This window comes from Streptomyces shenzhenensis (assembly GCF_021462265.1).
In the GTDB taxonomy this organism is placed as follows: Bacteria; Actinomycetota; Actinomycetes; order Streptomycetales; family Streptomycetaceae; genus Streptomyces; species Streptomyces shenzhenensis.
The window spans coordinates 112,626-169,606 of the sequence record NZ_JAJONF010000014.1; the positions used below are offsets into that span (position 1 = coordinate 112,626).

Consider the following 56,981-nt stretch of genomic DNA (forward strand, 5'->3'; position numbering starts at 1 on the left):
AGATGGTTTTCGTTGAACAGGTGGGACACGGTCTCCCAGAAGTCGTGCCGGATCTCCTGGGTGAGCCGGGCCTCGAAGGCGAAGATCTGGTTGCCGTTGTCGAGGACGACGGCCGGCAGGTACGGCAGCAGGTCGCGCCCGGTGTGCCGGCGGAACGCGTCGGGCAGCGCGGGCGTCCACTGCAGGCCCTTGGTCTCCAGCTCGACGGAGTCCTCGAAGAAGGCGCCGCCCGCCGATCCGAGCAGTCTGAGCAGGGTGGGATCGAGGATCTCGCGGTCCCAGAAGCGGGTGACGGCCCCGGTACCGGCCGCGCTGAAGTGGTCGACGACGTACGCGGCGGGGGAGGAGTGCGGGCCCGCCTCGGGCTGCTGACCCGAACCCCGCTGCCAGTAGGCCAGGATGACCCAGGTGGCCGAGTCCGGCGGCGTCCAGGTCAGTCTGGAGCCGGACACCAGGGCGGTCAGGTCGGTGACGCTGGCGGCGTCCAGACCGGTCGCCTTGCCGCTGGAGTAGGCGGTGTTGACCCGGACGGCCTGGACCGCGAGCAACTGCTGCACGGTCACTCCGGAGGCGGCCGGGTAGACCGAGGCCGGCACCGGGCCGTCGTACCCGGCACCGCCCGTCAGCGTCACCTTGCCGTAGACGAGTTCCTTGGCCGCCGCGGCGTCGTCGGGGGTGACGCCCGGTACGGCGACGGGCCAGCTCGGGCCGAGGGTGAGGTCGACGGTCAGTCCGCGCCGGGCCGCCTGGCGCAGCGCTGCCTTCACGCCGTCGCGCCAGGCGGCGCTGCCCCAGCCGTGGCGGGCGGTGTCCAGGACGGAGGTGTCGGTGATGCTGTGGTGCACGGCCGCGATCTCGGCCCCGCCGAATCCCGCGTCCGCCATCTGGTCGATCTCCCGCGCGATCTCGGCCGGGTCGACCAGCCCGTCCGGCCACCACCAGCGGAACTTCGGCCGGACGGCCTTGGCCGGCTGGGCGAACCAGTCGGCGGCGGGCGCGGCCCCGGCGGCCTCGGCACCGCCGGGTGCGGCGAAGGCACCCGCCGCCGGTCCGAAGGCGGCGAGGGCGGCGGCCGACAGACCGGCCGCGAGCACCGATCGGCGGGTGGCCCCACCGCGCTGTGAGGAGGATTCGGGCATGGTTCAACCCCATGTGGTTCCAAGGGCGGTTAGGGACCCATCCTGGGTTGAATCGTTTCAATCCAGGTAGGCCCGGGAACCGTAATCTGGGGCTCGAATCGAGGTCAAGAGGTACGACAACGATTCAACAGAGCAAAGACTGATGCGGATCGCCGGAGCCCCCGGGCCGTCCGGCCGTGCGGTGCGTCCCGCTTTCGCCCGGCCCGCCCCGGCTCCAGCGGGCCCCGCCGGCCGGCTCGAATGCGGCACCGAGGACGGCGACGGCGTCGGTGCGCCAACTGATGTCCTGTCAGTTTCCGTCGTGGTGAGGCAAGTTGCCTTTGAGGAGCTGCCGTGCCCGGCGAGCGGACCGTCCGGGACGTCATGGAGCGGACCCGTCAGGCCACCTGCCCGCCGTGCAGCGCGGTGTAGGCGCCACCGCGGCGCAGCAGCTCCTCGTGGGTGCCGATCTCGCGGATACGCCCGTCGTCCATCACCACGATGCGGTCGGCGCCGCGCACGGTGGACAGCCGGTGGGCGACCACGAACGTGGTACGGCCGTGCAGCAGGCGGGTCAGCGCCTCCTGCACCAGCGCCTCGGAGCGGGTGTCCAGCGCCGAGGTGGCCTCGTCCAGCACCAGGACACGCGGGTCCCGGATCAACGCCCGTGCGATGGCGAGGCGCTGACGCTGGCCACCGGAGAGCCGGGCGCCCCGCTCGCCGACCACGGTGTCCAGGCCCTGCGGCAACCGGTCCACGAACTCCAGCGCGTTGGCGTCCCGCAGCGCGGTACGCACCGCCGCCTCGTCCGCCTCGTCCTCCACGCCGTAGGCGACGTTCTCCCGGACCGTGCCGTCGAAGAGGATCGACTCCTGCGGCACGACCGAGACGAACCGCCGGTAGGTGCGCAGGTCGAGGCGGCTCATGTCGACGCCGTCCAGGAGCAGCCGGCCCGAGGTGGGCCGGATGAACCCGATGACGAGGTTGAGCACGGTGGACTTGCCGGCCCCCGAGGCGCCCACCAGGGCGACCGTCTCGCCCGGGACGACATCGAGGCTGAACTCCGCGACAGCCGGGCGCCCGCCGTCCTCGTAGCCGAAACCGACCCGCTCGAAGGCCACCGCCCCACGGACGGCGGTGACCTCCTCCCGGCCCTCGTTGTCCTCCAGTTCGGGTGCCTGGAGCACCTCGCCCACCGAACGCACCGACTCCAGACCCTTGGTGATGACCGGTGCCAGACTCGTCAGCGTCGTGGTCGAGTTGGTGAGCGTGGTCAGGAACGCGCTCAGCATGACGACGTCGCCGGGCGTGACGCCCCACACCCCGTAGTACGACACCAGCGCGGCGGCCGCCAGGACGGCGACGCCGATCACGTTCAGGACCACCCAGGCCAGCGAGCCGAAGCGGCCGTTGACCAGGTCCAGGCGCATCCCGGAGGTGAGCAGCCGGCTCAGGGTGCCGTCCATCCGGCGCAGCGCCTTGCGCTCCAGGCCGTGGGCGCGGGTGACCGGGATGAGCCGCGTCATCTCGGTCACCCGCGAGGACAGCGTCTCCACCTCGTGCCGGAAGTGCTCGTTGTGGGTCCGCAGCCGCGCCCGCAGCCGGGCCACGAGCAGGGTCGCCGCCGGCACCACGGCAAGGAAGACCGGCAGGAACTGCGGTGTGCGCACGCCGATGATGACCAGTCCGCCGGCCAGCACGGTCAGCGCGCCCAGCCCCTGCTCGGCGGTCTGCTGGACCATCTGCTCGACGGTCTCGACATCCCGTACGACCTTGGCCTGGAGCACGCCCGCGCTGACCCGGGAGTGGTAGCCGATGGACAGCTGCTGCATCCGCGTGCACAGCGCGGAGCGCAGTGTGGTGCCCATCCTGCGGACGCTGCCGTAGAGAAGCCGTACGTACAGGACGTGCAGCGGGTAGTTGACGAGCAGGATCGCCATGATGACCGCCACGGCCGTCCACAGCCGGGAGACGGGCCCGTGCTGGACGACGGTGTCCACCACGGACGCGGTGATCAGGGGCAGGAGCCAGACGGGGCTGTGCTTGACGGTGAACACGCCGACCGCCGCCGCCAGCTTCCGGCGGTCCGCGCGCAGCAGATAGGCGAGTGTCCGGACCGGGTGTTCGCCCCGGTAGCGGTGGTCGAGCGGCCGTTCCGACGTCGACGCCATCGGCGGTGATCCTCCCCTGCCCCTGCCATGTCCCTGAGCTGTAGCAATCGCTTTCTCCCAGTTCGCGGGCCACCGTACACCGGGCGGGTGACGCAGACGCGGGACTTTCGGCGGGGCCGGAAACCGGGCACCCCCTCCGGTGCGTTCGAGGCACGGGTGAGAGAAGGTGGTGAGGGGGACAGGGGCGCACGGATGGACGGACGCCCCCGTCGGCACCGTCGTCCGTCGCGTCGTCCGGAGAGGGGCAGCCATGACAGGGTCCGAGGCCGAGGCCGAGAGGGAGATCCTCGGCCACATCACGGAAATGATCAGCCAGGAGAGGGATCTGCGTGATCGTCTGGCGCGGAAGGAGGTCGACGAGCCGACCGAGCACGCCCGCCTGGCACATCTGGAGACCGAGCTGGACCGGTGCTGGGACCTGCTCCGGCAGCGCCGGGCCAGGATCGAGGCGGGGCAGGACCCCGGTGCGGCGAACGTCCGTCCCGCGTCAGAGGTGGAGGGCTACCTGTCCTGAGGGCCGCGCTCGGCCGGAAGGGGCTGGACTCGTGGCGTGCCGGCACCGATCGTGGGCGGTATGAACGATCAACGAACGGTACCGGCCGACGCCGCCCGGCACGCTCCCGCGAGCGACGGGGCCCCGGGGGAGGAGGCCGCCGAGATCCGACGTTTCCGGGAGCGGCTCGGCCTGCCGGCCCTGATCGACGTCCACACCCACTTCATGCCCGAGCGGGTCCTGCACAAGGTGTGGAGCTACTTCGACACGAACGGGCCGCTGACCGGCGGCCTCGAGTGGCCGATCACCTACCGGAAAGCGGAGGAGGAACGGGCCGCCCTCCTCCGGGAGTTCGGCGTCCGTGCCTTCACCTCGATGCTCTACCCGCACAAGCCCGGCATGGCGACCTGGCTGAACACCTGGGCCGCCGACTTCGCCGGCCGTACCCCGGACTGCCTGCACACGGCGACCTTCTTCCCCGAGCCCGGCGTCGAGACGTACGTCCGCGAGGCCGTCGAGAAGGGCGCCCGGGTGTTCAAGGCACACGTCCAGGTGGGCGGGTACGACCCGGCCGGTGAACTCCTGGACGAGACCTGGGGCCTGCTGGCCGACGCCGCGGTCCCCGTGGTGATCCACTGCGGCTCAGGTCCCGCGCCCGGCAAGCACACCGGCCCCGGGCCGATCGCCCGGGTGCTGGCGCGGCATCCGCGGCTGCGGCTGATCGTCGCGCATCTGGGGATGCCCGAGTACGAGGATTTCCTCGGCCTCGCCGAACGCCACGAGGAGGTGCGGCTGGACACCACGATGGCGTTCACCGACTTCACCGAGCGGTTCATGCCGTTCCCGCGCCGCGCCCTGCCCAGGGTCGCCGCGCTGGGCGACCGGGTCCTGCTCGGCTCGGACTTCCCCAACATCCCCTATCCGTACGTGCACCAGTTGCACGCACTGGAACGCCTGGACCTGGGACCGGAATGGCTGCGCGCGGTCTGCCACGACAACGCGGCCCGGCTGTTCCGGATGTGACCGGGTGTCAGGTGTCGCTCGGTCCGGCGGATGCACGGGCGCGGCGGCGATGACGCCCGCCTCCCGCTTCTCGAACGAGCCGACCGACTCCGTCAGGCCCGCCGCCGCGGTCGGTCAGTACGACGGGCTGCCGGAAGCCGTCCCGCCGGCGAGCACGGAGTCGGTGACGGTCGCACGGCCGACCAGGACGACACGGCCGTCGGGAAAGGGGGCGCGGGGGAGCCGGCCGAGGTGTGCGCGCACGTCGTCCCGGCGGCACGCCAGGTCGTCGGCGAGGACGTCCGGACGGGCCGGCGTGGCAGACGCGGAGCCGGCCGCCCGTCCGCTCGTACCGGGCCGGAAGGCCTCGGGCGGCAGGGAGAACACCCCCTCCCCCCGGCGCGGTACCGGAGGTTCGCTGAACGCCCCGACGGCCCGGCGGCTCTCCACCGCCTCGCACACGTCCACGCTCACTCCACCTTCCCGGGGAGTTCCGGCGGGCCCTCGGGGAGTTCGATGCTGATGAGGCTGCGCAGCATCGCGCGCAGATGATCCGGCATGTCGATCTCGTCCGGGCTGAGCAGCCACTGGACCTGCAGACCGTCGACGAACGCGATCAGATCCGCCGCCAGCCGCGGCGCGTCCACGTGCGGGCGCAGCAACCCGCGGCGCGCCAGGTCGTCGACGGCCGACTGCATCTCGCGACGCGTCCGTTCGTAGCGCGCGACGAAGTACGGGCGCGCGGGATGGTCCGCCGCGGTCGCCTCGCTGGACAGCACCGCGAACAGACTCACGATGAGGGGGTTGGCCTGGTTGTGCGCGACGAGCCTGATCAGGCTGGCGAAGTACGCGAGGCCGTCGTGGCTGAGCGCGCCCGACTCGAAGAAGTGCTCGCCGTCCTGGCGGTCGCGTGCCTCCAGGACCGCCTCCAGCAGCGACTCCTTGGTCGGGAAGTGGTGCAGCAGCCCCGCGCGCGAGACACCGCAGGCGGCGGCCAACTGGACCATGCTCGCGTTGCGGTAGCCCACCTGCCCGAACGCGGCGACCGCGGCCTCGATGATCTGGGCGCGCCGGCGCTCCCCCTTGGGGTAGTTCCGTGGGGCCGCCTCCGGCCGCGCCGTATCCCTTGCCATGAACAAGATGCTAACGACCCCTAGAAACCAGCACCCCTGTCGGTATTCTGTTCCCGGCTGTCCGCCACGAGAGGAGTTCCCCTTGTCGACACCACAGTTGTCGGTTCAGCTCTACTCCGTACGCCAGGCCCTGGAGGCCGACGAAGACGCCGCCCTGGGCCGGCTGGCCGCCCTGGGACTGACCAACGTCGAAGCCTTCGGCTTCGTGCACCGCGCGGGCGAGCTCGCCGACGCGCTCGCCCGGCACGGCCTGTCCGCGCGGACCGGACACGCCGGTTTCCTGTCGCCCGACGGCGCCTCCGCAACCGACCTCGACGACACGTTCCGGGCCGCCCGGCGCCTGGGCGTGGAGATCCTCTTCGACCCGTTCGTGCCCGCCTCCCGGTGGGCCGACGAGCAGGAGATCGCCCGCACCGCCGCCCTCCTCAACGAAGCCGCCGAGCGCGCCGCCGAGCACGGACTGCGGGTCGGCTACCACAACCACTCCCAGGAGTTCGTGCACACCGTCGAAGGCGTCAACGCCTTCGACCGCTTCGCGGACCTCCTGAACCCGCAAGTCGCCCTGGAGATCGACCTGTTCTGGGCCGCGGCCGGCGGCAACGACGTCGTCGCCCTCCTCGACCGGCTGGGCTCCCGGGTACGCGCCCTGCACGTGAAGGACGGACCCGTCATCGACGACCCGTTCACCTCGGGCGCCCCCTTCGACCCCGCCGACACCCGCCAGGTCGCGGCGGGCCGGGGACAGATCCCGCTGGCCGCCGCGCTGGACGCGGCACCGCACGCCGAGTACGCCGTCATCGAGTTCGACCACTACGACGGCGACATCTTCGAGGGCATCGCGACGGGCATCTCCTACCTGAAGGGGAAGGGCATCGCCTGATGACGGCACACAACCCGGTCGGCGTCGGCATCATCGGCGCCGGCAACATCAGCGACCAGTACCTGACCAGCCTCACGCGCTACCCCGACCTGCGCGTGGCCGTCGTGGGCGACCTCGACACCGCTCGCGCCGAGACCCAGGCCCGCGCGTACGGTGTGGCGGAGTGGGGAACGGCCGCGGACGTCCTCGCCCACCCGGACACCGAGATCATCGTCAACCTGACCGTGCCCGCCGTGCACGCCGAGGTCAGTTCGGCGATCCTCGCGGCGGGCAGGCACGTCTGGTCCGAGAAGCCCCTCGCCGTGGACCGCGCCGACGCACGAGCCCTGCTCGACCAGGCCGCCGAGGCCGGCCTGCGGGTCGGAGTCGCCCCCGACACGATCCTCGGCCCCGGCTTCCAGACCGCCCTCCGCGCGATCGCCCGCGGTGACATCGGCACCCCGCTGTCCGCGCAGACCGTCATGCAGTACGCCGGACCCGACCTGTGGCACCCGAACCCGGAGTTCCTGTTCGCCAAGGGCGCCGGCCCCCTCTTCGACATGGGGCCCTACTACCTCACCGCCCTGGTCTGCCTGTTCGGTTCGGTCTCCCGGGTCGCCGCGCTCGGTTCGACCGCCCGCACGGTCCGTACGATACGCAGCGGGGAGCGTGCGGGCACCGAGTTCACCGTCGCCGTACCCACGCACGTCTCCGCGCTCACCCAGTTCGAGAGCGGCGGCGTCGGCCAGAGCGTGTTCAGTTTCGACTCCCCGCTGACCCGTACCGGGTTCGTCGAGATCACCGGCACCGAGGGCACGCTGGCCCTGCCCGACCCCAACACCTTCGCCGGCGAGGTGCGGATCACCCGCGTGCCGCAGCCGGGCCGGGACCCGGAGTGGGACACCGTCCCGCCCGTCGGTGCCGAGGGCGGCCGCGGGCTGGGAGTCCTGGACATGGCCCGGGCCATCCGGAGCGGGCACCCGCACATCGCCACCGGAGACCTCGGCTACCACGTCCTGGACGTCATGATGGCCATCGAAGAGGCCGTCACCTTGGGCGAGACCGTCCACATCGGCAGCGCGGCACCCGAGATACCGCTCGTCCCCGAGGACCGGGACCCCTACGGAGCCACCCTGTGACCGAGGGCCGGCGCCCGGGGATCCCCGATCAGCGCCGGCCGCGGTACCTCCAGCCCGTGCCGACGCCCGCCAGGTGCAGAGCCAGGGCTGTCAGCCCCAGCAGCATCACGTTCGTGGACGTGAACACGTCGTTGGTGCGGATGTCCGCCGCATTGATCAGGAAGGCGATGAAGAACAACGCCGCTCCCACCAGGCCCAGCATGGTCAGTCTCCTTTCAGCAGCTCGCATCCCGTCTGCCCGCACATTCCCTTCACAAGCCCGGAGACCGGCGCACCGCCCTGCCGGCCCTCTCCGCGGCCCGGCCCCCGGCAGGGGGGCGGGGTGACAGGACTGTCGGCCGGTGAAACCATGCAGGAGCCGAGGAAGGGCGGTCAGCCGTGGTGCCGGATGTCCGTGGGTCCCTGGGTGCGATGATCTTCCGTCGGGTGGCGGGCCCCGACGGAGCGGCGGTCCGCGCCCGCATCCACGACACCCCCGGCCCGCGCTGGTTCGCTCCCGGGCGTCCGATCCGCGTCGTCCACGGCGACGCGTCGATGTTCGTCGGCGGACTCGGCGCCCTCCTCCTCCAGTCCCTGCACCCACTCGCGATGGCCGCCGTCGCCGCCCACTCCGGATACCGCGGGGACCCGTGGGGGCGGCTGCAACGCACCAGCGCCTTCCTGGCGGTGACCACCTACGGCGTGGCGGACGACGCCCGGGCGGCCGTGGAGCAGGTGCGGGGCATCCACGAGAGGGTGCGCGGGACCACGCCGGAGGGGGAGCCGTACCACGCGGCCGATCCCCGGCTGCTCGGCTGGGTGCACGCGGCCGAGACGGAGTGCTTCCTGCGCGCGCACGAGCGCTACGGTTCCGGCCCGCTCGACCGGGCCGGGTACGACGCCTATGTGGCCGACACCGCGCGAGTGGCCGAGGCACTGGGAGTCGAAGATCCGCCGCGCGACCGCCGCGCGCTGACCGAGCGGCTGGCCGCCTACCGGCCCGAGCTCAGGGCCACCCCCGAGGCCCGGGCCGCGGCACGCTTCCTGCTCCTCGAACCGCCGCTGCCCCTGCCGGTCCGTCCCCTGTACGGCGTCCTGGCCGCCAACGCCGTGACGCTGCTGCCCTCCTGGGCCCGGACACTGCTGCGGCTGCCGCGTCTGGCGGTCGTCGAGGACATCACGGTCCGCCCGGCCGGTCACCTGCTCACCCGCACCATCCGCTGGGCCATGAACCCGCCACCGGGCGCGTCGTCGTCGACGAGCAGTCCCCGGCTCGGGACGCGGACAGCGGACGGACGGTGACGGTCGCGCACCACTGCCGCACCGGAGAAGGGCAGGGAGGCGCCGGCCCCGTGTCCGGAGCGGTGGAGGGGCCCGGTGAGCGGCATCTCGCGCCAGGACCGGTCCTCGTCGGTGGCGTCCGGGGCGTCCTCGTCGTGGCCGAGGACCTGCCGCGTCCGCTTGAACGGCGCTGAGCTCTCGCGGTCGGGCCGCCCGCGACGGCCCGCCGGCGAGCGGTCTCGGCGTCGAACTCCGGGGCGCAGCGGGACGGCCGGGCCGGTGCTCCACAGCCGACCTGCCGGACCCGAACGCGGGAGGGGCGGCGGTGCGGCTCACCGGCCGGTGGGAGTGTCCTCGCGATCCGACGACGGCCACACGTACGGCAGGTCGTCGCGCACCCCGGGGAACAGCCGGGCGTACACGTCATGGTCCTTGCGGACGAGTGCCGAACGGTGGCTCTCGTGGAACGCCTTGTCGCCGAGCCAGGGCGGCAGTTCCCCGGCGGCCGCCAGTTCCGCCTGGTCACGCACCCGGGCGCCCGGGCGGTACGCGGCGAACCCGGCGACCAGGGAGGCGGCGCAGCTGTCCTGGTGTCCCTTCTCCCGCCAGACCCGGCAGATCTCCAGGCCGTACCGCACGAGCGCCTCCTCGTATCCGGTCCACATCCGTACGGCCGGGTGGTGGCGCCATCCGTAGCCGGGGACGGTCAGGCCGCGGAGGACCTGCAGTGCCTCGACGCGCTGCTTGCCCAGCCGGCGCCGGTCCAGCAGCAGCGCCGTCTGCCGGAAGTCGGGGTCGGGCAGGAACGTCTGCATCAGTCACCGGTTCGTTTCTTGCGCGGCACGGCCGGCTTGCCGGACCCGGCGCCGCGTGCCTGGTGCCGCGCGTCCTCAGGAGAGCCGTCCGCCACGCGGCCCGCGGCCTCCGCGCGCCCGGTGATCGCCGGGGGCGCCGACTCGCCGTGGCCGCTGTCCCCCTCGTCCGCCCTGCCCGCGTCCTTCGCCGTCGTGGTCCCTGTTTCCCTCCCCCCGCGTTCCCTCAGCTCATGCAGTCGAACGGCATAGGCGAGGTCGTCGTGCCAGAGGCGGCCCGCCGCCGTGCGCAGCAGCGGGCGCAGGGCCGGCGCCAGAGCGCGGGCCAGGGCGAATCCGGGCCGCTTCGACGTGGCGACGACGGCTTCCACCACGGCGGTGCGCGGCCGGCCCAGTTCGTCCGGGCCCAGTGGGGTGGCGTGCGTCTCCACCACGGACCCCGCTCCCGCGCCGTCGGTGATCCGCATGAGCACCGTGCGCGGCTCGGGCGCGGTGAACTCCGCCCGCACCGGCACGACGACGCGCCGGGCGAGGCGGAAGGAGACGTCGACGACGAAGACGTCGTCGTCCTCGCCGTCGCCGGGTGCCCTGACGACGCTGAGGTCCACGAACGAATACGGATGGAACCACGCCCCGTGCCACGGGTCGAGGCGGTTCGCCACCACGTCCCTCGGCTCACAGGTCCCCACCCCCGTCCAGACCGCGTGCACGGATGCCGCGAGTGCGGGTCTGACCGGCACCACCGGCGCTCGCGTGGGCTCTTCACCGCCCACCGCGTCCAGCCTCACCCACACCAGCACCCCGTCGTCGTGGACGGGCAGCGGCTCCCAGCCGGCGTACCCGGATCCGTCGAGGGACAGGCCGTGCCAGCGGCACACCAGGGTGCCGCAGCGCACCGGGCTGTCCGCCAGCGGCGCGCCCAGGTGGGGGCACTGCCCCGGGCCGCCGACCAGGCGTCCGCGCGCGTCGCGCCAGACGACGACCTCAGTGCCCGCGACGGCGCCCGACAGCGGGCGGGCCGGCGTGACGTCCGCGGTGGCGCCCAGCACGAACCAGTTGCCCGACGGGCGGACCAGGGCACGCTGCAGCGCGCCCGCGATCACGGCGGGCCGTGCCTGCCGCCAGGTGGGCTCCTGGTGTTCCCAGCGCACGGGGCGGCGGCGCAGCCGCAACGGGTGGCAGGACCTGCGCGGGCTCGGGTCGGGGCTCATCCGGGCTCCTCGGCGGGGATCGGGCGGGAACCGGTGAGGGCGGGGGCGGACCCGGCGTGGCGGCGCGCGGCGAGCCGGGCGGCCGCGAGCCGGGTGAGTCCGTCCGCGGCCACGGCCGCCCGCCGGCGCCGGGACACCACCGCACGCCGGTGCAGAACCGCGTACCCGCCGTCCGCGATGGCGTCGAGGATGCTCCCGTAGAGCACAAAGGCGGCCCGGATGCAGGGGCGCGCCACCGGGTCGAGCATGGCGAGGCCCGGTGCGGCCTGCCGGTAGACGGCCCGGGTCAGGTCCTCCCCGGCCCGCAGCGCGGCCGTGATGCGCCGGTCCGGGCACCCGGTGCTCCTGCTCCAGCGCAGCAGGTCCCGGTCGACGCCGTGCGCGGCGAGCAGGTCCGTAGGGAGGTAGACCCGCCCGCGGTCCAGGTCTTCACCCACGTCACGCAGGAAGTTGGTCAGCTGGAAGGCCACCCCCAGCGCGGCCGCGTGCGGCGCCGCCTCGGCCCGGGGCACGACGGTGCCGAGCACCGGCAGCATCTGCAACCCGATGACCGCGGCGGAACCGTGCATGTACAGGCGCAGTTCGTCATAGCTGGCGTACCCGCCGACGGTGAGGTCGCTGCGCATCGATGCCATGAAATCGGTGAAGTGGGCCGGCTCGATGGCGTAACGGGCGGCGGTGTCGGCGACGGCGAGGACCACCGGTTCACCGTCCGGCGGAGAGCCGCCGAGCGCCTGCCGCAGCCGTGCCTCCAGCCGGTCCAGGGCTCGGGCGCGCTGCGCGGGCGTGGCCGGCCCGCCGAGGTCGTCGACGATGTCGTCGGCCCACCGGGCGAAGCCGTACAGCGCGTGCACGGCCGGTCTGCGCGCCGCGGGCAGCAGCCGGGTGGCCAGGAAGTAGGTGCGGCCGTGGCGGGCGTTGAGCCGACGGCACCGCTCGTAGGCGTCGCGCAGGGCCGGGGCGGTGATGCCGGCCGCGTCGAGTTCACGGCGGCTCATCGGCTCCCGCCCCGCACGGCACGGGCAGGCGCCGAACGGCGGTGCGGGGACGGTGATCCGGTGATCCGTGCCGCGGCCAGCCTGCCGGAGATCAGCACGGTCGGTACGCCCACACCAGGGGTGGTGCCGCAGCCGGCCAGTACGACGTTCTCGACGCCGCGCACCAGGTTGCGGGGGCGGAACGGACCGGTCTGGGCGAAGGTGTGAGCGGCCGAGAACGGTGTCCCCGCGGCATGACCCTGCTCGGCCCAGTCGGCGGGGGTCACCAGGCACTCCTCCTCGATCGCGGAGGCGATTCCGGTCATTCCCCGGCGCTCCAGGGTGGCCAGGAGGCTGTCGCGGTACCGGGGAGCCAGCTCGGCCCAGTGCGCGCCGGGCATCCCGACCTCCGTGTTGGGGCAGGGGGCGAGAACGTAGTGCAGGTGCCGTCCCTCGGGGGCCAGAGCCGGGTCGCCGGCGGTGGGCCGGGTGATCAGCAGGGACGGGTCGGTCATCAGGCGGCCGGTCCTGGTCAGTTCGTCGAAGGTGCGCTGCCACGCGGCGCCGAAGGACAGCGTGTGGTGGGCGAGGTGCGGCCAGGTGCGGGTGGTGCCGGCGTGCAGGACGACGGCCGAGGGGGCGTAACGCAGCGGAAGGGGGCGACGCGGACGGCGGCCCAGCAGCCGATGGGCGACCGGCAGGTCGGGGGTGAGGACGACGGCGTCGCACGGGATGCGCTCATGCGCCGTGCGGACCGCGGTCACCCGGTCCCCTCGTCGTTCCAGGTGCGTGACGGCGTGGCCGAAGCGCAGCTCGGCGCCGGCGTCGGCAGCGGCGGCGCCCATGGCACGGGGCAGCGCGTGCATCCCGCCGCGCGGGAAGTACACGCCTGCCACGGTGTCCATGTAGGCGATGACGGCGTAGGCGGCCAGGGCGCGGGCCGGTGCCACACCGGCGTACAGGGCCTGGAAGGAGAACACCCGCCGCAGCCGCTCGTCGCTCAGGAACCGCGCGATGCGCGCGTCCAGCCGGCCGAAGCCGCCCAGGGCGGCGAGCCGCGCGAGGTCCGGCGTCAGCAGACTCAGCGGGGAGTCGAAGTTGACGTCGATGAACCGGCGCATCTGCACCGTGTACAGCTCTTCGAGCCAGGTGCGCAGCCGCCGGTAGCCTGCCGCTTCCCGGGCTCCGCCGAACCGCTCGACCTCCGCCTCCATCGCGGCCTGGTCGGTGTGCACGTCCAGGGTGCTCCCGTCGGCGAAGCAGGCCCGGTAGGCGGGGTGCAACGGGATCAGGTCGACGCGGTCGGCGAGGCGCTCGCCGACCGCCGCGAAGGCCTCGTCGGCCAGCTGAGGCATCGTCAGCACGGTCGGTCCGGTGTCGATGAGGTAGCCGCCGAGGTCGCGTCGTCCTGCCCGGCCGCCGGGCAGGGGGCCACGCTCCACGACGGTCACGCGTCGGCCCGCGCCCAGCAGGTGCAGGGCCGCCGACAGGCCGGACAGGCCCGCGCCCACCACCACGACGTGGTCCGTTCTGCCGCGCACCGTCCTCATCGCCGTCTCCGCCCGGTGCCCGGGAGTTCGCGCCCGCCGCCCGCCGCGCGGGCATCCGGACCGAACCGGCGGCCCGCCGCCCGCGGCGACTTCCGCGACCGCCCCGCGGCAGGCTCGCGCGGAACGGCACCTGCCGGCCGCCGCACGCCGCGGACGCCCAAGCGCTCCGCCTGGTGTGCCTCCGCCCCGGTGAGGCGCTCGTCGACGGTCTGCTCCTGGCAGTGCCCGACGGCAGCCGGCAGGCCGGCGTCCAGGTCCGCCGGGCGTGGGGCGTGCGGTCCCGGCCGGCCCTCGGCGGGGCCGAGCGGCGGTCGCCGGGTCCCGGCCGGAGCGTCGTGGGTCCTGCTGGTAGGCATCCCGCTTCCTCTCGTCGGTACGAACCGGCGCTGACGGGCCCGTCCGGCTGGCTTCGTCGCGCAGGGCGGTCCGGAGTCCGGCCGGGACCGCACGCGGACGACCGCGGCGCGGCCGTCCGGCGCCGCGCTCGCGGATCCCCGGGGCCACCCGGGGATCGCCCCGCGCGGCCGGACGCCCGGAGCTGTCCGCGTTCCGTCCGCCCGCGGCGGGATCCACGCACCGCACGCGCCGATGCCTTCCCCGCCCCGACCGGTCCGCCGCCAAGTGGCCCCTGAATGCCCCGGCCTGCCACCTGTTCGGCGGATGGCGTCGCGCCACGGACCTTTCATGGCGCACATCCGCCGGCGGGTCGGTCGGAGACGTGCCGTCACGGCGGGCCGGCCTGGCTTCGGCGGGTGTTCCCGGCCGTCGGTCACTGGGCCGGTGGGTGGCGCCGCGGGAGCGGGCCAGCGTGGCGCACGTCCGCCGGTGGGCCGGGGCGGAATACTCCGCCGCAGCGGCCGCGTCCGGCGGACGGTGGAGGAGGAGCCGAGGAGGAGGCCGTGGTCGAGTCGGACATCGTCATCATCGGTTGCGGCGCCGCGGGGCTTTCCCTGGCACACCGGTTGCCGACGGACACCGCCCGGCGGCCGGCGGTGTCCGTCGTCCTGGTCGACGCGCCGGCCGGGCCCCTGCGGGCACCGCCGCGGACGTGGTGCTACTGGGAGGCGGGCCCCGGCCGCTACGACCGCGCGGTGACCGCCTCCTGGGGCTGGCTGCGCGTCCACAGCCGGCACGGAACCGCCGTACGGCGCCCCATCGCCCCGTTCCGCTACAAGATGATCCGGTCCGGTGACTTCGAGGCGCTGGTGGAACACGACCTGGCGCGGCGGCCGAGGATCGGGCGGCTGCACGCCACCGTCCAGGAGGTCGCCCTCGACCCCGACGGCACCGCGCGCGTCCTGGCCACGGACGCCTTCGGGGCCCGAGTCGGCATGACCGCCCGCTGGGTCTTCGACTCCCGCCCCCCGCATCGTCCGCCCGCCGCCCGCACCCGCCTGCTCCAGCACTTCCGCGGCTGGTTCGTCCGCACCCGGCGGCCGGTGTTCGACCCGGACGTGGCCGACCTGATGGACTTCCGCACACCGCAGCCGGCCCGTGGACTGTCCTTCGGATACGTCCTGCCCACCAGCCGGCACAGCGCGCTGGTCGAGTACACCGAGTTCGGCCCGGCCCCGCTGACCGCCGACGCCTACGACGCCGCGCTGGAGCACTACACCCGGCACGTACTGAACACCGGCCCGGTGGAGGTGCGGGCGACGGAACAGGGGATGATCCCGATGACCGACGCCGTACTCACCGACCCCACCGCCCGCACGGTCTTCCGCATCGGCGCGGCCGGCGGCTGCACGCGGCCCTCCACCGGCTACACCTTCGCCGCGATCCAGCGGCAGACGGAGGCCGTCGCCCGTGCCGTCCGCGCGGACCGCCCACCCGTTCCACCGCCGCCCCACCGGCGGCGCGCCCGGATGATGGACGCCGTCGTCCTGCGCGCGCTGGACACCGGCCGCATCGACGGACCCGACTTCTTCTGCCACCTGTTCGACCACGTGCCCACGGCCCGCCTGCTGCGGTTCCTGGACGGACGCACCCGGCTGCACGAGGACCTCGCGGTCGGCGTACGAACCCCCGTGGCACCGATGCTGCGCACGGCGGCGGAACTGCTGTGGCTGCCCCGCCGGCCCGCCCCCTGACCGGCCGGGCGGACGACCCGGCGCCGAGGAGTTCCTCATGACCCTGCTGCACGATGCGGTGCTCGCCGAAGCCTTCGACCGCGGCGCCGGCAGCTACGACCGCTTGGTGACACTCAACCCGGGCTACCACACGCAGCTACGACGCTCGGCCCGACGCCTCGCCCTGACGGCCGGTGCCGCCGTGCACCGCGTACTCGACCTCGGCTGCGGCACGGGAGCCTCGACCGCGGCCCTGGCCGCCGCCCTTCCGCTCGCGGAGACCGTCGCGGTGGACGCCTCGGCGGGCATGCTGCGCCGGGCCACCGCCAAGACCTGGCCGGCCCGGGTGCGGTTCGTCCACGCCCCGGCGGAAGACCTGGGCACGGCCGGTGTGCGCGGCCCCTTCGACGCGGTCTTCGCCGCCTACCTGTTCCGCAACCTGGCCGACCCGGACGCGGTCCTGCGCACGGTGCTGGAGCTGCTGGCACCGGGGGGCCGGCTCGGGGTGCACGAATACGCGCTCAGCGGGCGGCGCGTGGACCGCGCGGTGTGGTCCGCCGTCTGCGGGGGCGTCATCGTGCCGCTCGGCGCGGCCACCGGCAACGGCGGGCTCTACCGCCACCTGCGGCGCAGTGTCGCGGAGTTCGACACCGCGCCGGCGTTCGCGGACCGGATGCGCCGGGTCGGATTCGACCGGGTCGGCGTGCTGCCGCTGCCGGGCTGGCAGACGGGTATCACCCACACCTTCCTCGCCCGGCGGCCGCCCCGGCGCCCGGAGGGTGCCCGGTGAACGGCCGCGCCGGCGGCGGGCCGCCAGGCAGCCGGGACCGGCGGGCGCGGGCCGTACCGGTCCGGCCGGGAACGGACCGGGTCCGGGACGATCCGCCGGTCACCGCGGTGATCGGCGGCGGCATCGCCGGTCTCGCCGCGGCCACGGTGCTGGCGGAGCGAGGCGTCCGCGTGGTGCTGTACGAGCGCGATCCCCGTCTCGGCGGCCGGGTGGCGGGATGGCCGGTCACCCTTCCCGACGGCACCCGCGCCACGATGAGCCGGGGCTTCCACGCCTTCTTCCGCCAGTACTACAACCTGCGGGCACTGCTGCGCCGGGTGGACCCCGCACTGGGCATGCTGACCGGCCTGCCCGACTATCCGCTCAGGCACAGCAGCGGTCTGTGCGACAGTTTCCGCCGCGTACCGCGCACACCCCCGTGGAACGCGCTCGGCTTCGCAGCGCTCAGCCCCACGTTCCGGCTCAGGGACCTGCTGTCCATGCGTCCCGGCGCCGCGCTGCCCCTGCTGGACGTCCGCACCAGCCGGGTCCACGAGGACCTCGACCAGGTCAGCGCCGACGCCTTCCTGGACGCGGTGGGCTTTCCACCGGCCGCGCGGCACCTGGCCTTCGAGGTGTTCTCCCGCAGCTTCTTCGCCGACCCGCGGCACCTCTCGGCGGCCGAGATGGCACTGATGTTCCACATCTACTTCCTCGGCTCGAACGAGGGCCTGCTCTTCGACGTGCCCCGTGAGCCGTTCCCCGTCGCGCTGTGGGAACCGCTGGCGGGCCACCTGGCGCGGCACGGCACCGAACTGCGCACCGCCACGCCCGTCGAGGCCGTCCATCCCGGCCCGGACGGCGGCCACCTCGTGGCCGACGCGACCGGTACCCGGCACTTCGACGCCGTCGTGCTGGCCATGGACGCCGGTGGTCTGCGAGCCGTGGTCAGCCGGTCCCCGCGGCTCGGCGACACCGCGTGGCGCGCCCGGGTCGCGCGACTGCGCACGGCCGCGCCGTTCCTGGTGTCCCGGCTGTGGCTGCAAAGCCCCGTCGACCCCACCCGGCCCGGCTTTCTCGGTACCAGCGGCTTCGGGGCGCTGGACAACGTCAGCGTCCTGTCCCGGTGGGAGGGCGAGGCGGGGCGCTGGGCGGCGCGGACCGGGGGATCGGTCGTCGAACTCCACGCCTACGCCGTGCCACCGGCCGCCGACCGCCACAGCACCGAGCGGCATCTCGTCGAGCAGCTGCACCGGGTGTACCCGGAGACACGCGGGGCCCACGTCGTCGCCGCACGGCACGAGTGGCGGGCGGACTGTCCCCTGTTCCCCGTCGGCGGGTACACCCACCGTCCCACGGTGCGCACCCCGGACCCGGCCGTCGTCGTCGCCGGCGACCTCGTCCGCACCGGCCTGCCCGTCGCCCTGATGGAACGCGCGGCCACCTCGGGTTTCCTCGCCGCCAACACGCTGCTGGAGCGGTGGGGGGTGCGCGGGGAGCCGGTGTGGACCGTCCCGGACGGCGGCCGGTCCGTACTGCTTCGCGCCCTGGCGGCGCGCGGCCGGCCCGGAGGACGAAGGTTTGGCGGCGGCGCCGGACGGGAGTACGCCGATCCCGGGTGACACCGGGTGACACCGGGTGACACCGGGTGACACCGGGTGACACCGGGCGGTGCCGACGCCGTCCGCCCCGTCCGGGCGCCGCACTGCCGGCTTCCGTGCGGCGGGCACTGACCGAGGCGGTCGGTACCCGCCGTACGGAGGAGGAGCGGGGGAGCGGCTGCCCGGACCTCGCGGCTGGGCGTCAGTCCCCTCTGACGGCGGTCAGTTGGTGAAAACGGCCGGGGAGCCGCTGACGCTGCTGTCGACGACCGGCGCGTAGGCGGCCGTGAAGTATCCGCTGGCCGCGCACAGGGACGAACCGGACGCCTTGGTGAAGGCCTGGTTGGTGAAGGTCAGGCTGTTGGTGGTGTTGGAGCTCACCGCGGAGAGACCGGACGCCCGGTAGACGCAGTTGACGGTGCCCAGCAGGGTGGACAGGACCACCGTGGTCTGGATGGTGCTGCCCGAGGCCGGGGTCACCGTCACGCTGCCGCCCGAGGCGGCGGACGTGGTGTAGGGCAGGTTGTTGACGGTGACGCTCTGCACGCCGGTGACACCGGTGACGTTGCTGGTGCAGCCGCTGAAGGTCTGGGAGGTCGCGGACTCGGTCGCGGTGCCCGGGGCGGCGGGGTTCGACGTCACCTTGGCGGACAGCGACGAGCCGGTGCAGGTGATGCCGGTGGAGCCGCCGCTGGTCGTGGCGAGGGCGGCCTTGGTGCCGCTCGCCAGTGACGCGGTGAGTACGTCGCCCACGGAGACCGCGTTGCCGCCGGCGCTGCCGTAGGTGAGCACGGAGCCGGCCGCCGAGACGGAGCCGGCCGGAAGGAGGGTCAGTGCGGACAGAGCGGCGGTGACGGTTAAGGCGGAGACACCGAAGCTGCGCATGCGGGAGTCCTCTTTCGGGCGTGCGGGTGGTACGGGGCAGGGGCGGCCGTCCAGGACATTGGCGAAGGACGGCGGCCCGGCATGGCGGTCCCGGATGGCGGGACTGCCGGACCGGTACGCGTTGCTGACGGCTGATCCGGCGTCAGGGACACCGGTGCACTTGTTGGCGCCTTGCGGGTGCGTGACACTGACGGCTCAAGCAGGTCGTCCGCCGCAGGTCGCGGGAGAAGGAAACCTGTGAAGGTTGTAAACCTGACGAGTATTCAACGTCAAGGCGTGACACGTGAAGGTCGTGAGAAGGGGCCTGGAATGGCAGCAGGTTCGCCGATGCCGCCTCCGCTGGTGTTGCCCGGTATCCGCAAGGGCCGCGACCCGGAGCGCTCGCTGCGGCGGGGTCCGCGCCGTGCCTCGCCCGAGGCCGTCGCCGCCAACCAACGCGACCGGCTGCTGGACGGGTTCGTCCGCACCGTCGCCCAGGTCGGCTACGCCGGCACCCGGGTCAGCGACATCTGCCAGGCGGCCGGTGTGACCAGGCCGGTCTTCTACGAGCTCTTCAAGGGGAAGGAGGACGCCTTCCTCGCCGCACACCACCACGGCACCTCCCTGGTCTTCGCCGCGATGGAGGAAGCCCGTGCCCAGGCCGGCGACTGGCCGGGTCAGGTGCGCGCCGGCCTGGGCGCCCTGCTCGTGATCCTCGCCGAGGCACCCGCCTTCGCGGCGATGGCCATCGTCGAGATCGACGCGGTCGGCCCCGCCGGGCGAGAGGCCCGTGAGCACCTGCTGACCCGCTTCCGGGACTACTTCACCGACCTCCCTGACCTGGAACTTCCCGTTCCCGAGGAGGAGTTGGTCGACACGGTGGTCGGGGGCGTGTACTCCGCGATCTACCGCCGCATAGCCGCCGGCCGCACCGCCGAACTGCCCGCACTGCTGCCCGGCCTGGCCTTCTCCGTCCTCGCCCCGTTCCTGGGCCCGGAACGTGCCGCCGCCTGCCTGACCGCTCCGCCCCCTGTCATGGGATCCCTCCCGGCCTGCCTGAACCCGGAGTCCTGAACCGGACACGCCCACCGCTGCGGACCCGCCGAGGCGGCCGGCGCAGCCCAGTCCGCGCGCGGTGCCGATACCGGCGGCCGCGCACACCGGCCGGCACCGGCTGCACGGCCGGAACACCGTTCCTGCCACGGGCACCGCTCCGAAGTACCGGCGGAACCAGGTACTCCGGACACGCCCTGATCCGGGCCCGGTCCTTCGCCTGCACGGCTGTCGACGCCGCGTCGGGGCGCGGGAGCCCGTGCCGAACCGATGACTCCTGCCCCGACACCGCTTCGCGAGTTGCTCGGCGAGCCGCAAGACGAGGACGCCTGTCGGCCCGCGTCGTTGACATGTTCCTGTCTTGTAGCTAGCTTCACGGGGCAGCTCCCCCTGTGCCCCCGGGTGTCCGCAGCCCCTGGGCCCCGTCGAAGCGCTCGATTTCCAGGTACCTCGTCCCATGGGTGGACAACGTTGTCAACCCCCGGCGTCCAGGCACTCGGCAAGGCCGCTCATCGCCCGGGTTGCGTGCTCGACACGGAAGACAACGTTGTCGGCCCTTGACTCCGAGCAGAGGAGAACCCCGTGACGACACGACAGTTGAGACCTCCCGGAGCCACGGCGATCGGTCTCCTCGCCGCCGCGGCGCTGGCCGCGGCCGGACTGTGCACGCCTGCGTGGGCGGCCGGGAAGGCCGCGCTCGTCACCGCGCCGGCGACTCTGGTCAACCCGTTCATCGGCACGTCGAACCAGGCCGACGACTTCCCCGGGGCCGACGTCCCGTTCGGCATGGTCCAGTGGAGCCCGGACACCCCGTCGCGTCCCGACGGCGGGGGCTACGAGTACAACGACTCGTCGATCACCGGTTTCAGCCTGACCCACATCGCCGGACCCGGCTGTGGCGCGGCGGGTGACATACCGGTGCTGCCAACGGTGGGAGCCGTGAACACCGGTGCGACAGACGCCTTCTCGCACAGTGCCGAGTCGGCGTCGGCAGGGTCGTACAAGGTCACGCTCAACAACCAGGTGACCACCGAGCTGACCACCACGACACGCAGCGGCATGGCGCGTTTCACCTTCCCCGCGACCAGCCAGGCCAATCTGGTCTTCAAGTTGACAGGCAGTCAGAACGGAGCCGCGTCGACACAGTTCACCAAGGTGTCGAGCACCGAGGTGAGCGGGCAGGTGACCAGCGGCCACTTCTGCGGCGCGGGAAACACGTACACCGTCTACTTCGACATGGTCTTCGACCGGCCGTTCGCCTCGCAGGGCAGTTCCGTGGCCAAGGCGGCGACCGCCTCCTCCCCGGCGTCGGCCCGGGCGTCGCAGAACGCCGCCGAGAAGCCGAACAGGCCGGAACTGCACGGAAAGAACCCGGCCACCGCGGACCCGAAGTCCACGACGTCGACGACGACCACGACCACGAAGCCGGGCAAGGACAGCGCGGCCCCCGGCGCCGCCGCCTCGAACGGATACGTCACCTTCGACACCACGAGCAATCCGGTCGTGCAGGCCAAGGTCGGCCTCTCCTATGTGTCGGTCGCGAACGCGGTCGCCAACCGGGCCGCGGAGAACGCTGGTTGGGACTTCGACGCGACCCGCACCGCCGCACAGAACGCGTGGAACAACGCACTCGGCAAGGTCCAGATCGCCGGCGGCACGACCGCGCAGCAGCAGAGCTTCTACACCGCGCTCTATCACTCGCTGCTGCACCCGAACGTCATCAGCGACACCAACGGCCAGTACTACGGCTTCGACGGAAAGACGCACACCGTGGACGCCGGCCACAGCGCCGTGTACGCGAACTATTCCGGCTGGGACATCTACCGTTCGCAGGCCCAGCTCGAAGCCCTGGTCGCGCCCCAGGCGGCCTCCGACACCGCGCAGTCGATGGTCGACGACTACACGCAGACCGGGATCTTCCCCAAGTGGTCCGAGAACAACGGCGAGTCGTACGTCATGGTCGGTGACCCGGCGGCAGCCGTCCTCGCCGACTACTACGCCTTCGGAGCCCGGGACTTCGACGCCACGACCGCCCTGGCCGACCTGGTCAGGCAGGCGAGCACCACCAACAACGACCGGCCCGGACTCGCCTACCTGAACTCGCCGGGATACCTGCCGCATGACGGCAGCTACGGCTGCTGCAACTTCTACGGCCCCGTGGCCACCACCCTGGAGTACGACACCGCCGACTTCGCGCTCTCCGCGATGGCCGGGGCGCTCGGCGACACCGCCGACCAGAAGACGTACGCCGACCGCGCACAGGACTGGCGCAACGTGCTCAACCCGGCCTCCGGTTTCGTGGAGCCCCGTAACGCCAGTGGCTCGTGGACCGGTGGCTTCGATCCCACCAGCGGCACCGACATGGTCGAGGCCGACTCGTGGATCTACACCGGAATGGTCCCGTTCGACATCGGCGGCCTGGCGCACGCCAAGGGCGGCGACACCGCGATGAACCACTACCTGGACACCGTGCTGCGCAGCTACACCGGCGCGGGCGGCTACGCCTGGGTCGGCAACGAACCGAGCATCGAACTGCCGTGGGAGTACGACTACACGGGGCAGCCCTACAAGACGCAGGGCACGGTGCGGGCGATCCAGGACCAGATCTGGTCGGACACCCCGGGCGGCCTGGCCGACGGCAACGACGATCTCGGCGCGATGAGCGCCTGGTACGTGTGGTCGGCGCTCGGCATGTACCCCGAGACGCCCGGAACCTCCGACCTCGCCCTCGGCTCTCCGCTGTTCACGCAGGCCGTGGTCACCCTTCCCTCGGGCAAGACGCTGACGGTCAACGGCAACGGCGCCGCCGACAACGCCCCCTACGTGCAGTCCGCGGCGTGGAACGGCACGGCGTGGAACAACGCCTACGCACCGACCACGGCGGTCACGGCCGGTGGCACGCTGGACTTCACACTGGGCAGCGGCGCGAACACGTCGTGGGCGACCGGAGCGAGCGCGGCTCCGCCGTCGTATCCGGGCGACACCACGGCACCGGCTTCGCCGCGGATCGGTACCCTCGTCTCCGCCGTGGCCTCCGGCCTGTGCGTGGACGACGCGTCCTCCAGCACCTCCGACGGCACCCACGTCCAGATCTGGGGATGCGACAACACGTACGCCCAGGACTGGATCGTCGCCGGCGACGGAACTGTCCGGGCCCTCGGCAAATGCCTGGACGCCGATCACAGCGGGACCACCAACGGCACGCTGATCCAGCTGTGGACCTGCAACGGCACCGGCGCCCAGCAGTGGACCCCCGGAACGGGCGGATCGCTGGTCAATCCCGAGTCGAAGCTGTGCCTCGACGACCCCAACTCCTCGACGGCCAACGGCACCCAGCTCCAGCTGTACACGTGCAACGGTACGGCGGCCCAGAACTGGAAGCTGCCGGGCTGAGGCATCGGCGGGGTGGTCGACGGCCCCGCCCGGACGACTCGCGCAGCACGTTCCCGTGTGTCCGGACCGCAGCGCCGCGGCACACGGGAACCCGTCCGACCGCAACCGCCGAAGCCGCGCACGCCTGGGCGGCCCGACGATCGCCGAACGCGACCGGGCTATAAGGAATGAGTTCAGACAAGTCGGAGTCCTGCGTCAGGTGCTTCACACCGTGACTGCGCGTCAGAACATCTTCGGCTGGATGCGGGGGTCGCGGGCCAGGAATTCCTGCTTGGTGTGCAGCACGCGGTCGCCCGCGAACTGGTCCAGCGCAGCGAGGATCTGTTCCTTGTCGGCGCCAAAGCTCCCGACCGTGGCGATGACGCGGTAGCCGAGCTCGTGCAGCTCGTCCGAGAAGCGCATGCCCCTGGTCGAGTGGTACGGGACACCTGGCCGCAGGCGGACCACCAGCAGGTGATTGCCCTCGTAGACCTGCGTCAGTTTCGGGTTCACCGAGCCGCGCTTGGGAGGCAGGACGCCCACGTGCGAGATGTCCATCCACGGCGTCTGCAACGTGCCAACGCCGGACGTGCCCCTGCGCAAGTGCACAGTGATCGCCGAACGGTCGATGACCAATTCTGCCTCACCAGGCAAGGATCGGCCGACCAAAAGAGTGATGAGTCCTATTATCCCCGCAAAACCGCCCCACCATACAGGGATCGCCCACAGCCAGCTCGCGTCGTGGTTCAGCCCTGCGAAGAGCACTGCCATTCCGACCAGAAGGAGGGAGACGAATCCAAAAGGCTTCGACATGTTTTTCTTCATCTGCGTCTTCGCCGCCGCTCGGTCGCGGCTGAACCGCACTTCGTCCACCGGGTCGGTCGGCGGTGTGTCGGGGTCGGCGGGGCCTCGCGCGAGGGCCAGCGCGCCGGCGGTGTCGGTCGCCCGTTGGCGTGGCCGGGGCAAGCCGCGGGACTGCAGCTCCGCGGCGACGCTGAGGTAGACCTCGTTGAGAGTGAGCGGCCGCGGGCTGTCCAGTGCCGCCAGCAGTGCCCCGGTGAAGGCGGTGTACTGCTCACCGCCAAGCGCGTAGGACGGGGCGTTGGCGCTGGTGGACGTCATCGTATACGTGCCCGCGATGGAGAGTTGGCCGTCGACCAGGCCCTCCTCGCCTGTCATGACCTCGATGGCCCGTCCGGAGAAGCAGCAGTCCAGAACGAGGACCCGGGCGGCGGCGCCGCTGCCGCCGAGGTCCTCACGCAGCAGGTCGACGCCCAGCGCGCTGTACTTCGGAGCGTCGGCCCGCGTCGAGTTCGTCGCCAGGTACAACCGCCCCCGATCGTCCACCAGGCCGTGGCCGGCGTAGTAGATCAGCAGCATGTCCGAGGCCTCCGCAGCAGCCTTGCCGATGGCGCGGCCGATGTCGGCGACGGAAGCGGCCGGGTCCACGACTTCGCAGTACGCGGATTCCAGCACACCCGCGGTGTCGTGGGTGAGCCGGCGCCACAGGCTCGCGACGTTCCGCCGCACGGCCGGGAGGTCCGCCAGGTCGGGGGATTCCGGGAAGTGGCTGACCCCGATCAGCACGGCGCGCGACCGCACCGGGTCAGGGAACCGGCTCACCCCTGCTGCTCCGGCGCGTCGACCAACTGCCTGATCTCACGTATCAGGCCGGGTACGTCGTCCTGGAGAAGGTGCGCGTCCACCTCGACGCTGCGACCGTCCGGACGCCTGACGGTGACCTTCACGTCCGCGTGGCGGTGGGTGAGCCAGGTGGACAGCGAGCGGGCGAGCACCGCTCCCGCCCCGCCGGAGCCCATTGCGATGGTGAGCACGTCGAGCAAACCGCCCATCTCTCCGCCGGTCCCACTGCCGGAGGATTCCAGGCGCAGCCGCCCGCGCAGTTCGTCCTCAAGCCTCAGCCAGTCGAGCAGCGACTGCAGCGCGTTGGGGTCCTCGGCCACGGTGATCCGCAGCAGTGGCTCGGTTCCCGCTTCGGTGTCCATGGCACCATCGTGGCAAGGGCGGGGCCGGTCCGTCATGAACTGAGTTCGTTCTCCACATACAAGCCACGGGAAGTCAGCGGTCGAGGAGCCGACCCGCCCCGAGCTGGAGCGGGTACGCGCTGCGGTCGAAGGCGCTGCTACTGGAGCGGGCGGCAGAACCGAAGCGCACGGCCATGCTCACCGCGGTGATGCGGCATCTGGAGGCGAAGGCGATCGACGAGGCCCCGGACCTCTTCCAGGTCCTCATGGCCACCCGGCTGCTGAACACCGCGAAGCGGAAGACGGAGAAGGAACGGCTGTCGACGCTGCCGCAGTTGGAGAAGCCGTCACGCACGCTCGCGCGGGCGGCGAAGGTGCTGTTCGAGGAGCTGGAGTTGGTTGAGGAACACGGCGCGGATCTGGACGTCGCCGCACAGTGGGCGGCGGTCGAAGAGGACGAACTGGCGGGACTGAGCCCGGACATGCCCGTCGCCGAGCACCTGGCGGAGCTGGTGCGGGGCCTGGACGCCGGGTGGAAGCTGCTCACCGAACGCCTGGAGGAGGCGGGGCCGGCGGCGAAGGTCTCCATCGAGGCGCAGGACGACGGGCGGGTGAAGCTGAACGTCGGCAATCTCGGCGCGCTCGGCGAGCCGAAGTCCTGACGCGGCTGCGCAAGCGGGTCGAGAAGACGGTCCCGAAGATCGACTTGCCGGACCCGCTGTTCGAGGTGAACGCCTGGACCGGCTTCCTCGACGCCTTCGTCCATCTCGGCGACGGCACCACTCGGATGAAGGGCCTGCCCACCTCCGTGGTCGCGCTGCTGGTCTCCGAAGCGTGCAACATCGGCCTGGCCCCGGTGGTCAACCCCGCCCACGAGGCCCTGACCCGGGCCCGGCTCGTGCACGTCGACCAGTACTGCCTGCGCGCCTGCACCATCGCCGCGGCGAACGCGCGGCTCATCGCCGCCCAGGCGAGATCCCTATCGTGCAGTTCTGGGGCGATGGGCTGCTCGCCTCCGTGGACGGCCTGCGGTTCGTCGTCCCCGTCCGAACCGTGAACGCGGCACCGTCGCCGAAGTACTTCGGCTTCAAACCGGGCATCACCTGGCTCAACGCCGTCAACGACCAGGTTGCGGGCATCGGGCAGATGGTCGTCCCTGGGACCCCGCGCGAGCGGCATGATCGGGTCTTGCGACCCGACCCCGGCCCATACCGGGCAGCGGATGCGCGCCGCCTCGCCCGGTCGGCCCGTGGTCAGTTCGTTGACCGTCCCGATCGCGCGCAGGTCGACGCCATCGCGACCGAGCTCCAGTGCGACTGCGCCCCCGGTGCCGTAGCCGACGGCGGCGGTGCGGTCGGGGTCGGCCCGTGGTTCGGCACGTAACACGTCGAGCGCTGCGTGACCGATTCCTCGCATCCGGTCAGGGTCGGCGAGCAGCGGCATGCAACGGGCCAACATTTCCTCTGGGTCTTCCAAATAGCGTCCGCCGTGGAGGTCGAAGGCCAGCGCCACGTACCCCAGCTCGGCCAGAGCCTCGGCCCGGCGGCGCTCGACATCGCTGAGGCCCATCCCCTCCGATCAGGACTGCGGGCCGGCGCTCGGCACCGGCCGGGAGCGCGAGGTATCCGATCATCGTCAGGTTGTCGGCAGGGCATTCGACCGTACGGGCTGTGATCGCCGTCATACGGCTGGACGGTAATGACCGTTGCGCCCGCTCGGGGGGGCACCGATGGCAGAGCAGTCTGTCCCGACTACATCACCCGGACGCGTCTACCCCTGTCGTCATTCGTTGGCGAGCTCAAGCAGTCAGCGCATCACCGCTGTTCAGGAAGTCAGCGTAGACCTCTGCCGGAGTGCGGTAGCTGTGGGTCTTGCGTGGAGTACTCGCCGAACCGGTTGATGTGCTCGGTCAGGTACGGCGAGATGTGCGCCAGGTCCTCGGGTCGATCTCCCGCCCTTCGTCCAATAGCTGCCGTACGATCTCCGCGATGTCCAAGGCATTGTGGAAGACCACCGCGTTCGTGAGCAGCGCGTTGAACTTCATCGCCTTCTCCTGCTCGATTGGGTCGTCGTCGGCGATGACGCCGCGGTTGCCGAACCCGTTCCACTGGGTCTTCGAGGCCGTTTTGTCGAAGGCCGAGAACCCCTCCAGCTCCAGTCCGGCCTCCACCACCTTCTCCAGCGCGATGTTGATCAGATCCGCCGGGCGGTTCTTTGCCGCGGCCTCCTTGCGGATCGACTGCTCGACGATCCCCCGGGCCTTGGCCTGGTCGCGGGTACGCGGTCCGCTCGATCGAAGTCACAACCCGCCCCAAGGCCCCAGACGACGCTGAACATCACCACCAACGACACTGAGCTGAACGGGTGAAGGGGTGGACGCTCAGGGTCAAGATCATCCCGTTGGCCCTTTGACGCGTATCTCCGGTCACACCCCGGGGAGGCCGTGCCGGGGGAGTGCCACAGCACCACCGTGAACCACGGCCGGCCAACTCCGAGGGCGGAGGCTTTCCCGGGCCCCGTTCCGTCACCCGGGGCCACGAACACCGTTCCTGCCCGGCTCAGGGCGCCAGCACGACCCTGCCGAACACCTTGCCCGCGTCGATTTCCCGGTGGGCCGGCACCGCCTGGTCCAGCGGCAGCACCTCGTGCACGACGGTGCGCAGGTCCCCGTGGGCGGCATCGGCCAACTGGGACGACCGCACGGCCTGCCTGTCGGCGCGCGGCACGGTGTCGGAGCTGAAGGTGGCGAACGACAGTGACCTGCGGAAGGCGTCCATCAGCCGCATGCCGAAGTCCGCCGGCGGTTGCCCGCCGACCACGCCGACAGCCACGTACCGCCCGTTGGAGTTCAGCCTGTCCAGGAAGAGGGGAAGCTGCGGACCCCCCACGACATCAATCACCACGTCGAAGCCCGGCAGCGCGTCCGGGCCGCCCTCGCCGGAGCGGTCGAGGACATGGGTCGCCCCCAGTTCCCGCAGGCGGGCGCCACGTTCCGCCGACGAGGTGGTGACCGCCACCGCGCCCGCACCGCCCCTGGCCGCAAGCTGGACGGCCGTGATCCCGATGCTGCCCGCCGCGCCGCGCACGAGCACCGTCTCGCCGGGCGCGAAACGAGCGCGGTCCAGGGCGAAGTGGGCGACCACACCGGAGCCGCCAAGACTCACCGCGTCCGCGCCTGCCAGGCCGTCAGGCAGTGCAAGGACGTCCTCGACCGAGGCGACGGCCTGCTCGGCGTACCCACCGGACAGGCCGGTGAACGCCCACACCCGCCGCCCCCTCCACGAGGCGTCCACGCCCTCGCCCACCGAAGTGACGATTCCCGCCACCTCGCTGCCGAGGAGGTGGCCTTCCCGGAAGCCGTACGCGGCGAGCGCTCCCCGGCGGATCACGGCGTCCACGCCGCCCACCCCGATCGCCTCCGTGGTGATCCGCACCTGCCCGGGGGCAGGGACGGGCACGGGCAAGTCGACGACCTCCAGACCGTCAGGGCTTCCGAACTTCCTGATCACGACGGCTTTCAACGCTGCTCCACAGGTCGGTGAACGGACGGGTCACAGCTGCTGCGACCGTGAGCGGCGCGCGGCCCCCAGCCCGAGGCACCATCAGCAGGGTGTCGGGACGGGGCGGCGTCACCGCCATCGGACCGTAACGGACGCCCGCGTCCGTTTGGCTAAAGTGAGAGGCCATGACCGACCGTTTGCCTCACACTGTGCGCTCCGACGCCCGCGACAACCGGGCCCGCATCCTGGACGCCGCCCGCGCGGTGTTCGGCGAGGAGGGTCTGAGCGCGCCCATGCGCGACGTCGCCCGGCAGGCAGGCGTCGGCCCCGCCACGCTGTACCGCCACTTCCCGACCAAGCAGGCGCTGATCGTGGAGACCTTCGCCGAGCAGCGGCGAGCCTGCCAGGCCGCCGTCCACGACGCCCTCGCGGACCCGGACCCGTGGCACGGATTCCGGAGCCTGATCGAGCGGATCTGCGAACTCCACGCGCACAGCCGGGGATTCGCCGACGCCTTCATGACCGCCTTCCCCGAGGCCATGGACTTCACCGCCGACCGAGAGCGGACTTCGCGCGCGGTTGCCGAACTGGCCCGCCGTGCCCAGGAGACCGGTGAGCTCCGTCGCGGCTTCGTCGTCGACGACCTGACCCTCATGCTCATGGCCCACCGGGGCCTCCAGGCCACGCCGCGCGCCGCCCGGCTCACGGCCTCCCGCCGCTTCGCCGCCTACGTGATCGAGGCGTTCCGCGCCGCTCCGGAGACGGGAGCGCCCACGCCGTTGCCGCCGGCACCACGCCTGCAGCTCACGCACTCGCCCGGCACGCCGTGAACCCTCACTGCGAGGTCCGTCCTCCCTGCACCCGGCAGCCTCGTCGGTTCCCAGCCGCGGCCGGGTTCGAGAAGTGGCGGTTGGTGTGGTGGCGGGCATGCATCGATCCCTGCGCCAGGGGTCTCCACCTGCTGGTCCTCGATGTCGGGTAAGTGCGCGTAACCATGTATGAGTGAGTGCCGTTGGCAGAGCGTGAATCTGACGGAATGGGCGAAGACGCAGGGCGTGCATCCGCAGACCGCGTATCGCTGGGTTCCGTGAGGGGCTCTTGCCGGTACCAGCGGATGGGGGCACCTCCCAGACGGAGTCTGGGGGGCCTCGCACGATCCTGGTGAACGTCGACGCGAACACCACGCCCAAGGCCATCGGCGGTCTGGGCCTGTGCCCGCGTGTCCTCGCACGATCAGAAGAGCGATCTGGAACGCCAGGTCGCTCGGCTGTCCACGTGAGCAGCGAAGGCCGGTCACCGAGTCGTTCGTGTCGAGGTGGAGATCGCCTCCGGGATGAACGGCTGCCGTTCCAAGGCCCGGCGCCTGCTGGCCGACCCGAACGTGACCTGCGTGGTGGTGGAGCACAAGGACCGGCTCGGCCGGATGAACGTCGAGCTTGTCGAGGCCGTGTTGTCCGCGACGGGCCGTCGCCTGCTGGTGCTGGACGACGGCGAGGTCGAAGACGACCTGGTGCGGGACATGGTGGAGGTGCTGACCTCGTTCTGCGCACGCCTGTACGGACGCAGGTCGGCGAAGAACCGTGCCCGCAAGGCACTGGAAGCCGCCGAACATGGCTGAACTTCGCCCGATCGCCGCGCCGTTCGTCGCTCTCGGCCCGTCCGGTGTGGCGGTACGTTCCCGGCTCAAGGACCTCACGCCCGAGGACGAGAAGGTTCTGCGCTTGGTGGGTGCGCACCTGGGCTCGCTCGCCTCGACGGACCTCAAAGCACGCTGCCGTGACGGCCTGGTGCACTCCACCGAGTCATGGGCGACCCGTAAGCGGGACCTGACGGCCCGGCCGTCGTCCAGGTGGGCCGGGTCGATCACGAAGGCCACACACGACCAGTGGGCACTCGCCCGGCGTGGCCAGGCAGCACATGTGCAGTCCCTCGAAGCCGGTATCACCACGATCCGCCACCGGCTGTCGCTGCCGGTCGGCCAGAAGGGCACCCGACGGGCTCCGGGCGGCTACCGCTGCGCGCACGAGTGGTTTCACAAGACGCGACGGCTGCATGTGCTGGAGGACCGCCTCGAGAAGGTTCAGGCCGACCGGGAAGCGGGCCGGGTGCATGTCGTGCGTGGCGGTAAACGTCTGCTGGGCACCCGTCACAACCTCGGCACCGCGCAGCTCACCGAGGCCCAGTGGCGTGAGCGGTGGGAAGCCGAGCGCTGGTTCCTGAAGGCGGACGGCGAGTCGGGGAAAAGGCTCGGCAACGAGACGATCCGCATCACGCCCGAGGGCGAAGTGTCGATCAAGCTCCCGGCCCCGCTCGCCGACCTGGCGAACGCCAAGCACGGCCGATACGTACTCGCCGCGAAGGTGCGGTTCCCTCACCGAGGGCAGGAGTGGGCCGACCGTGTGGAGGCGAACCGGGCGGTCGCCTACCGCATCCACCACGACACAAGGCGCGGGCGCTGGTCCGCGGACGCCTCCTGGCAGATCCCTCCCACCAAGACCATCCCACTCAAAGCCGCCCTCGCCGATGGTGTGGTCGGCGTGGACACCAACGCCGACCACCTCGCCGCATGGCGCCTCGACACCCACGGCAACCCGATCGGCCGGCCGCGCCGGTTCTTCTACGACCTGTCCGGCAACGCCCAGCACCGCGACGCCCAGGTACGGCACGCCCTCACGCGGTTGCTGAACTGGGCCAAGACCTGCGGCGTCAAGGCCATCGCGGTCGAAGACCTCGACTTCCAGGCCGAGAAAACAAGAGAGAAGCACGGGCGCAAGCGCCAATTCCGGCAGCTCATCTCCGGCATGCCGACCGGCAAGCTCCGCGCCCGGCTGACCTCCATGGCCGACGCCACAGGTATCGCGATCAACGCCGTGGATCCGGCCTGCACCAGCAAGTGGGGCGCCCAGCACTGGCAAAAGCCGCTGGCTGGCCCCACCCGTAAGACCACCCGGCGCGATGCGGAGAGCATCGCGATCGGGCGACGCGCCCAGGGGCACCCGATCCGGCTGGGGGCACCTCCCAGGCCCTTAAGGCACTGGGGGAGGACGACACCGCCCCGTGCACACCAGAGCGATGTGCACGGGCATCGGACCGGCCAGGCCGACCGGCGTGCCCCTCGGCGTGAGGGACCCCGCCCCCGCATCCCCGGACCACGGACACGATCCGTGCCGCCGGACGCGGCGAGCACGCGGGCAACCAGGACATCCAAAACCGTTCGGGATGTCCGCAGTGACCAGGAATGGGTCCAAGACTCTCTCCTGCTCACTGATTAGGAACGGTTGACAGGGAACGGTGGTGGGCGACAGCCTTTGGCAACGTTGTCATCCCCCGGTTCGGTGCGGAGCGTGCGGGGCCGGTTCGGCTTGTGTTCTTTGATGGGACGTCACATACATGACTGATCAGTCGAGTTCGTCGCGCGGTCCGTCGCGCCGGGCTGTCGTCACTGCGGGTACCACCTTGCTGGCCGGGTTCGGTCTTGGTGCCGTGATGCCCGTGCCGGATGCCGCTGCCGTCCCTCCCGGTGCACCGGCAGCTCTCTCCGGCCCGGGCGGGCTGGCGCTGTACCGGCCCGTCTCGGTGTCCTCGACCGACTATGCGGCCACGCCGGGCTCTTTCGTGGTCGACCGCCTCTCCTCCCCGGGTGTGAGGGGCAGCGGGTGGCGCGCGGGGGAGGGGGATCCGCAGTGGATAGCCGTCGACCTGCAGGCGGTCTGTGAGGTCAGCCAGGTCCGCCTGACCTTCGAGGCGGATGCCTCCGATCCGGTGTACACGCCGCCCACGACCGGCAACGTGCACAGCGGCACGACCGGCAAGGAGATCCAGTCGAGTTACTCGCTGGTCTTCACCGTGGAAGTGTCCTTGGACGGCAGGTCCTGGGTGACGGTGCACCGCACCACGGCGGGTACCGGCGGCGTCGTGAGCATCCGGCTGCCGCGTCCGGTGCGGGCGCGCTGGGTGCGCATGACGTCCCGGCAGCGCTCCAGCCCGCTGCCTCTGGGCCTGAACGGCTTGGAGGTGTACGGCACCGCCGAGGGCAGCCGTCCTGCCGTCACCGGCTGGACCGACTGGGGCTCCCGTCACGAGGAGGCGCCGCGGCTCGTGGTCGCCGATGACGGGAGTGTGCCCGTGGAATCGGGCTGGCGGCTCACGATGGACGACTGGGCCGGCGCGGACGGCGCCGGCCTGTCGAGGACGTCCGTCGACACCGGGGGCTGGCTGCCCGCGGTCGTTCCCGGCACGGTGCTCGGCTCGCTCGTGGAACAGGGGAAGCTGCCCGATCCGGTGGCGGGTCTGAACAATTTGCACATCCCGGAGGCTCTGTCCCGTCATTCCTGGTGGTACAAGCGGGACTTCGCGCTGCCGCGCGGTCTGCGCACCGGTGCCGGCCGTCACGTGTGGCTGGAGTTCGACGGTGTCAATCACCGGGCTGACGTGTGGCTGAACGGTGGGCGGGTCGGAGATCTGACGTATCCGTTCGCCCGTGCCGCCTTCGACGTGACCCGGCAGCTGGTGGCGGACGGCGAGAACGCGCTCGCGGTGAAGATCACGCCGATGCCGGTCCCCGGCAGCCCCGGGGACAAGGGCCCGCAGGGCGAATCCTGGGTGGATGCGGGCGCCCAGCAGATGAACCTCAACTCACCGACGTATCTGGCATCTTCGGGCTGGGACTGGATGCCTGCCGTGCGCGACCGCGCGGCAGGCATCTGGAACCACGTCCGGTTGAGATCGACCGGTCATGTCGTCATCGGCGACCCGCGCGTGGACACCGTCCTGCCCGCCCTGCCGGAGGTGTCGGTCGCCGAGGTGACCGTGGTCGTACCGGTCCGCAACGCCGACACCGCCGACCACCGGACCACGGTCACCGCGGCTTTCGACGGCGTGCGGGTGTCCAAGAGCGTCGCCGTGCCGGCCGGTGAGAGCGTCGATGTCGTCTTCGCCCCCGACGCCTTCGGGCAGTTGAGGCTGCGCGATCCCCAGGTGTGGTGGCCGAACGGTCTGGGCGAGCCCAACCTGCACGACCTCACGCTGACCGCGTCGGCCGGCGGCCAGGAGAGCGACCGGCGCACCACCCGTTTCGGCATCCGCCAGTTCGGCTACGAGTACGAGACGCCGCTCGCGTTCACCGCGTCCGGTGACGCGTGTACGCAGACCGTGACCTTCGAGCGGCAGCGCGCCCAGTACCTCCGCGTCAGGTGTCTGACCCGGGCCACGTCCTGGGGCAGCTCCCTGTGGTCCCTCTCGGTGGGGGACAGCACGCGACCTGGTGTCGACCTTGCACTGCACGCCGCCGCCAAGGCCTCCAGCACCGACCAGGACGGCCACGGCGCGGCCAATGTCACCGACGGCGACGAGGGCACCCGCTGGTCCTCCGACTACACCGACGACCAGTGGATCCGCGTCGACCTGGGCTCTCCCCAGTCCTTCGACCGGGTCGACCTGGTCTGGGAGCAGGCATACGCCAAGACCTTCGTCGTCCAGGTCTCCTCGAACGACTCGGACTGGACCGATGTGAAGTCGGTGGACAACGGGGCCGTGCCGCTGCCGTTCAACAACGCCAGTGCCAGCCTTCAGGTCGAGGACTTCGACCGGCGGACCGCACGCTATGTCCGCCTCCAGTGCGGCCTGCGCAACACGAGTTGGGGCAACTCGCTGTGGTCCCTGAGCGTTGTCGACCGCAGTGAGCCGGGCACCGACCTCGCCCTGCGGCAGCCGGCCAGCGCCCTCACCGAGGACCCCGACCACCCGGCGTCGCACGCCACCGACGGCGACCCGAACACCCGCTGGTCCTCCGACTACGAGGATCACCAGTGGATCCAGGTGGACCTGGGCTCCCCTCGGCAGTTCGACCGCGTCGCCGTCGTGTGGGAGACGGCGTACCCGAAGACGTACGTCATCCAGGTGTCCGACGACGGAAGGAACTGGACCGACGTCAAGTCGGTGTCCAACACGCCGGACCCGCTGAAGATCAGCGTCAACGGTGTGCGGGTGCTGGCCCGCGGCGGCAACTGGGGCTGGGACGAGCTGCTGCGCCGGATGCCGGCCGAGCGCATGGACGCGGCGGTGCGCATGCACCGCGACATGAACTTCACCATGATCCGCAACTGGGTCGGCAGCAGCGACCGGGAGGAGTTCTTCGCCGCCTGCGACCAGTACGGCATCCTGGTGTGGAACGATTTCCCCAACGCGTGGGGCATGGACCCGCCGGACCACGCGGCCTTCAACTCCGTGGCCCGCGACACCGTGTTGCGCTACCGCATCCACCCGTGCGTGGTGGTCTGGTGCGGCGCCAATGAGGGCAACCCCCCGGCTGCCGTCGACAAGGGGATGCGCGAGGCAGTGGAACAGCAGGTGCCAGGCCTGCTCTACCAGAACAACTCGGCTGGGGGCATCATCACCGGCGGCGGCCCCTACGGCTGGGTGGCGCCGGAGAAGTACTTCGACCCCATGACCTACGGCAGCAGGGACTTCGGCTTCCACACCGAGATCGGCATGCCCGTCGTCTCCACCGCGGCGAGCACCCGCAGCATGACCGGCGACGAACCGGAATGGCCGATCGGGGGCGCGTGGTACTACCACGACTGGAGCGAGCACGGGAACCAGGCACCGCAGAACTACAAGGCGGCCATCGAGGCACGCCTCGGCGAGTCGGGCGACCTGGACGACTTCGCCACGAAGGCACAGTTCGTCAACTACGAGAACACCCGCGCCATGTTCGAGGCGTGGAACGCCAACCTGTGGGACAACGCCTCCGGCCTGATGCTGTGGATGTCCCATCCGGCCTGGCACAGCACCGTCTGGCAGACCTACGACTACGACTTCGACGTCAACGGCACCTACTACGGAGCCCGTTCGGCCTGCGAGCCGCTGCATGTCCAGGCCGACCCGGTCAAGTGGCAGGTCATCGCGGTGAACCACACCTCGGCCGACCTGCGTCGCGCCACGGTGACGGCCCGGCTGTTCGACCTCTCCGGACGGCAGCTCGCAACGAGGAGGACGGCCCAGGTGGATGTGGCGCGGGCAGACACCGCCACGGCGTTCACCACGCCGTGGACGGACGGCCTTCCAGACCTTCACCTGCTCCTCCTCACCCTGGAGGACGCCCAGGGCAAGGAGCTGTCCCGCAACACCTACTGGCGTTACCGTGACGCCTCGGCCCTGCAGAGCCTGAACAAGGCCGCGCAGGTGAAGCTGGCCGGCGCGGTCACCGAGGTGTCACGCTCCGGGGACCGCCACGAGCTGACGGCGACGATCCGCAACCAGGGCCCGGCAGTGGCCGCCATGGTCCGGCTGTCGCTGCTGGAAGAAGCCCACGGCCGCCGGGTGCTGCCGACGCTGTACAGCGACAACTACCTGTGGCTGCTGCCTGGCGAGTCGCGCACGGTCCGTCTGTCCTGGCCGTCCGGGGCCTGTTCCACGCGGCATCCGGTGCTGACGGCGCAGGCGTACAACAGCCCGGTCACAGCGCTGCGCGGCTGAAAGCCGTGCCCCGGTTCCCGCCGGTCACTTCGGGACCGGGGCACGGGTTCGTCAACGCACACTGCCGGTCCGGTCTCAGCGCGGCCGGGAGGCGTTCGCCACGAGCTGGTTGTGCACCCGGAGGCGGACCACGGCGGCGTTCAGCAGCGGAGTGGCCAGGCCGAGCCGCTTCGCCGCCCGGGCAAGGGAGGCCAGGACGTGCTCGACCTCCGTGGGCCGCGCGTCCTTGACATCCCGGTACATCGACGGGGCGAAGGGCGAACCCTCCTGCGTCACGGTGGCCTGCAGCGTGAGGTAGGCGGCGTCGGGCAGGGGGTGACCGGCGGCGTCGGACACAGCGGCGGTCTCGGCGAGAACCGCGTCGGAGAACCCCTTGCCGCCGCCGACCGCCGCCACGTCGCCGATGGTGCCCTGCGCGAGGCAGGTGATGGTGGTGGTCGTCGCGATGAAGACCCACTTGTGCCACATCGACGTGAGGATGTGGTCGGAGACGTCGACATCGAAGCCGGCGACGTCCAGCGCGGCGGCCGCGTCGCGCAGACGGGTCGTGCGTTCTCCGTCGAGTTCGCCGATCTCGAGGCTCGCGGCCGGTGCCGACACGGTGATCGCGCCGTCCGGGGTGAGCTGGGCCACGACCTTCACGACGGCTCCCAGGACGGCTGAGGGGAACTGGGTGTCGATCCTGCCGAGGTGGCCGATGCCGTTGAGGAAGGGGATGATCACGGTGCGCGGGCCGACCGCCGGCTTGAGGTCCTGGAGGGCGGCTTCGAGGGAACCGGCTTTCACGGTCAGCAGGATCAGGTCGTAGGGACCGCCGAGTTCCGTGGCGGTGACCAGCTTCGGCTCCAGCCGCTCGGTTCCCTCCGGGGTGGTGACGCGCAGCCCGGCGGCGCGCAGTTCGGCGGCGCGAAGGGGGCGGACCAGGAACGTCACGTCGCGTGCCGCGCCGGCGAGTCGGGCGCCGAAGTAGCCGCCGGTGGCACCTGCGCCGACGATGAGGATGCGTGTCATGTCTCCGTGTCCTTCACTGCGTTGCGGAGGGGGGCGGGGCCCCAGCGGGTGCGGGGGAGCGGTTCAGCGCGGTTCGCTGACGGGGGTGACGGGGGCGGCCGGGACGGTGGCCTCGCGTATGCGGGTGGAGGTGCGGGTGATCCGCATGCCGACGACGGCCGTCGCGACGGTCAGTGCCGCCGCCACCAGCCAGGCGGTACGGAAGTCCTGTCGCTGCGCGGGGCCGACGTGGGTGCCGACGATGGCGACGAGGAGCGCGACGCCCACGGTGGCGGACATCTGGCGTACGGAGTTGACCAGGGCGGATCCGGTGGCGGCCCGGTGGCCGGGCAGGGAGCTGACGCCGGCGGCGACCAGGGTGCCGAGGGTCAGTCCCACGCCCACGCCGCCGAGGACCTGGCTGGGCAGCAGGTCGAGCCAGTAGTCGGCGTCGAGGGAGGCGAAACAGGCCCGCCAGAGCATGGCGGCGGCGAAGAGCAGTCCGCCCGTGGTGACCAGGGGCCCGTGGCCGAGGCGCTGTGCGGCGCGAGCGGTGAGCAGGGTGACGACGGGGACCAGCGCGGGTCCGGGGACCATGGCCACGCCGGTGCGCAGGGCGCTCCAGTGCCAGATCTCCTGGCACCACAGGACGTTGGACAGGAGCATGATGGCGAAGGCGATGCCGAAGACGAACGTGCCGGCGCTCGCGGCGCCGAACTGGGGCAGGCGCAGCAGGGGCAGCTCGAACAGCGGATGGCTGTGCCTGAGCGAGCGCCGGATGAAGACCGCGGCGCCGACCAGGGCGAGGGCGAGGAGCAGGAGGATCCTGCCGTCCAGCCAGCCCCAGGCGGGGGCCTGCACCAGCGCGCCGGACAGGGCGGCGACGGCAAGAGTGATCAGCAGGGCACCCTGCAGGTCGGGCAGGCGGCCTTGCTCCCTGCGTGCGGTCGAGGGCAGGACGCGCAGCCCCGCGGCCACGGTGGCGATGCCGATGGGGATGTTGATCACGAAGACCCAGCGCCAGTCGACCTGGACCAGCAGTCCGCCGGCGACGGGGCCCGCGGCGGCGGCGAGTCCGCCCACGGCCGCCCAGTTGCGGGTGGCACGGGTGCGGTGCTCCGTCGGCACGGAGGCCAGCAGGAGGGCCAGTGAGGTCGGCAACTGGGCGGCGGCTCCCACCGCTTGAAGGGCCCGGGCGGCCACGAGGGTCCACAGGTTCGGTGCCAGTGCGCAGGCGAGCGAGGAGAGGGTGAAGACGGTGACGCCGCTGAGGAACACCGGCCGCTGTCCTATCCGGTCGCCCATGCGGCCCGCGACCACGAGGAGTGCCGCCAGGGCGATGGCGTAGGCGTTGAGCACCCACGACAGGGAGCCCAGCGTGGCCGCTCGGCCGGGGGCGGAGGCGAAGGACGAACCCATGGCGGGCAGCGCCACGTTGACGATCCACAGATCGAGGTTCGTCATGAAGACCGCCAGGAGGATGACGGTCGAGGCGACGCGCTGCTTTGAAAACCAAATCGATGCTTTCATGCGACCAGCGAAGCATGAGGCGTTTTGAGATTCAAACCACGGCGGGCACCGGAAACCCGACATTGCCCAAGCTTTGATAATCAAAGCTCATCGCGTGATACTCGGACCGTGACCACACCACGCACCGACCCGTACGAGGTCCCCGGCCGCCCGTGCTCGATCGCCGCCGCTCTGCAGGTGGTGGGCGACCGCTGGTCGCTGCTCGCCGTTCGCGAGATCATGCTCGGCAACCACCGTTTCCGCCAGATCGCCAAGAACACCGGCGCCCCCACCGACCGCCTGTCCGCCCGGCTGAAAAGCCTGGTCGCGGACGGCGTCCTGGAGCGCCGCCCGCTGTCCGGCGAGCCGCGCCACGACGGCTACTACCTCACCGAGGCGGGCCGCGACCTGCTCGGTGTCATCCGCGAGCTGCTGCGCTGGGGGGACCGCTGGCTGACCACCTCCCCGCCGATGAAGCTGCGGCACCACGACCACGACTTCACCCCCCGGGCGATCTGCGACCACTGCGGCGAGCCGGTCACCCAGGGCGAGGTGCACGCGGACGTGACCGCGGCGGGCTGGACGCTGAAAGGCCCGGTCGCAGGCCCACCCGGCCAGGCGTGACGGGCCGCGCGCGGATGGCTCCGCACCAGAGAGCCACGCGTAAGGAAAAATATGGAATCCCGAACAAAACACTAAATGGTTCTTTTCCGTGAACGGCGACACGTTGATGAGGTGAACCGTCACCTCCCCTCCCCGCGCTTGCTCGCACTGGCGGGCACCGTCGTGCTGTGGGGGCGGGCGTCGCGCTGGCTCCCCGGCTGGCCATCGGTGAGCAGCCGGAAATCAGCGTGCACCCACTTCTCACCCCGGTCACCCGTACGGTGTTCACGGTCGTCCGTACCGGCACTGCCCGCAGGCCGGACGTGCACCTGCTGAGCGCCCTGCGGAAGCAGGCGGCCGCGGCCTCGATGACGTGATCCCCCAGTGGCACCGGCGCAGTCACCGTCAGGAGAGCTGGCCGAGCAGTTCCTGGCGGTGTGCGGCGGCCCAGGCGTCCAGGTGGACCGGGTCGTGGCCCAGCAGATCCTCGACCGTGCTGGTGGTGACCGCTGCGTAGTCGAAGCGGCCCTGATAGGTCTGGCGCGCCCCAGATGAGAGTGCCGGCCGCGTAGGCGGCGTCCATGCCCTCGTCGATCCACCGCTGGACGGTCGCCGCGCTGCGTGATGCGCGCACCGGGGTCACGACTCCACGCGTCGCTTCCAGCTCTCTGACGACTGCCGTTCCGACGCGGCCAGTGGCCCCGAGGACCAGTACGCGGGGGATCCGGGTGTCGGGCATGTGTCACTCCTTGCCTCCTACGAAAGCAACCGTTCGGCGGACCCGTCCCCGGCCCGGCCGCCGTTCGGGACCATGCGCACAGAGCCGCGCGGGACCTGCTCGCCCTCGCCGAAGCGGGCCGGCTCTGAATCTCCGGCGTGCTCGTCATGCCGTTCCGCCACGCCCAGCGATCAGAGCACCGCGGTCTCCCGGCGCGAGTTTGGCCGGCAGGTGATGGGGAAAGTTGCTCGGCTCGCCGAAGCTGAACATCGTGCTGTCGCCGGGCACCCCGCGACTGTGGTAACTGCCGTTCATGTAGGGGGAATTGGGCGTCATTCGGTGTCAGTGACCCCTGGCATGATCGCGGTCATGACTACTTCGATCGTGGCAGAACTCGTTCTCCGGACGGCCGAGAGGCACGGCGTTCCCGGACCGGTCGCACAGGAGCTGCTCACCGGCTCCCGGCCGTGCCTCCACCTGGTCCCCTGGCAGGACCTGACTCTCGCCCAGCGGGAAGAGGCCCGTCCCGCCGCGCGCACGGGAGGCCTTCCCGATCTGCCGGACGGCGTCGACTGGCCCGACGGACGCGAGCCTCTGGTGCTGACCGTCGACTGTGCGGCGCTGCCTCGTAAGGCCCTGGACATCGAGCTGCCGTCCGACGGGAGCCTGTTGTTCTTCACCGAGATCGAGTACGAGCCGGAGTCGTCGGTGGTCCTTCACGTTCCCGCCGGCGTGCGGACCACGGAACGCTCGGCGAGGTACGAACTCGACGGCGAGCTGGAACAGGTCAGGGTCTACCAGCCGGGCGTTCTGTATCCGGTGCCGGGACTGACCGTCATGCCCGATTGGCGCGACGCCCCCGCGGCCACCGCGTTCCTGGACGGCGGCGCGGACCGGGACGACATCCTGGACAATTTCGAGGACGCCGTGCGGGACGCGGCAGCCGGCGGTGCCTCGTACGGAGTCTCCGTCCAACTGGGCGGTTTCTCCAGCCCGTGGCAGTCGGCACCGGACGAGGGCGACCTCGTTCTCCTGGCGCAGATGCACGGTCAGTCGATCGACCGCGACGTCTACACCCAGACCCTGATCGTCGGCACCCGCAAGGACATCGCAGCGCGCCGGTACGAGGCCTTGCAGTTCGAACAACAAGTCTGAAGCAGCCACCGGCTTGCACACCACGGCCTTGGCTCCTTGCCTTCCGGTGGGGCCGGTGTCGTCCTCGGCACGCCTGCCCTCCTGCACTCACGCCAAGTCCCGCGTGGCCACCCTGCCCGGGGTCCCTGCGGGAACCGTCGCGGTCGTCAGTAACGACGAGGCCGAGGAGTTCGGTCAGGGACGACGGGTGGCGCCTCCGTGGCCTGCGCTCAGGGCCCAGATCCCGGACGAGCGGATCCGAGCGGTGACGGACAGGCTCGACGGGCCGTGCGCGACGCGGATCGAACGCATCACCGTACTGACCCACCCGCGCACCGGAGTCACGCCGCTGCCACTGCTGCAGTACTAGCGCCGGCGAAAGTCCGCCGGCCGCTTCTGTGCGAAAGCCTCACGTCCTTCGTGTGCGTCGTCGGTTGCGAAACAGATCGTCTGCAGGTCCCGCTCGTACTGCAGTGCCTGGTCCTCCGACATGGCGGTCGCGGCACGCAGATTCACCTTCGCGGTCTCCACGGCGATGGGCGCCCGTGAGGCGATCGTCGCAGCCAGCCGGTGTGCCCGCGGCAGGAGTTCTTCCGGCTGCAGAACCTCGGAGACCAGGTGCCAGTCCAGCGCCGTACGGGCCGCCACGGGTTCACCGGTCATCAGCATGAGCGCCGCGTTGCCGGGCCCGGCGGCGCGGGACAGGAACGCCGCCATACCACCGCCGCCGATCCACCCGAGCTTCACCTCGGGGGCCCCCAGCCGGGCGTTGGCCGAGGCCAGGCGGATGTCGCACGACAGCGCCGTCTCCAGGCCGCCGCCGAGCGCGTAACCGTTGACGGCGGCGATCGAGGGCTTCCGCAGCTTCCGCAGCGCGTCGCAGTAGTCGACCCGGTTTCTGAAGTCCCACGGCGTCGCGTACGAGTCGAGCGCTGTGATGTCGGAGCCGACGCTGAAGGACCGTTCGCCCGCCCCGGTGAGGACCACCGCCCGGACGTCGTCACTGACGTTGCACTCGGTGACGGCGGCGATCAGCGCCCGCGCCATGGCCGGCGTCACCGCGTTGAGCTTGGCGGGCCTGTCGAGCGTGATGGTCGCGACGCGGGCTTCACGGTCTGTCGTGAAACGGATGGCGCCGTCGGTGTTCTCGGTCACTGGCTCTCCTCGTGAAAGTGGCGCGTCGCCGGTCCGGCGAACCCGCTGCTCGGGCGGACGAACACCTTGACTCTATGAGTATGACGTCATATGTTTCAACCGTTCGCCTCCCCTCTCCCGATCCCCTCTCCCGAAGGAGCTGCCGGTGCAGATCGTCCGTGTGCGCTTCTCAGACGGAAGCCCGGTCCGAAGCGCGGTGCTCACCGGCCGGGGGCTGCACCCGCTGCCTGTCGGCTTCCACGAACTCCTGGCCGGTTCGGCCGCGGAACTGCGCACGGCCGTCGAGTCGGCCGTGGCCGCCGATCCCGTGCCGACATCCGCCGCGCGGCTCCGGGCGCCGGTCGGCGGCCTCACCGAGGTGTGGGCGGCGGGAGTGACCTACCAGCGCTCCCGTCAGGCCCGGATGGAGGAGAGTGAAAAGGAGGCGGACATCTACGACCGCGTCTACGAGGCCGAACGCCCGGAGCTGTTCTTCAAGGCGGCGTCGTGGCGGGTCTGCGGCCCTGACGAGGCGATCAGCGTCCGCGCCGACTCCACGGTGAACGTGCCCGAACCGGAGCTCGCGGTCGTGGCCAACCGGCAGGGCGAGATCGTGGGCTACACGATCTGCAACGACGTCAGTTCACGCAGCATCGAGGGGGAGAACCCGCTCTATCTCCCCCAGGCGAAGGCCTATCTCGGCGCTTGTGCCGTCGGGCCGGGTGTCACCCCCGCCTGGGAGGTGCCCGACCCCCGTGCGCTCGTGATCCTGATGTCGATCGAGCGGAACGGCGAGACCGTCTGGAAGGGCGAGGCGAACACCAGCCAACTGCATCGCGAACTTCCCGACCTGGTCGCCTACTTGTTCCGCGAGGACGAGTTCCCCCAGGGCGTCGTGCTCGCGACGGGCACCAGCCTCGTGCCCGACCTGCCGTTCACCCTGGCCGCCGGGGACCTCGTCTCGATCGAACTGACCGGCCTCGGCGTCCTCACCAACCGGGTGACCGTGGGCAAGGCCGGTGTCGGTCACCTCATCGAGCGCGTCGCCGAGGAGCAAGGCGAATGACCGTCGCCGGCATCGACGCGCGCACCGGAGAGCGCAGCGCCGTGTCCTGCGCCGAGACCACCGCGAACGACGTGGCCTCCCGCTGCGAGGCCGCAGCGCAGGCCGCGGCCGGCTGGGCCCGCACAGGCCGTGCCGAGCGGGCGCGGCTGCTCGCGGATGCCGCGACCGCGCTCGAGGGACGGGCCGCCGAGATCGTCGCGACCGCCGACGCCGAGACCGCGCTGGGCGAGCCACGGCTGACGGGTGAGCTCGCGCGGACGTGTTTCCAGCTGCGCTTCTTCGCCGAAGTGGTGTGCGAGGGGTCGTACCTTGAGCTCACCATCGATCACGCCGACATCTCCCCGATGGGCCCGCGCCCCGACCTGCGCCGCATGCTGGTGCCGGTCGGCCCGGTCGCGGTCTTCGGCGCGAGCAACTTCCCGCTGGCGTTCTCGGTACCCGGGGGTGACACGGTGTCAGCCCTGGCCGCCGGCTGCCCGGTTGTCGTCAAGGCGCACGAGGCGCACCCGGCCACCTCCGCGCTCTGCCACGACATCATGCGCGGGGTGCTGCCCGACGGCGTCATCTCGATGGTCATGGGCCGCGAGGCCGGCATCGCGCTGGTCCGTGACCCGCACATCCGCGCCGTGGGCTTCACCGGCTCGGTCGGCGGCGGCCGTGCCCTGGCCGACCTGGCCGCCAGCCGCCCCGAGCCGATCCCGTTCTACGGGGAACTCGGCAGCGTGAACGCCTTCGCCGTGACGCCGGCCGCCGCGGCGGCCCGGTCCGGCGAGATCGGCCGCGGTCTCGCCGAGTCCTTCACGCTCGGCGCCGGACAGTTCTGCACGAAGCCCGGACTCGCCTTCGTCCCGGCCGGAGCCCACGGTGACGCACTCCGCGACGCCCTGCTCGGCACGGTGGAGGGCCGCGCCTTCACCCTGCTCACCGACAAGATCCGTGAGGCCTACACCGACGCGACCCACCAAGCCGCGGAGCAGGCCGCAGACGCGGCCGCGGACCCGGCCGCGGACCCGGCCGTCGGTCAGGGCGCCGGCCGGCCCGCCGGCCGGACCGTCGCCGCGACCGTCGTCGAGGTCGAGGCGGCCGGGCTGACGCCGGAGCTGCTCGAGGAGGTTTTCGGCCCCTACCTCGTCCTGGCCCGCTACGACTCCGCCGCGCAGCTCCGCGCCGCCGTCGGCATGCTGCCGGGAGCCCTGACCGCGACGGTGCACGCCGAGGCCGACGACGAGATCGGAGCGGAGCTCGCCCGCACCCTCACCGCACGCGTCGGCCGTCTCGTCTGGAACGGCTATCCGACCGGTGTGTCCGTCGGCTGGGCCCAGCACCACGGCGGCCCCTGGCCGGGCACCGACACCGTCTTCACGTCCGTCGGCGCCACCGCTGTCCGCCGGTTCCTGCGCCCTGTCGCCTGGCAGTCCGTACCCTCCGGCGTTCTCCCCGAAGAACTGCGTGACGAGTACGACGGTGCGCCCCGCCGTGTGGACGGCGTCCTTCAGCTCCCGAACTCCTGAGGATTCGATCGTGTCCGTTCTGTCTGGTTACCGCGTCCTGGACCTGTCCATCGCCATGGCGGGTCCGCTGGCCGCCATGCGCCTGGGTGACCTGGGCGCCGACGTCCTCAAGATCGAGCCGGTGACGGGCGAGTGGCAGCGCCACACGTCGGCCGGCGGTGCCGTCGGGCAGAAGGTCAACGCGTCGTTCCTGTCGCTGAACCGGAACAAGCGCAGCCTCGCCGTCGACCTCAAGAGCCCCGCCGGCAGGGAACTCGTGCTCGGACTCGCCGCCGAAGCCGACGTCTTCCTGCAGAACTACCGGCCCGGTGTCGCGGCGCGGCTGGGCCTCGACTACGAGGCGGTGCGCTCCGTGCGCCCCGACATCGTCTACGTGTCGATGAGCGGATACGGCGAGGACGGCCCCTACGCCGATCGCCCGGGCCAGGATCTGCTGCTGCAGAGTCTGAGCGGCGCGCTGTACAGCGCCGGGCGCGCCGAGGACATCCCCCAGGCGGGACCGTATTTCGTCGCCGACGCCATCACCGCGTATTCCGCCTTCGAGGGCGTACTCGCCGCACTGCTGCACCGCGAGCGCACCGGGGAGGGACAGAAGGTCGAAGTCAACATGCTCGACGCGATGATCGCGATGCAGATGCAGGAACTGTCGGTGCGTACCGTCGGCGGCGTCGCACAGACGCGCGGGCACGGGATCCACGCCCACAGCTACATCCGCGCCCCCTACGGCATCTTTCCGACCAGCGACTCCTGCATCGCGCTCGCGTTCGCCGACCTCGGCCTGCTCGCCGAGATCTTCGGGGACCCCACCCTGGCGCGCTGGGACGCCGAGCGCGACGGATTCATCCACCGCGACGCGATCTCGGCCGCGGTCGCCCGGAACCTGATCACCGACACCACGGCCTCATGGCTCGAACGGCTCGGAGGCCGCGGCGTGTGGGTGGGCCCGGTCAACTCCTATGCCGACGTCGTCGACGATCCGCAGGTCAAGCACAACGGCAGCTTCGTCACGTACCGGCACCCGACCGAGGGCGTCGTCACCACACCGGGCTTCGCCTTCCGCCTCACCGCGACGCCCGCACGCGTCGAGCGCGGTGCTCCCACCGTCGGTGAGCACACCGACGAGATCCTCGCCGAACTCGGTCTCACCGAGGCAGAGGTGGCGGCGCTCAAGCAGGACAAGGTGGTCGCATGAAACGGGCGCCCGCGCTCCGCGGCATGACCTGGGACCATCCGCGTGCCTGCCTCCCGCTCGAGGCCTTCGAGGCGACCGGTGCCGCCCCACCCGTCGACTGGGAACGGCAGTCACTCGCCGAGTTCGAAGCGCATCCCATCGATGAGCTGGCACAACGGTACGACTTCATGATCATCGATCACCCGGGCCTGGGAGCGGCCGTCGCCGCCGGCGCGCTCACGGCGTACGAGGACCTCGTCGACCCGGCAGAACTGCACAGGTGGGTGGCCGGCTCGGTGGGAGCCAGCGGCGCCAGTTACCGGCTTGGCGCGCGCACCTGGGCCGTACCGGTCGACGCCGCCGCCCAGGTAGCCGTCCGCCGCCCCGGTGTACCCGTCGTGCACCGGTGGGAGGACGTCCTGCCCGTCGCGCGGGAGCACCCGCCGACGCTCTGTCTGGCCGGCCCTCACGCGGGGCTGATACTGCTGGCGATGTGCTCGGGCAGACAGCCGGCCGACCCCGGTCTGCTCCTCGATCCGGCCGTCGCCGCCGACGCGGTCGCACTCCTGCGCGAGGTCTTCCGCACGAGTACCCGGGAGGTCCTCGACCCCGTCGGCGTCCACGAGTCGCTCGAGGCCGGCGACGGCCCGGCCTGGTGCCCGCTGACCTACGGTTACGTCACCTATGCCGGGACGCTCGCATGGAGCGATGCGCCGTCCTGGCGCGGCACCGTGCCGCTCAGCGTCCTCGGCGGCACCGGTCTGGCGATCGCGGCGCGGTCCGCGTCGGACCCGTCGGTCGGCGCCTGGGTACGTGCCTTTCTCGACGATCGTGTCCAGTCCGACCTGGTACCACGCGCCGGCGGCCAGCCCGCGCACCGCGCGGTGTGGGAAAGCAGCCGGTCGTTCTACGCGGACACGCTCGCCACACTCGAAGCCGCGTGGGTGCGGCCGCGATACCCCGGCTGGATCACGCTCCAGGACCAGCTGTCCGAGCAGGTCCGCGAGGCGATCGTGGCGGGGCGCGACCCGGCCGCGGCGATCGCCGACGCGAACCGCCGCCACGCCGCGCTGCGCCGGGCCTGCGAGCGATGACGACACCGTTGCGTTCGCCAGGGCTGACCTGGCCTCTCACCGGCCGGTGCGGGCGGCGGCCGGCAATGATCTGCGGCGGCACGCGCACGACGTGGCCGACGCGGCGCGGGCGGCCGTACGCCCCCTGCGTTCGCACCGGTCCGGGCACAGCCGCTCGACCCGACCGTCCACGAACAGGCCGCGGTGAGCATCCAGCGCGGCCACCACCGCAAGGCGGAGGCAGCGCGTACCGGCCTCCTGGGACAGAACAAGCACAAGAACCGGCTGCAGAGGAGCTGAGTCATGGGTGTTGCCGTCGTGACCGGAGCGGGAGGCTCGCTCGGGCGGGCGATAGCGCTCCGGCTGGCGCAGGACGGTCATCGCGTGGCCGTCACCGACGTCGTCGAAGGGACGCTGAAGGACACGGTCGACGCGGTCTCGGCGGTCACCGACCAGGTGTGGTCACGCGTGGTCGACCTCCGCGACGAGACCGCGCTCGCCGCCTTCTTCGACGAGGTGCCGCGCGTACTCGGGCCCGTGAGCCTGCTGGTCAACAATGCGGCGGTCTATCCGACCGTGCCCTTCCTCGAGATGACGCCCGCCGACTACGAGACGGTGCACGCGGTCAACCAGCGCGGCTACTGGCTGTGCGCCCAGCTCGCCGGCCGCCAGATGACCGCCCGGCCGACCGGCGACGACCGCTCGATCGTCAACGTCGCGTCTATCACCATGCACGGTGGCTGGGAGCACCTTGCGGCCTACGTGACGACGAAGGGCGCGGCGGTCGCGATGACCCGGGCCCTGGCGCGGGAGCTCGGACCGCACGGCATCCGTGTCAACGCGGTGTCGCCGGGCGCTTTCAAGACCGCGGCCGAAGAGATCCACCACGACCCCGAGGCCTACGACGCGATGGTGCTCGAACGGCAGTCGCTCAAGCGCAGGGGCACGTCCGCCGAGCTCGCCGCCGTCGTGTCGTTCCTGACCGGTCCGGACGCCGCCTTCGTGACCGGTCAGACCGTCGAGGTCAACGGCGGCTGGGTGATGGCATGAGTGCGCGGAGGGTTCCCAGCCGTCTGGAGATCGCCCGCCACGCCGGTGAGATCAGCGCGTACGGAGGCGTCCGCAGCGTCGTTCTCGGTGACGGCGTCGAGCGCGGCATCCGTGTCCTGGAGTTCAGCACCGGCGGCGGCCTCCGCTTCGAGGTGCTCGTCGACCGGGCGATGGACATCGGCGTCGCCGAACTGGACGGCGTCTCGGTCGGCTGGCGCTCCCGCACCGGCTTCCGCCACCCGGGCCTTCACGAGAACGCGGACGACCAGGGGCTGTCCTGGCTGCGCAGCATGTCGGGCCTGGTCGTGACCGGCGGACTCGACCACACGCTCTTCGGCGGCGAGGTCGACGCCGCCCACTACGCCTACCCGCCCAGGAAGACCATCAGCCATGGTCTGCACGGCCGGGTCGCCAACATTCCGGCTCGCCTCACCGGGTACGGGGAGGACTGGGTCTCCGAGGAGCGCTGTGTGCTCTGGGCGGAGGGCGAGGTGGTCCAGGCCGCGAACTTCGGGGAGCACCTCGTGCTGCGACGCCGTATCGAAGCAGACCTCGGCGGCACCGAGATCCGGCTGGTCGACACGGTCACCAACGCCGGCTTCGACAGGACCCCGCACATGTTCCTGTACCACGTGAACATCGGCTGGCCGTTCCTCGACGAGGGAACGCGTTTCGTCGCCGACGTTCAGGAGACGCTCTGGCAGACCGACAGCGTCGGTGAGCAGGGCGCCGACCACCGGGTCTTCGGTCAGCCGCAGCCCGGCTTCGTCGAGCAGGTCTACGAGCACCGGCTCAAGGCCGACGACAGGGGCCGGCACCGGGTCGGACTCGTCAACGACGCGCTCGGGCAGGCCTTCGAGCTGGACGTCGACGCCACCGCGTTCCCGTGCTTCTTCGAGTGGCTGAACCTGCGCGAGGGAGCCTGGGCGGTCGGACTCGAGCCCTCGACACACCACGTCGCCGGTGACGCTGCCGCGCGCGCCGACGGATCCATGATCTGGCTGGAGCACGCGGAACAGCGCCGTTACGAGTCGGTCCTTCGATTCTCGCGCACTCGCCGCCCGTAGATTCTCCTGCGAGACCCGGTGCGACCGAGGCCCCCGTCAGCTGTGACCATGCGCGGCCGAACGGCGGGGGCGGGCCGGCCCCGCCGTGGGCGACCGGCGGCTGACCAGGCGAGTCACACCTGGTCAGCCCCGGTGCTGGTGCACAGCTGAGACTGCCGACGCGTCATGCGGCTTCTCGGCGGCGGGCTGCCGACGGCGCCGCCAGGCCTCGAGGATGTGGACGTTCATCGCCGCCTGGGCGCGGACGGCGTCACCGTCGGCGATCGCGGAGTGAATGGCGACGTGCTCGTTCAGCGTCACGTTGAACGCGCCGGGCTCATCGATCCCGTGGTAACGCCAGCTCTCCAGCGCCCGGTCGAGGAGGACGCGCGCGATGCTCTCGGCCAGCCGGTTGCCGGAGATCGTCATGACAAGTCTGTGGTAATCGAGGTCGGCCTGCCGAAAAGCGGCCTGGTCGTCGATGGTGTCCCGCATGCGCTGCATCGCCTCGTCGAGCTGGGCCAGTTGCTCGTGGTCGCGAGCGCGTGCGGCCTCGGCCGCCATCGCCGACTCCAGCTGCGACCGGACCACACTCAGCTCGTCGAGCACAGCGAGAGATTCGTCGTGCTTGATGAGGGAGGTCAGCACCACGCGGTCGAGGGTGTTCCACGACGAGGTCGGCCGCACCTGCGTCCCGCGGCCGCGGGAAATGGTGACCAGGCCCTTCTCCTCGACGCGTTTGACCGACTCGCGGATCACGGTCCGGCTCACGCCGAACTGCTCGCTGAGCTGGCCCTCGGGGGGCAGGAGGTCACCTGGCGCGAGCCGCCCGGACACGATCGCGTCGACCAGGTCCTCCACCACCGCCACGCCCAGCATAGGAGTGGGGGTGCGGCGCTCGGCCAAAACCAGGTTCTGATCGCGTTCTCTCGCCATGAGACGCGAGTATAAGACGTCAGACGTTGTGTGACTTCAGCGTCGGCTTGTTCGGACGCGGGGGTTCGTGTGCCGGCGCTTGCACTTGGCGCGGTACGGCCCTTCCTCAAGCACTCGGTCTGCTCCCTTACATCAGGGTAATTCGAACATTTCTCTGCACTTCAAGGAGGCCATGATCTCACATTTCACGTTTGACGTCAGACATCATATGTTTCATACTGGGGCCACTCGTCTGGAGGAAGAATGCTCAAGACTCTGCCGCAGGGCAGTCGTAAGGAGGCAGGGATGCGCGTCACGGGCTACCGCACGCTGACCACCCTGCACCGCTGGGGCCGCCCGATCGGGGATGTCAACGGCTCCGTCGCCTCCGGCGTGACCGCCGTTCCCGTCGTTCTCGTCGACACCGACGCGGGCCTCACCGGAGTGGGCCTCGGCTCTCACGACGGCCTGGAGGCGGTCTTCCCCGCGATCCTGGGTGAGGATCCGCGAGCCGTCGTCGGACTCTACGACCGCATGCTGGCCACGGTCTTCAAGGCGGGCCACACCGGTTCGGTCTTCGGCGCCATCGGCGCGCTCGACATGGCCCTGTGGGATCTCAAGGCGAAGGCCGCCGACCAGCCCCTGTGGCGCATGCTCGGTGCTCGGGACCGAGTCGTCCCCGCTTACGCCTCAGGCCTCGACGGGCCCCTCGACGACGACGAACTGCTGCGCCTGCAGGCATCGTTCGCCGATCGCGGTTTCGGCGCGGTCAAGCTGAAGGGCGGGCTGGACCTGGCCGGCGACCTGCGGCGCCTCGAACTGGTCCGCGACGTCTACGCGGCCTCCGGTGTGACGCCCCGGCTGATGCTCGACGCCAACGAGGCCTGGTCGCGCAAGGAAGCCGTGGCATACGTGCAGCGCCTCGAGGAACACGTGGATCTCGCGTGGATCGAGGAGCCCGTGCGCCGCTGGGACGCCGACGGGCACGCGATGATCGGCCGCGCCGTCCGCGCCGCGATCGCCACAGGGGAGAACCTCACGGGCCTCGAGCAGTTCCGCCCCCTCATCCAGGCGGGTGCCGTCGATGTCGTGCAGACCGGCAGCGTCTGGGGCATCACGCACTTCCTGCGGGTGGCCATGCTGGCGCACGCCTTCGACCTGCTGGTCAGCCCCGTGGGATACAACGCGAACCCGCTCGCCCACGCCGCCGCGGCCGTACCGAACCACATCGCGACAGAGGTCCAGGACCTCGCGGCCCCGGTGGGCATCACGGTCGACCAGGAGGTCATGGAGGGTTCCATCGTCCTCGGTGACCGGCCGGGGCTCGGCCTGACGGTCGACGAGGCCGGCATCGCCGCGCTGACCGAGTCGGCGGACTGGGGCAGTGCCAGCGGCCCGCATGTGCGTCCCGGCAGCGCGGGGAGACGCCTGCTCGCACCCCGGCCGCCCGTCTGCGCGCCGATGCCACTGGCGTCTCCGTGTGACTGAGGCGGACATGCGGATCGACGCCCACCACCACGTCTGGGACCTGGACCGGCGGCCCCAGCCGTGGACCGAAGACCTGCCCGTCCTGAAGCGCTCGTTCCCGTTCGCGGAGCTGGCGCCCCAGCTTCGCGCGACCGGGGTCGCCGGGACCGTGGTGGTGCACACTGTCGCCGACCTCGACGAGACCCGCGAACTCATCGCGCTGGCGGATGCCGAACCGCTGGTGGCCGGCGTCGTCGGCTGGTTCGATCTCGAAGCCGGCGACCTCGACGACGTCCTCACGGCCGCACGCGAACTGCCCGGCGGCCGCCGTCTGGTCGGAGCCCGCCACCAGCTGCAGGTGGAACCCGACAAGGCCTGGCTCGACCGCCCCGCGGTCCGCCGCGGCCTCGCCACCTTGGGCCGGCACGGTCTGACGTGGGACCTCGTGGTGTCGCCCGAGCAACTGACCGACGTGAGCCGCACCGTGGCCGCGCTGCCCGAGGTCTCCTTCGTGCTGGACCACGCGGGCAAGCCGCCGATCGCCCGCGGTGATCTCACGGACTGGACCACCGGCCTGGTCGCCCTGTCCCGCTTCCCGAACGTCGCCGTCAAGCTCTCGGGACTGGTCACCGGGGCTTCCTGGGAGCACTGGCGGGTGAGCGACCTGCGGCCCGTCGCGGCGGCGGTGCTCGAGCACTTCGGTCCCGCCCGCACGATGTACGGCTCGGACTGGCCCGTCTGTCTGCTGGCAGGCGCGGACTACGCAGCGGTCACCGCGGTGTTCGACGAGCTCATCTCCCCGCTCGGCGCCGGTGAGCGCGAGCAGGTGTGGGCCGGCACCGCGGCGGCCGTGTACGGATTGGAGATCGCATGAAGACGCGGACCATCGGCCGCAGCGGCGTCCAGGTCAGTGACCTCGGATTCGGCGGGGCCTCACTCGGCAACCTCTACCGGGCCACCGGGGAGCGGGAAGCCGCGGACGCGGTGGCGGCGGCGTACCGCGCCGGTATCACCTACTTCGACACCGCCCCGCACTACGGCCTGGGCCTGTCCGAGCGGCGCCTGGGCAAGGCGCTCGCCGGCTTTCCGCGCGACTCGTTCGCCGTCTCCACCAAGGTGGGCCGCGCGCTCGACCCCAACCCCGACCCCATCGGGTCGGACCTGGGATCCGGCGGCTTCGCCGTGCCCGACGACCTCGTCCGGCGCTGGGACTTCTCGGCGGACGGAGTCCGCCGGAGCATCGAGGAGAGCCTCGGGCGACTGGGCCTGGACCGGCTGGACATCGTCTACGTCCACGACCCCGACACCCACGCCGACGAGGCGGTCACCGCGGCGATCCCCGCACTGATCTCGTTGCGCGAACAGGGCGTGATCGGCGCGGTGGGGATCGGCATGAACCAGGTCGCCGTCCCGCTGCGCGCCGTGCGCGAGACCGGCCTCGACGTCGTGATGCTGGCCAATCGCTGGACACTCCTGGACCGTTCGGGGCAGGAGCTGCTCGACACGTGCGCCGACCGGGGAGTGTCCGTTGTGGCCGCCGCACCGTTCAACTCCGGCCTGCTCGCACGCCCGCGCCCCCCGGCCGACGCCATGTACGACTATCAGCCCGCGCCTGAGCGGCTGCTCGCCGAGGTCAACCACCTGGCCGACGTCTGCGAACGATGGGACGTCACCCTCCCCGACGCCGCCGTGCAGTTCCCGCTGCGGCACCCGGCCGTCGTCTCGGTCGTGGCGGGCCTGCGCAACGCCGCCCAGGTCGCGCAGTTCGTCGCCCGCCGCGACGCCGCCGTGCCTCCCGAGGCCTGGGCCGAACTCGAATCGTGAACCGCCGGCAGAAGAGAACCCACATGCTCAGCGCGTCCTACACAGGAGCCCGCACCTTCGCTGTCCGCGCGGCGACGCCCGTCCCACCAGGGCCCGGAGAGGTCCAGATCGCGGTCGCCTACACCGGCATCTGCGGTACCGACCTGCACATCTTCCACGGCGACATGGACGCCCGGGTCCAGCGGCCCGCGGTGATCGGCCACGAGATGTCCGGCATCGTGGCCGCGCTCGGCGAGGGCGTCACCGACTGGTCCGTCGGTGATCCCGTCACCGTCATGCCGCTCGACTGGGACGGGACCTGTCCCGCGTGTCTGGCGGGCCACCGCCACATCTGCCAGAACCTGGTCTTCGTCGGCATCGACTCACCCGGAGCGCTCCAGAGCCGCTGGAACGTCCGGTCCGACCTGCTCGTACCGCTTCCGGACGGTCTCAGCCTCAAGCACGCCGCACTCGTCGAACCCGTCGCGGTCGCCGTGCACGACGTACGCCGGTCGCACCTTGCCGCCGGCGACAGGGCGGTGGTGTTCGGGGGCGGCCCCATCGGCGTGCTGATTGCGGTTGTCGCGCGCCACGCCGACGCGGACGTGCTCCTGGTCGAGCCCGACGCCGGCCGGCGCGGCCTGGTGGCGGCCCTCGGCTTCCGGACGGCCGACCCCACCGGTTCGGACCTGACCGAATCGGTCGGCCGGTGGACCGAGGGCGCCGGTGCGGACGTCGTCTTCGAGGTCTCGGGTGCGGCACCGGCCGTACTGGCGGCGACCGACGTGGCGAAGGTCCGGGGCACGGTCGTCGTGGTGGCGATCCACCCGCGGCCGAAGCCGGTCGACCTCCAGCGCGTCTTCTGGCGTGAGCTGCGGGTGCTGGGCGCCCGGGTGTACGAGCGGAGCGACTTCGAGCGGGCCGTCGGCCTGCTCGGCAGCGGCGCCGTGCCCGCCGACGCGCTGATCACCCAGGTGGTGGCGCTGAGCGAGGTCGCCGACGCGTTCACGGCGCTCGAGGGCGGCCGGGCGATGAAGATCCTGGTCGACTGCCGCAGCGACGACGAGGAGACCCGATGAGCCTGTTCGACCTCACCGGAAAGCTCGCCGTGGTCACCGGCGCGCGGCGCGGCATCGGATCGGCGATGGCCGTCGCCCTCGCACAGGCGGGCGCGGATGTCATCGGCGTGAGCATGAGCCTCGAGGACGCCCCCGAGGTCGGGAGGCTCGTCACGGCCGCCGGCCGCTCCTTCGAGGGCCGCCGCTGTGACCTCGCGGACCGTGCCGCAGTCCTCGGCCTGGGCGCCGAACTGGCGGAACGCGCACCCGACATCCTGGTCAACAACGCCGGCACGATCCGGCGGCAGCCCGCGGCCGAGCACGCCCTCGACCTGTGGGACGAGGTGATCGGCGTCAATCTCTCCTCGCAGTTCGCGCTCACCCAGGCAGTCGCCCGGCCGATGCTGGAGCGCGGATCCGGCAAGATCGTCTTCACCGCTTCGCTGCTGAGCTTCCAGGGCGGCATCAACGTGCCCGGATACACGGCGTCGAAGTCCGGCATCGCCGGACTGACCAAAGCCCTGGCCAACGAGTGGGCGCCGCGAGGCGTCAACGTCAACGCGATCGCGCCGGGATACATCGCCACCGACAACACCCGGGCCCTGCGGGACGACCCCGAGCGCTCGCGTTCCCTCCTGGAGCGCATTCCGGCGGGCCGCTGGGGCCGCGCCTCGGACCTGGCCGGTGCGACGGTGTTCCTGTGCAGCGCCGCGTCGGACTACGTCGACGGCGTCGTCCTGCCCGTCGACGGAGGCTGGCTGGGGCGATGAGGCGCCGATGAACCTCCACACCGTCGCGGAACACAAGGTCTTCCCGCCGATCGCGGCGCCGGGCGGCGAGTCCGGACACGCCGGGGGGCGGCCGCCCCGCGAGCGGGTGACCGCCCTTCAGAGCCACCGCCGCATCCAGTGACCCGGTAACACAGCACCAAACAAGGAGTTCCCATGCGATTCGCCCGTCTGGGCCCCGCCGGCGCGGAGACACCCACCGTCGTGGTCGCCGGCACCCACCTCGATCTTCGCCCGCTCACCGACGACATCGGCCCGGCCTTCCTCGCCCGCGGTGGCATTGCGAGGGTGGCCGACGCGCTGGCCGCCGGTACCCTCCGGCCGCTTGCGGGCGCCGGGGACCTGCGCGTGGGCGCCGCGCTCGGACGTCCTGGAAAGATCGTCTGCATCGGTCTCAACTACCGTGACCACGCCGCGGAGACAGGGGCCGGCATTCCGGCCGAGCCGGTCGTGTTCATGAAGGACCCGTCCACGGTCGTCGGACCGTTCGACACCGTACTGGTGCCGCGCGGCTCCACGAAGACGGACTGGGAGGTCGAACTCGGTGTCGTCATCGGCACGAAGGCCCGCTATCTGTCCTCCCCGGACGACGCCCTGGCCCATGTGGCCGGCTATGTGCTCTCCCACGACGTGTCCGAGCGCGAGTTCCAGCTGGAGCGGGGCGGGCAGTGGGACAAGGGCAAGAGCTGTGAGACGTTCAATCCGCTGGGCGGCGAGTTCGTCACCGCGGACGAGGTGCCCGATCCCCAGGCCCTTCGCCTCTCGCTCTCGGTCAACGGAGTCAGGCGCCAGGACGGCACTACCGCGGACATGATCTTCTCCGTGGCGCACGTGGTCTGGTATCTCAGCCAGTTCATGGTGCTCGAGCCCGGAGACCTGGTCAACACCGGCACCCCGGCCGGCGTGGCGATGGGGCTGCCCGGCCGGCCCTACCTGCGCGCCGGGGACATCGTCGAGCTGGCCGTCGGCGGCCTGGGCTCGGCCACCCAGAGCATCGGGCAGGCCTGATGACGCGCCCACCGGAGTACGACGGACTGGTCGCGGCCGTGACCGGCGGCGGCGCCGGCATCGGGCTCGCGATCGCGCTGGAACTCGCCGATCGCGGTGCGCGGGTCGCCGTCCTCGACCTCGATGTCCCGCGCCTGCCCAGCGGGCTGTACGGGGTGCGCTGCGACGTCACGGACCGTGACTCCGTCGACGCCGCGATCGCCCGGGTGGTCGCCGAGTGCGGTGCTCTGGACGTCTTGGTCAACAACGCGGGGATCAGCGCCGTCGGTACGGTCGAGGACCTCACCGACGCCGACTGGCACCGGGTCCTCGACGTCAACGTGGTCGGTATCGCCCGGGTCTCGGCGGCGGCTCTCCCGCATCTGCGCGGGTCGGCGGCGCCGGCGATCGTGAACCTGTGCTCGATCGGTGCCCTCAACGGTCTTCCGCAACGCGTCCTCTACAACGCCTCCAAGGGTGCGGTTCTCGCGCTGACCTACGCCATGGCCACGGATCACGTGGGGGAGGGGATCCGGGTCAACTG

The 56,981-nt window shown here is 71.6% G+C and carries 48 protein-coding genes and 4 pseudogenes (2 of these 52 cut by a window edge); 33 read left to right on the plus strand and 19 right to left on the minus strand.

Annotated features, from left to right (window positions below; translation table 11 throughout):
• Positions 1-1,139, minus strand: partial view of a glycosyl hydrolase gene (locus tag LQ326_RS19850; protein ID WP_234538517.1) — the 5' end (the start) only. Its footprint begins 1,882 nt before the window's first position; 1,139 of the gene's 3,021 nt are visible here — the first part of the coding sequence; it begins with the start codon at positions 1,137-1,139; its stop codon lies beyond the left edge, outside the window.
• A gap of 377 nt (positions 1,140-1,516) precedes the next feature.
• A complete protein-coding gene (locus LQ326_RS19855) occupies positions 1,517-3,289 on the minus strand; it encodes an ABC transporter ATP-binding protein (protein ID WP_234538519.1) in 1,773 nt (590 codons plus the stop codon).
• A 250-nt stretch (positions 3,290-3,539) separates the two neighbouring features.
• On the opposite strand from LQ326_RS19855, the gene LQ326_RS19860 reads away from it, so the two are divergent.
• Together LQ326_RS19860 and LQ326_RS19865 are read left to right on the plus strand one after the other, a co-directional pair.
• Positions 3,540-3,803, plus strand: a complete 264-nt coding sequence (locus tag LQ326_RS19860) for a DUF2630 family protein (protein ID WP_234538521.1) — start codon at positions 3,540-3,542, stop codon at positions 3,801-3,803.
• 60 nt (positions 3,804-3,863) lie between these two features.
• A complete protein-coding gene (locus LQ326_RS19865) occupies positions 3,864-4,805 on the plus strand; it encodes an amidohydrolase family protein (protein WP_234538523.1) in 942 nt (313 codons plus the stop codon).
• 114 nt (positions 4,806-4,919) lie between these two features.
• Here the strand turns inward: LQ326_RS19865 and LQ326_RS19870 are convergent, their stop codons facing one another.
• Both LQ326_RS19870 and LQ326_RS19875 read right to left on the minus strand, forming a co-directional pair.
• Positions 4,920-5,258: a hypothetical protein gene (locus LQ326_RS19870; RefSeq protein WP_234538525.1), complete on the minus strand. Its 339-nt coding sequence runs from the start codon at positions 5,256-5,258 to the stop codon at positions 4,920-4,922.
• Positions 5,255-5,917, minus strand: coding sequence for a TetR/AcrR family transcriptional regulator (locus tag LQ326_RS19875; RefSeq protein WP_234538527.1), 663 nt, complete (start codon positions 5,915-5,917; stop codon positions 5,255-5,257). The genes LQ326_RS19870 and LQ326_RS19875 overlap by 4 nt, the downstream gene beginning before the upstream one ends.
• A gap of 82 nt (positions 5,918-5,999) precedes the next feature.
• Between LQ326_RS19875 and LQ326_RS19880 the strand changes: the two genes are divergently transcribed.
• Both LQ326_RS19880 and LQ326_RS19885 read left to right on the plus strand, forming a co-directional pair.
• Positions 6,000-6,797 carry a sugar phosphate isomerase/epimerase family protein gene (locus tag LQ326_RS19880; RefSeq protein ID WP_234538528.1) on the plus strand — a complete coding sequence of 266 codons (798 nt, stop codon included), beginning with the start codon at positions 6,000-6,002 and terminating at the stop codon, positions 6,795-6,797.
• Positions 6,797-7,915 carry a Gfo/Idh/MocA family protein gene (locus LQ326_RS19885; protein WP_234538529.1) on the plus strand — a complete coding sequence of 373 codons (1,119 nt, stop codon included), beginning with the start codon at positions 6,797-6,799 and terminating at the stop codon, positions 7,913-7,915. Before LQ326_RS19880 ends, LQ326_RS19885 begins: the two co-directional genes overlap by 1 nt.
• Positions 7,916-7,943: 28 nt before the next feature.
• Here LQ326_RS19885 and LQ326_RS19890 read toward each other — a convergent pair whose 3' ends face one another.
• Positions 7,944-8,117: a hypothetical protein gene (locus LQ326_RS19890; RefSeq protein WP_234538530.1), complete on the minus strand. Its 174-nt coding sequence runs from the start codon at positions 8,115-8,117 to the stop codon at positions 7,944-7,946.
• 209 nt (positions 8,118-8,326) lie between these two features.
• Here LQ326_RS19890 and LQ326_RS19895 point away from each other — a divergent pair, with 209 nt between their 5' ends.
• Positions 8,327-9,196 (plus strand): oxygenase MpaB family protein, encoded by an 870-nt coding sequence (locus tag LQ326_RS19895; protein ID WP_234538531.1) that lies wholly within the window; start codon positions 8,327-8,329, stop codon positions 9,194-9,196.
• Positions 9,197-9,507: 311 nt separating this feature from the next.
• Here the strand turns inward: LQ326_RS19895 and LQ326_RS19900 are convergent, their stop codons facing one another.
• The 4 genes and pseudogenes from LQ326_RS19900 to crtI all read right to left on the minus strand — a co-directional run bounded on the left by LQ326_RS19900 (position 9,508) and on the right by crtI (position 13,725).
• Positions 9,508-9,990 (minus strand): MSMEG_6728 family protein, encoded by a 483-nt coding sequence (locus LQ326_RS19900; protein WP_234538532.1) that lies wholly within the window; start codon positions 9,988-9,990, stop codon positions 9,508-9,510.
• Between the two features lie 212 nt (positions 9,991-10,202).
• A pseudogene (locus LQ326_RS19905) lies at positions 10,203-11,198 on the minus strand (Rieske (2Fe-2S) protein); the annotation flags it as partial.
• Positions 11,195-12,196 (minus strand): phytoene/squalene synthase family protein, encoded by a 1,002-nt coding sequence (locus LQ326_RS19910; protein WP_234538533.1) that lies wholly within the window; start codon positions 12,194-12,196, stop codon positions 11,195-11,197. The gene LQ326_RS19910 and the pseudogene LQ326_RS19905, both read right to left, overlap by 4 nt.
• Positions 12,193-13,725 (minus strand): phytoene desaturase family protein, encoded by a 1,533-nt coding sequence (crtI, locus tag LQ326_RS19915; protein ID WP_234538534.1) that lies wholly within the window; start codon positions 13,723-13,725, stop codon positions 12,193-12,195. The genes LQ326_RS19910 and crtI overlap by 4 nt, the downstream gene beginning before the upstream one ends.
• Before the next feature lie 899 nt (positions 13,726-14,624).
• Here crtI and LQ326_RS19920 point away from each other — a divergent pair.
• From LQ326_RS19920 to LQ326_RS19930, 3 genes are read left to right on the plus strand one after another with little or no spacing between them, the layout of a single operon-like run.
• Positions 14,625-15,815 (plus strand): lycopene cyclase family protein, encoded by a 1,191-nt coding sequence (locus tag LQ326_RS19920; RefSeq protein WP_234538536.1) that lies wholly within the window; start codon positions 14,625-14,627, stop codon positions 15,813-15,815.
• Positions 15,816-15,852: 37 nt separating this feature from the next.
• Entirely contained in the window at positions 15,853-16,584 is a 732-nt protein-coding gene (locus LQ326_RS19925) for a methyltransferase domain-containing protein (protein WP_234538538.1), read from the plus strand.
• Entirely contained in the window at positions 16,581-18,185 is a 1,605-nt protein-coding gene (locus LQ326_RS19930) for an FAD-dependent oxidoreductase (RefSeq protein WP_234538539.1), read from the plus strand. The genes LQ326_RS19925 and LQ326_RS19930 overlap by 4 nt, the downstream gene beginning before the upstream one ends.
• Positions 18,186-18,386: 201 nt before the next feature.
• On the opposite strand, the gene LQ326_RS19935 is transcribed toward LQ326_RS19930, so the two are convergent.
• Positions 18,387-19,049 (minus strand): Tat pathway signal sequence domain protein, encoded by a 663-nt coding sequence (locus LQ326_RS19935; RefSeq protein ID WP_234538541.1) that lies wholly within the window; start codon positions 19,047-19,049, stop codon positions 18,387-18,389.
• A gap of 309 nt (positions 19,050-19,358) precedes the next feature.
• Between LQ326_RS19935 and LQ326_RS19940 the strand changes: the two genes are divergently transcribed.
• Positions 19,359-20,102, plus strand: coding sequence for a TetR/AcrR family transcriptional regulator (locus LQ326_RS19940; protein ID WP_234538543.1), 744 nt, complete (start codon positions 19,359-19,361; stop codon positions 20,100-20,102).
• 561 nt (positions 20,103-20,663) lie between these two features.
• Complete coding sequence (locus LQ326_RS19945; protein ID WP_234538545.1) at positions 20,664-23,474, plus strand: lectin; 2,811 nt, start codon at positions 20,664-20,666, stop codon at positions 23,472-23,474.
• A gap of 222 nt (positions 23,475-23,696) precedes the next feature.
• On the opposite strand, the gene LQ326_RS19950 is transcribed toward LQ326_RS19945, so the two are convergent.
• Complete coding sequence (locus LQ326_RS19950) at positions 23,697-25,040, minus strand: caspase family protein (protein ID WP_234538546.1); 1,344 nt, start codon at positions 25,038-25,040, stop codon at positions 23,697-23,699.
• A gap of 32 nt (positions 25,041-25,072) precedes the next feature.
• Positions 25,073-25,459 (minus strand): effector-associated constant component EACC1, encoded by a 387-nt coding sequence (locus LQ326_RS19955; protein WP_234538548.1) that lies wholly within the window; start codon positions 25,457-25,459, stop codon positions 25,073-25,075.
• Between the two features lie 113 nt (positions 25,460-25,572).
• Between LQ326_RS19955 and LQ326_RS48735 the strand changes: the two are divergent.
• A pseudogene (locus tag LQ326_RS48735) lies at positions 25,573-26,611 on the plus strand (Tn3 family transposase); the annotation flags it as partial.
• Here the strand turns inward: LQ326_RS48735 and LQ326_RS19970 are convergent.
• The 3 genes and pseudogenes from LQ326_RS19970 to LQ326_RS19980 form a co-directional block, all read right to left on the minus strand.
• A pseudogene (locus LQ326_RS19970) lies at positions 26,603-27,122 on the minus strand (dienelactone hydrolase family protein); the annotation flags it as partial. The pseudogenes LQ326_RS48735 and LQ326_RS19970 sit on opposite strands and share 9 nt — an antisense overlap.
• Positions 27,123-27,347: 225 nt before the next feature.
• A complete protein-coding gene (locus tag LQ326_RS19975) occupies positions 27,348-27,608 on the minus strand; it encodes a transposase (RefSeq protein ID WP_234538551.1) in 261 nt (86 codons plus the stop codon).
• Between the two features lie 388 nt (positions 27,609-27,996).
• On the minus strand, positions 27,997-28,959 hold the full coding sequence (locus tag LQ326_RS19980; protein ID WP_234538552.1) for a zinc-binding dehydrogenase: 963 nt from the start codon (positions 28,957-28,959) through the stop codon (positions 27,997-27,999).
• Positions 28,960-29,123: 164 nt separating this feature from the next.
• On the opposite strand from LQ326_RS19980, the gene LQ326_RS19985 reads away from it, so the two are divergent.
• From LQ326_RS19985 to LQ326_RS20000, 4 genes and pseudogenes are all read left to right on the plus strand, one after another.
• Positions 29,124-29,768: a TetR/AcrR family transcriptional regulator gene (locus LQ326_RS19985; RefSeq protein WP_234538553.1), complete on the plus strand. Its 645-nt coding sequence runs from the start codon at positions 29,124-29,126 to the stop codon at positions 29,766-29,768.
• A 168-nt stretch (positions 29,769-29,936) separates the two neighbouring features.
• A pseudogene (locus LQ326_RS19990) lies at positions 29,937-30,556 on the plus strand (IS607 family transposase).
• On the plus strand, positions 30,549-32,210 hold the full coding sequence (locus LQ326_RS19995) for a transposase (protein WP_234538554.1): 1,662 nt from the start codon (positions 30,549-30,551) through the stop codon (positions 32,208-32,210). The pseudogene LQ326_RS19990 and the gene LQ326_RS19995 overlap by 8 nt, the downstream one beginning before the upstream one ends.
• A gap of 118 nt (positions 32,211-32,328) precedes the next feature.
• Positions 32,329-36,414 carry a discoidin domain-containing protein gene (locus LQ326_RS20000; RefSeq protein WP_234538555.1) on the plus strand — a complete coding sequence of 1,362 codons (4,086 nt, stop codon included), beginning with the start codon at positions 32,329-32,331 and terminating at the stop codon, positions 36,412-36,414.
• Positions 36,415-36,489: 75 nt separating this feature from the next.
• On the opposite strand, the gene LQ326_RS20005 is transcribed toward LQ326_RS20000, so the two are convergent.
• Together LQ326_RS20005 and LQ326_RS20010 are read right to left on the minus strand one after the other, a co-directional pair.
• Entirely contained in the window at positions 36,490-37,425 is a 936-nt protein-coding gene (locus LQ326_RS20005; protein WP_234538556.1) for a ketopantoate reductase family protein, read from the minus strand.
• Between the two features lie 63 nt (positions 37,426-37,488).
• A complete protein-coding gene (locus LQ326_RS20010; protein ID WP_234538557.1) occupies positions 37,489-38,934 on the minus strand; it encodes an MFS transporter in 1,446 nt (481 codons plus the stop codon).
• Between the two features lie 108 nt (positions 38,935-39,042).
• Here LQ326_RS20010 and LQ326_RS20015 point away from each other — a divergent pair, with 108 nt between their 5' ends.
• The 4 genes from LQ326_RS20015 to LQ326_RS20030 all read left to right on the plus strand — a co-directional run bounded on the left by LQ326_RS20015 (position 39,043) and on the right by LQ326_RS20030 (position 41,738).
• A complete protein-coding gene (locus tag LQ326_RS20015) occupies positions 39,043-39,537 on the plus strand; it encodes a winged helix-turn-helix transcriptional regulator (protein ID WP_234538558.1) in 495 nt (164 codons plus the stop codon).
• Between the two features lie 167 nt (positions 39,538-39,704).
• On the plus strand, positions 39,705-39,893 hold the full coding sequence (locus LQ326_RS20020; protein ID WP_234538559.1) for a type 2 periplasmic-binding domain-containing protein: 189 nt from the start codon (positions 39,705-39,707) through the stop codon (positions 39,891-39,893).
• Positions 39,894-40,603: 710 nt separating this feature from the next.
• On the plus strand, positions 40,604-41,389 hold the full coding sequence (locus LQ326_RS20025; RefSeq protein WP_234538560.1) for a DUF1963 domain-containing protein: 786 nt from the start codon (positions 40,604-40,606) through the stop codon (positions 41,387-41,389).
• A gap of 55 nt (positions 41,390-41,444) precedes the next feature.
• Positions 41,445-41,738 (plus strand): hypothetical protein, encoded by a 294-nt coding sequence (locus LQ326_RS20030; protein WP_234538562.1) that lies wholly within the window; start codon positions 41,445-41,447, stop codon positions 41,736-41,738.
• Here the strand turns inward: LQ326_RS20030 and LQ326_RS20035 are convergent.
• Positions 41,735-42,523: an enoyl-CoA hydratase/isomerase family protein gene (locus LQ326_RS20035; protein WP_234538565.1), complete on the minus strand. Its 789-nt coding sequence runs from the start codon at positions 42,521-42,523 to the stop codon at positions 41,735-41,737. The two genes, LQ326_RS20030 and LQ326_RS20035, sit on opposite strands and share 4 nt — an antisense overlap.
• A gap of 145 nt (positions 42,524-42,668) precedes the next feature.
• On the opposite strand from LQ326_RS20035, the gene LQ326_RS20040 reads away from it, so the two are divergent.
• The 6 genes from LQ326_RS20040 to LQ326_RS20065 all read left to right on the plus strand — a co-directional run bounded on the left by LQ326_RS20040 (position 42,669) and on the right by LQ326_RS20065 (position 49,440).
• Positions 42,669-43,568, plus strand: a complete 900-nt coding sequence (locus LQ326_RS20040; RefSeq protein WP_234538567.1) for a fumarylacetoacetate hydrolase family protein — start codon at positions 42,669-42,671, stop codon at positions 43,566-43,568.
• The gene (locus LQ326_RS20045) at positions 43,565-45,079 is read left to right on the plus strand and encodes an aldehyde dehydrogenase (NADP(+)) (RefSeq protein WP_234538568.1); all 1,515 of its coding nucleotides are present in this window, start codon (positions 43,565-43,567) and stop codon (positions 45,077-45,079) included. The genes LQ326_RS20040 and LQ326_RS20045 overlap by 4 nt, the downstream gene beginning before the upstream one ends.
• 10 nt (positions 45,080-45,089) lie before the next feature.
• The gene (locus tag LQ326_RS20050) at positions 45,090-46,271 is read left to right on the plus strand and encodes a CaiB/BaiF CoA transferase family protein (protein WP_234538569.1); all 1,182 of its coding nucleotides are present in this window, start codon (positions 45,090-45,092) and stop codon (positions 46,269-46,271) included.
• Positions 46,268-47,344: a type 2 periplasmic-binding domain-containing protein gene (locus tag LQ326_RS20055; protein WP_234538570.1), complete on the plus strand. Its 1,077-nt coding sequence runs from the start codon at positions 46,268-46,270 to the stop codon at positions 47,342-47,344. The genes LQ326_RS20050 and LQ326_RS20055 overlap by 4 nt, the downstream gene beginning before the upstream one ends.
• A 282-nt stretch (positions 47,345-47,626) precedes the next feature.
• A complete protein-coding gene (locus LQ326_RS20060; RefSeq protein WP_234538571.1) occupies positions 47,627-48,373 on the plus strand; it encodes an SDR family NAD(P)-dependent oxidoreductase in 747 nt (248 codons plus the stop codon).
• Entirely contained in the window at positions 48,370-49,440 is a 1,071-nt protein-coding gene (locus LQ326_RS20065) for an aldose 1-epimerase family protein (protein ID WP_234538572.1), read from the plus strand. Before LQ326_RS20060 ends, LQ326_RS20065 begins: the two co-directional genes overlap by 4 nt.
• 123 nt (positions 49,441-49,563) lie before the next feature.
• Here the strand turns inward: LQ326_RS20065 and LQ326_RS20070 are convergent, their stop codons facing one another.
• Positions 49,564-50,355, minus strand: coding sequence for a FadR/GntR family transcriptional regulator (locus tag LQ326_RS20070; protein WP_234538573.1), 792 nt, complete (start codon positions 50,353-50,355; stop codon positions 49,564-49,566).
• Between the two features lie 285 nt (positions 50,356-50,640).
• Between LQ326_RS20070 and LQ326_RS20075 the strand changes: the two genes are divergently transcribed.
• The 8 genes in view from LQ326_RS20075 to LQ326_RS20105 are tightly spaced (at most 32 nt apart) and all read left to right on the plus strand, a layout consistent with a single transcriptional unit that may run on beyond the window.
• On the plus strand, positions 50,641-51,822 hold the full coding sequence (locus LQ326_RS20075; protein WP_234538574.1) for a mandelate racemase/muconate lactonizing enzyme family protein: 1,182 nt from the start codon (positions 50,641-50,643) through the stop codon (positions 51,820-51,822).
• Between the two features lie 7 nt (positions 51,823-51,829).
• The gene (locus LQ326_RS20080) at positions 51,830-52,675 is read left to right on the plus strand and encodes an amidohydrolase family protein (RefSeq protein ID WP_268207315.1); all 846 of its coding nucleotides are present in this window, start codon (positions 51,830-51,832) and stop codon (positions 52,673-52,675) included.
• Entirely contained in the window at positions 52,672-53,625 is a 954-nt protein-coding gene (locus tag LQ326_RS20085; protein WP_234538576.1) for an aldo/keto reductase, read from the plus strand. The genes LQ326_RS20080 and LQ326_RS20085 overlap by 4 nt, the downstream gene beginning before the upstream one ends.
• A 23-nt stretch (positions 53,626-53,648) precedes the next feature.
• Positions 53,649-54,683, plus strand: coding sequence for a zinc-dependent alcohol dehydrogenase (locus LQ326_RS20090; RefSeq protein ID WP_234538577.1), 1,035 nt, complete (start codon positions 53,649-53,651; stop codon positions 54,681-54,683).
• Entirely contained in the window at positions 54,680-55,432 is a 753-nt protein-coding gene (locus tag LQ326_RS20095) for an SDR family oxidoreductase (protein ID WP_234538578.1), read from the plus strand. The genes LQ326_RS20090 and LQ326_RS20095 overlap by 4 nt, the downstream gene beginning before the upstream one ends.
• A 7-nt stretch (positions 55,433-55,439) precedes the next feature.
• Positions 55,440-55,574 carry a hypothetical protein gene (locus LQ326_RS47930; protein ID WP_268207291.1) on the plus strand — a complete coding sequence of 45 codons (135 nt, stop codon included), beginning with the start codon at positions 55,440-55,442 and terminating at the stop codon, positions 55,572-55,574.
• Positions 55,575-55,606: 32 nt separating this feature from the next.
• On the plus strand, positions 55,607-56,458 hold the full coding sequence (locus tag LQ326_RS20100) for a fumarylacetoacetate hydrolase family protein (RefSeq protein ID WP_234538579.1): 852 nt from the start codon (positions 55,607-55,609) through the stop codon (positions 56,456-56,458).
• Positions 56,458-56,981: the 5' portion of an SDR family NAD(P)-dependent oxidoreductase gene (locus tag LQ326_RS20105; protein WP_234538580.1), read on the plus strand. It continues 247 nt past the right edge of the window; the window shows 524 of its 771 coding nt (coding positions 1-524); the start codon lies at positions 56,458-56,460; the stop codon falls past the right edge of the window. Before LQ326_RS20100 ends, LQ326_RS20105 begins: the two co-directional genes overlap by 1 nt.

What these genes read in the sequence shown, in the direction of transcription:
- LQ326_RS19855 (WP_234538519.1), bottom strand. Translation starts at nt 3,289, where the DNA reads ATGGCGTCGACGTCGGAACGGCCGCTCGACCACCGCTACCGGGGCGAA.
- LQ326_RS20045 (WP_234538568.1), top strand. Translation starts at nt 43,565, where the DNA reads ATGACCGTCGCCGGCATCGACGCGCGCACCGGAGAGCGCAGCGCCGTG.
- LQ326_RS19935 (WP_234538541.1), bottom strand. Translation starts at nt 19,049, where the DNA reads ATGCGCAGCTTCGGTGTCTCCGCCTTAACCGTCACCGCCGCTCTGTCC.
- LQ326_RS19890 (WP_234538530.1), bottom strand. Translation starts at nt 8,117, where the DNA reads ATGCTGGGCCTGGTGGGAGCGGCGTTGTTCTTCATCGCCTTCCTGATC.
- LQ326_RS19875 (WP_234538527.1), bottom strand. Translation starts at nt 5,917, where the DNA reads ATGGCAAGGGATACGGCGCGGCCGGAGGCGGCCCCACGGAACTACCCC.
- LQ326_RS20100 (WP_234538579.1), top strand. Translation starts at nt 55,607, where the DNA reads ATGCGATTCGCCCGTCTGGGCCCCGCCGGCGCGGAGACACCCACCGTC.
- LQ326_RS20010 (WP_234538557.1), bottom strand. Translation starts at nt 38,934, where the DNA reads ATGAAAGCATCGATTTGGTTTTCAAAGCAGCGCGTCGCCTCGACCGTC.
- LQ326_RS19940 (WP_234538543.1), top strand. Translation starts at nt 19,359, where the DNA reads ATGGCAGCAGGTTCGCCGATGCCGCCTCCGCTGGTGTTGCCCGGTATC.
- LQ326_RS20005 (WP_234538556.1), bottom strand. Translation starts at nt 37,425, where the DNA reads ATGACACGCATCCTCATCGTCGGCGCAGGTGCCACCGGCGGCTACTTC.
- LQ326_RS20085 (WP_234538576.1), top strand. Translation starts at nt 52,672, where the DNA reads ATGAAGACGCGGACCATCGGCCGCAGCGGCGTCCAGGTCAGTGACCTC.
- LQ326_RS20065 (WP_234538572.1), top strand. Translation starts at nt 48,370, where the DNA reads ATGAGTGCGCGGAGGGTTCCCAGCCGTCTGGAGATCGCCCGCCACGCC.
- LQ326_RS19985 (WP_234538553.1), top strand. Translation starts at nt 29,124, where the DNA reads ATGACCGACCGTTTGCCTCACACTGTGCGCTCCGACGCCCGCGACAAC.
- LQ326_RS19865 (WP_234538523.1), top strand. Translation starts at nt 3,864, where the DNA reads ATGAACGATCAACGAACGGTACCGGCCGACGCCGCCCGGCACGCTCCC.
- LQ326_RS19955 (WP_234538548.1), bottom strand. Translation starts at nt 25,459, where the DNA reads ATGGACACCGAAGCGGGAACCGAGCCACTGCTGCGGATCACCGTGGCC.
- LQ326_RS20070 (WP_234538573.1), bottom strand. Translation starts at nt 50,355, where the DNA reads ATGGCGAGAGAACGCGATCAGAACCTGGTTTTGGCCGAGCGCCGCACC.
- LQ326_RS19885 (WP_234538529.1), top strand. Translation starts at nt 6,797, where the DNA reads ATGACGGCACACAACCCGGTCGGCGTCGGCATCATCGGCGCCGGCAAC.
- LQ326_RS20080 (WP_268207315.1), top strand. Translation starts at nt 51,830, where the DNA reads ATGCGGATCGACGCCCACCACCACGTCTGGGACCTGGACCGGCGGCCC.
- LQ326_RS20000 (WP_234538555.1), top strand. Translation starts at nt 32,329, where the DNA reads ATGACTGATCAGTCGAGTTCGTCGCGCGGTCCGTCGCGCCGGGCTGTC.
- LQ326_RS19860 (WP_234538521.1), top strand. Translation starts at nt 3,540, where the DNA reads ATGACAGGGTCCGAGGCCGAGGCCGAGAGGGAGATCCTCGGCCACATC.
- crtI (WP_234538534.1), bottom strand. Translation starts at nt 13,725, where the DNA reads ATGAGGACGGTGCGCGGCAGAACGGACCACGTCGTGGTGGTGGGCGCG.
- LQ326_RS20075 (WP_234538574.1), top strand. Translation starts at nt 50,641, where the DNA reads ATGCGCGTCACGGGCTACCGCACGCTGACCACCCTGCACCGCTGGGGC.
- LQ326_RS20025 (WP_234538560.1), top strand. Translation starts at nt 40,604, where the DNA reads ATGACTACTTCGATCGTGGCAGAACTCGTTCTCCGGACGGCCGAGAGG.
- LQ326_RS20060 (WP_234538571.1), top strand. Translation starts at nt 47,627, where the DNA reads ATGGGTGTTGCCGTCGTGACCGGAGCGGGAGGCTCGCTCGGGCGGGCG.
- LQ326_RS19900 (WP_234538532.1), bottom strand. Translation starts at nt 9,990, where the DNA reads ATGCAGACGTTCCTGCCCGACCCCGACTTCCGGCAGACGGCGCTGCTG.
- LQ326_RS19995 (WP_234538554.1), top strand. Translation starts at nt 30,549, where the DNA reads ATGGCTGAACTTCGCCCGATCGCCGCGCCGTTCGTCGCTCTCGGCCCG.
- LQ326_RS19925 (WP_234538538.1), top strand. Translation starts at nt 15,853, where the DNA reads ATGACCCTGCTGCACGATGCGGTGCTCGCCGAAGCCTTCGACCGCGGC.
- LQ326_RS19910 (WP_234538533.1), bottom strand. Translation starts at nt 12,196, where the DNA reads ATGAGCCGCCGTGAACTCGACGCGGCCGGCATCACCGCCCCGGCCCTG.
- LQ326_RS47930 (WP_268207291.1), top strand. Translation starts at nt 55,440, where the DNA reads ATGAACCTCCACACCGTCGCGGAACACAAGGTCTTCCCGCCGATCGCG.
- LQ326_RS19895 (WP_234538531.1), top strand. Translation starts at nt 8,327, where the DNA reads ATGATCTTCCGTCGGGTGGCGGGCCCCGACGGAGCGGCGGTCCGCGCC.
- LQ326_RS20055 (WP_234538570.1), top strand. Translation starts at nt 46,268, where the DNA reads ATGAAACGGGCGCCCGCGCTCCGCGGCATGACCTGGGACCATCCGCGT.
- LQ326_RS20090 (WP_234538577.1), top strand. Translation starts at nt 53,649, where the DNA reads ATGCTCAGCGCGTCCTACACAGGAGCCCGCACCTTCGCTGTCCGCGCG.
- LQ326_RS20095 (WP_234538578.1), top strand. Translation starts at nt 54,680, where the DNA reads ATGAGCCTGTTCGACCTCACCGGAAAGCTCGCCGTGGTCACCGGCGCG.